Here is a 57671-nt window from a genome sequence, read left to right on the forward strand (position 1 = left end):
TAAAACGCCGCCCCCAGCACCGAGGCAAACACGTTGCCCGTGCCGCCAATCACCGTCATCACCAGGATCATTTCGCTGACGTGGTAATCGATATTGGCCAGCGGCGCGATGCCAGTGAGCATGGCGTGCAACGCGCCAGCCAGCCCCGTGACCGCGCCCGAAATGACGAAGGCCAGCAGCTTGAACGCACGCACGTTGTAGCCGACGGCGAGTGCGCGTTCCTCGTTGTCGCGAATGGCGAGCAGCGTGCGACCGAACACCGATTCCGTCACCCGCTGCACCAGGAAGAACACGATGAGGAACAGCACCGCCACGAACGCGTAGAACGCCCACGCCGACATTGCAAACGCCGGGCGCGGAATGTCGAGCAGGCCGTTGTCCCCGCCTGTCAGCGACGGCGTGGTGTAGGCCAGGAAGTAGAACATCTGCGAGAAGGCCAGCGTGAGCATGACGAAGTACGTGCCGCGCTGGCGGATGGCAAACCACCCCACCACCGCTGCCACGACTGCGCCCACGACGACGGCCAACCCAATCGCCACCGGCATCGGCAACGACAACTGCGTCAGGCCCACGCCCACCGCATAGCTGCCCAACCCGAAGAAGATGCCCTGCCCGAAAGAGAGCAGCCCCGTGTAGCCGAGCAGCAGGTTGCAGGCCATCACGGCCATGGCGTAGACCAGCACTTCGGTGGCCAGCGTGCCCGAGGTCAGTACCAGCGGCAGCAACAACGTCACACCCAGCGACAGCCACCAGAAGCGGTAGCGCGCGAGTCCATGGAATGTGGCTTGCATCATCCCCTCCCCAACAGGCCGTGTGGGCGCAGCAGCAGCACGGCCGCCATCGCCACGTAGATCATCAGCCGCGCGCCCTCGGGCCACAGCGTGCTCATCAGGCTCTGCACGATGCCCACCAGCAGGCCGCCGACCAGCGCCCCCGCAAAGCTGCCCATGCCGCCCACCACCACCACGACGAAGGCGATACCGAGTGCCTCGACGCCCATGAAGGGCTCCGCCCCGCGGATGGGTGCAGCCAGCACGCCCGCCACCGCCGCCGTGGCAGCACCCAGCGCAAACATCAGGCTGAACAGACGGAACACGTTGATGCCGAGCAGCGACACCATCTCGGTCGATTCACTGCCTGCGCGCACCGCGCTACCCAGCCGCGTGCCTTCGAGCAGCCACCACAGCCCCACCGCCAGCACGGCGGTAAAACCGATCACGAACAGCCGGTACTTGGGATAGACGAAATCGCCCCACATCACCACGCCCTGCAGCGCATCGGGCGGCGGCACATCCACGCCCAGCGGCCCCCACGCCACGATGATCAGTTCCTGCACCACCAGCGCCAAGCCCACGGTGATGAGGATGTGGAACTCGTGCGCCTGTGCATACACGTGGCGCAGCAGCACCTTCTCCGTCACCCACGCCAGCACACCGATGACGATGGGCGCCAGCACCAGCGCAAGCCAGAAGTTCAACCCCATCTGCAGGGCTTGAAAGCAGAGATACGCGCCCAGCGCATAGAACGCGCCGTGGGCGAAATTGACGAAGCGCAACAGCCCGAAGATGATCGACAGCCCCACCGCCAGCAGGAAGTAGAGCATGCCGATCCCCACGCCGTTGACGACCTGGAGCAGGTAGACGTTCATTGCGTTGACTGGAATTGCATGCAGGAAAACAAACGCCCGCAGCTCATGTCGAGCACGGGCGTACGGCCCATCAGACCCTCAGGTCAGCTTGCACTGTGTCTGTTCGACCGGCAGGAACGCCTTGCCCACAGCCACGACGTCGGCAAAGTCGTCCTTGTCCTTCATGCGGCTCTTGGGTTTGCCCTTGAGCAGGTAGTAGTTCTTGAGCACTTGGTGGTCGGCCGCGCGAATCTCTTCGGGGCCGGTCAGGCCGTCGTACTTCATGCCCTGCAGTGCGGCGATCACAGCCTTCGGGTCCGCACTGCCCGCCTTCGCCATCGCGTCGAGCAGGATCTTGGTGCACGTGTACGAACCCGCCAGGCTGTAGTTCGGGTTCATCTTGAACGCGGCTTGCGTGCGTTTCACCAGATCATGGTTGGCCGGCGTATCCACGTCATGCCAGTACTGCGCACCGAAGTACACGCCATCGCACAGGTCTGCGCCGAGCGATTCGAACTGCTCCAGGCCCGACGCCCACGCCACCAGGATCGTCACGTTCTTCTTCATGCCAAAGCTCACCGCCTGGCGCAGCGTGTCGGACGACTGCGAACCGAAGTTCAGGATCAGCAGCACATCGGGCTTGGCGGCCATCGCATTGGTCAGGTAGCCGCTGAATTCCTTCTCGGTCAGCGCGTGGTAGCTATTGCCCACGTGCTCGATGCCTTTTTCCTTGAAGATGCTCTTGGCTGCCGAGAGCAACCCGTCGCCAAACACGTACTGCGGCGTGATCGTGTACCAGCGCTTGGCCTTCGGCATCGACTCGATCAGCGGGCGCACGGTGCGCTCGATGGCGCCATACGTCGGCACGGACCAGCGGAACGTCGCGCGATTGCAGTCCTTGCCTGTGATCTCATCCGCCCCGGCTGTGGTGATGAACACGCCACCGAACTTCTCTGCCTCCTTGCCCATCGCCAGCGATTCGGAAGAGAGAATGCCGCCCGCGAAGTAGCGCGCGTTCTTCTGCTGCGCGAGTTCCTGCACCTTGCGCACGGCCGTGGCCGGCTTGCCCTCGGTGTCGAGCACGCTGTACGCCAGCGGCCGGCCAAGCACCTTGCCGTACTGCTCCACGGCCAGCTTCATGCCCATGTCGGCAAATTTGCCGTTGGCGGCAAACGCCCCGGACATCGGCACCGGGCAGCCCAGTTCAATGGCATCGGCCGCAAACGCAGAACGGGCCTGCAGCACTGACGCGGGCACAGCGGACAGCGCCGCCAGTTTGAGCAAGTCTCGACGATTCAAAGCGCACTCCTTGGGGTTCGTGCATGGGACACAACAAGCGCCTGGAGCCACCTGGGGCGGCTTCCCAGTCCACTGAACCGGATGAAATGCGCCCGAGCGTCTGTGCAGCAAGGTCGCAGGCTAGGCGCAAAGCGCAGCAATAGCGGGCTATTGCGAGCATTTGCAACGACGCATGCGGCCTTGAGGCGCAGTCGAGCGGGGGTATTTCATCCGGTTCAGTGGACTAGCCTGACCGGCGAGGTTTTCGCCGACTGTCGAGTCGAGCAAGAACCAGACCAGTTCTTTATATTTGTTATGATAAATAGGCGAAATCATCATAGAAGCCGCATCCGCGCCGCGTCAACGGCCAAGAGGTCGGTGTTTACGCCAAGGTGTGTGCGGCGCAAGTGCCGGGCGACGATGCCGAAATACGGTGCGTGCGCACGCTCGAAGGGCATGCATGCACCACGTCGGTCACGCCGGGCGGCACGACCCCACAGTTAGAATGCGCGCAACTCAGGAACGGACAACCATGGCCACACTCGGAGCAGGCAAGACGGCGTCGATCGGCATCCGCAAGCAGAAGCGCGCCGACCTCGTTGCCGAAGAACTCAAGCGGCTGATCACGCAGCGCAACCTCAAGCCCGGTGACAAGCTCCCGCAGGAGATCAAGCTGCAGGAGACCTTCGGGGTGAGCAAGGGCACCATCCGCGAGGCATTGAAATCGCTGGAAGTGCAGGGCTTGGTGAGTGTGAGCACGGGGCCGGCTGGCGGCGGCACCATCGTCGAGGTGCCGCTGGACCGCACGTTCCAGCTCATGCAGAACTACCTGTTCTTCAAAGACATCGGCATTGCAGATGTCTACACCGTGCGCCGCCTGCTGGAGCCGGAGCTTGCCGCCGGCGCCGTGCCGCACCTGACGGAAGACGACTTCCATGCGCTTGAACACACCATCGACCTGTGCGACCCGGCTTCTGCCAAGGCCGTCGCACCGCTAGACCAGCGCCAGGAAGACCTGAGCTTTCACGACATCCTGGCCGCCGCCAATCCCAACCCGATGCTGCGGTTCTGCTGTGAGCTGATCAACGAAATGCTGCGGCAGCTGGTGGTGTTCGGCAACGAGACCTCACCCAAGGACCACGCCAAGTTCGGCGCGTCCACGGTCAAGTTCCACCGGCAGATTTACGAGGCCGCGCGTGCGCGCGATGCCGAGCGCGTGCGTGAACTCATGGCCTCGCACATGGAAGACTGCACGCACCATGTCACGCGCATGAACGGCCGCGTGCATGGCCGCCTGGTACTCGATTCCGAGATGCCGCGCCGCAGCCGTCCGTTCATCGACGAGCACGACGACAGCAGCGAAGACGCGTGAGCGCTCAGTAGGTCTTGTACGGCAGGAACTTGCCGCTCATCACGATGCGCACCCGATCACCCTTCGGGTCGGGCTCGCGCTTGAGGTCCATGTTGAAGTCGATCGCGCTCATGATGCCGTCGCCAAACTCTTCGTGGATCAGCGCCTTGAACGTCGTGCCATACACGCTGATGAGTTCGTAGAAACGATAGATCAGCGGGTCGGTCGGCACGGCGGTGGGTAGCGAGCCTTTGTAGGGCGGCACCTGCAGCAATGCGATCGCCTCTTCCGGCAACTCCAGCGCCGTGCCCACGGCATTCGCCTGCGCTTCGGTCAGTGTCATCTGGCCGAGCAGTGCGGCAGTGCTCCACTCCTTGCTGTGGCCGATCAACTCGGCCAGCTGCGCCCACGTCAGCTGCTTCTTGATCTTCTGCAGGACGATCAGGTCGGTCACGTCTTCGCGTTGCATGTGCGGCTCCTTGGGTTGGATGACAAAGAGAAAGGTGCGCGCAGCATGAGCAAGGTCGATGCCATGCACAAAGTGCCACGTCCATGGCGGCACTTGCTTGTTCGGCTGCAATTCCCGCATCGCAACATCCACACCGCCGCCTCTTTAGAACGTCGCAGATGGGCCTTGGACTAGGGCAAACCCCGAGATTGACAGCGCTGTCAATTGTGGCCATTCTTGCGTCCGTCAGCCCGCTACACATTGAGAACAGAACGCTGACACCGCTGTCATGCAAGGCAGACGGGACCAAATATCAGGAGACAGTCAATGGAGCTCGAACCCCGCTTCGATGCCTCACCGAGGCCCTTGAAGCCCATGCGCCGGTCGGCGGCGCATCATCAATCCCGTAGCAAGCGCCTGGGCGCATCGGCCATCGCTGTGGCCGTGCTGGCACTCGGCGCAGCCAGCGCCCACGCGTACGACATCACCACCAGCCCCTACCTGCTGGGCGACTGGGGCGGCCTGCGCACCCGCCTGGCCGACCAGGGTGTGACGTTCAACCTCGGCTACGGCAGCGAACTCGCGCACAACTTCAGCGGCGGCATCGAGCACCTCACGCGCTACACGGACCAGTGGGTGATGGGCACCACGCTGGACATGCAAAAGCTGACGGGCTGGCAAGGCGCCACCTTCCAGGCCACCGTCACCGACCGCAACGGCCGCAACCTCGGCAGCGATGCGAACATCGGCAACAACATGCTGATCCAGGAGGTCTATGGCCGCGGCCAGACCTGGCACCTGACGCAGTTCTGGCTGAACCAGAAGCTGCTCAATGACCGCTTGGAGATCAAGGCCGGCCGTGTGACGGTGGGCGAAGACTTCTTCTCGTTCTCGTGCGACTTCCAGAACCTGACGTTCTGCGGCTCGCAGCCGGGCAACCTGGTGGGCAGCTACTGGGTCAACTGGCCGACCAGCCAGTGGGGCGCGCGCGCCAAGGTGCACACCACGGCAGAGACCTACGCGCAGATCGGCGTGTACCAGGTCAACCCGAATTACGTGAATGACACCTGGGCCCAGCACAACGGTTGGAAGCCGAACAACCCGAGCGGCACCACCGGCGCGTTGATCCCGCTGGAATTCGGCTGGCTGCCCAACATTGAAGGCCGCCCCGGTTCGTACAAGGCCGGCGTCTGGTACAACACGTCCACCGGCAAAGACCTGTACGAAGACGTGAACGGCAACCCCCGCGGCATCACCGGCCTGGACGCACGCCAGCGCAGCGGCCAATATGGCGCCTACCTGAACCTGCAGCAGCAAGTGACCGGCACGGCCGGCGGGCGCGGTGCCACGGTGTTCCTGAACTTCTCGCAGGCAGACCGCAACACCGCGCAGACCGACCACCAGATTTCGGTGGGCGTGCAGTACAAAGGGCCGTTTGACCGCCTGACCGACACCATCGGCTTTGCCGTGGGTGCAACGCACAACAACGGCCGCTATGCGGACTACGTGCGCCAGGTCAATGCCCGTACCGGTTCGAACACTGTGGCGGGTGATGGCTACGAATACGTGAGCGAGCTGTACTACAGCTACTCGCCCGTGCCTTCGGTGTACTTGCGGCCTAATCTGCAGTACATCCTGCATCCGGGCGGTACCACGCAAAACAAGAACGCCTTCGTGATCGGCCTGAAGACCGGCGTGACGTTCTAAGCAACGCGAACCCGACACCCTTACGCACAACAGGAGACCTCTCATGATTTCCCGTGTACTGAACACCCTGGCCGCCGCAGCGGTCCTGACCTTCGCCGCAACGTCGGCCCACGCCAGCAAGGAAGCGCCGGTCATCGGCTTCTCGATCGACGACCTGCGCGTCGAGCGCTGGACGCACGACCGCGACTACTTTGTCGACGCCGCCAAGAAGCTGGGCGCCACCGTCAACGTGCAGTCGGCCAACGCCAACGAAGCCAAGCAGATCGCCCAGATCGAAAACCTGATCGCACAGAACGTGGATGTGCTGGTGATCGTGCCGTTCAACTCCAAGGTGCTGGGCAACGCCATTGCCAGCGCCAAGAAGAAGGGCATCAAGGTCGTGTCGTATGACCGCCTGATCCTCAATGCCGATATTGATGGCTACGTGACCTTCGACAACGTCAAGGTGGGCGAGATGCAGGCGCAAGGCGTGGTCAAGCTCGCACCTAAGGGCAACTACTTCCTGCTGGGCGGCGCATCGACCGACAACAACGCTCGCCTGTTGCGCGACGGCCAGATGAAGGTGCTCAAGCCGCTGGTCGACAAGGGCGACATCAAGATCGTCGGCGAGCAATGGACGCCGGAGTGGGACCCCTCCAAGGCGCAGAGCATCATTGAGAACGCGCTGACCGCGAACAACAACAATATCCAGGGCATCGTCGCGTCCAACGACGGTACGGCAGGCGGCGCGATCCAGGCGCTGACCGGCCAGAAGCTGGCAGGCAAGGTGCCGGTTTCGGGTCAGGATGCGGACCTGGCGGGCGTGCGCCGCGTGGCCGAAGGCACGCAAGCGATGACGGTGTACAAGCCGATCAAGGTGATTGCCGCCAACGCTGCCGAGATGGCCGTTGACCTGGTCAAGGGCACCGCACCCAAGTTCAACACCAAGCTCAACAACGGCAAGAAGGACGTCGACACCGTGCTCCTGACGCCGACCGTGCTGACCAAGGACACGCTGGACACCGTCATCAAGGACGGCTTCTATACGCACCAGCAGATCTTCGGCAAGTAAGCCGTCGATGCAGTCGTCAGTCGTAGTGAGTAGGAGGACGCCATGAGCAGTAACGGCACCCTGTTCGAGATGCGCAACATCGTGAAGTCGTTCTCCGGTGTGCGCGCACTCGACGGCGTGAGCCTGGCAGTACAGCCAGGCGAATGCGTCGGTTTGTGCGGGGAGAACGGCGCCGGAAAATCCACCCTCATGAAGGTGCTGTCGGGGGTCTACCCCGTCGGCACCTTCGAGGGCGAGATCGAGTGGGAAGGCACACCGCTGCGCGCGCATTCCGTGCGCGACAGCGAGCGCGCAGGCATCGTCATCATCCATCAGGAACTGATGCTGGTGCAGCAGCTCTCCGTCACGGAGAACATCTTCCTCGGCAATGAGATCACCAAGCCGGGGGGCCGCATGGACTACGACGCCATGCACGCCAAGGCCGAACAGCTCCTCGCCCGCCTGCGCCTGACCGACGTGAACGTGGCCGCGCCCGTGAGCAATTACGGCAGCGGCCACCAACAGCTTTTCGAGATTGCCAAGGCGCTCGCCAAGAACGCACGCCTCTTGATCCTGGACGAACCGACATCGTCGCTGTCCGCCAAGGAAATCGAGGTGTTGCTGTCCATCATTGAAGACCTCAAGCGCAGCGGCGTGGCGTGCGTCTACATCTCGCACAAGCTGGATGAGGTCAAGCGCGTGTGCGACACGATCACCGTCATCCGCGACGGCAAGCACATCGGCACGCGCCCCGCTGCCGAGATGACCATCGACAACATCATCACGATGATGGTCGGCCGCGAGATGACCTCGCTCTTCCCCAAGGTAGAGCACACCGTGGGCGAAGTCGTGCTGGAAGCGCGCAATGTCACCTGCTGGGATGTCAGCAACCCGAATCGCAAGCGCGCCGACAACGTGAGCTTTGCCGTGCGCCGAGGAGAGATCCTCGGCATTGCCGGGCTGGTGGGTGCGGGGCGTACGGAGATGGTGTCCGCGCTGTTCGGCGCCTACGCCGGCCGCTCGTCCGCCGAGATCATCATGGAGGGCAAGCCCGTCAAGGTGAACTCACCTGCCGAGGCCATCGCCAACGGTATCTGCCTCGTCCCCGAAGACCGCAAGCGCCACGGCATCGTCCCGCTGATGGGCGTTGGCGCAAACATCACCCTCGCCACGCTCGCGCACTACACACACGGCGGGCGTGTAGACAAGGGCGCCGAACTCACCACAGTCGACCGCGAAATCAAGCGCCTGCGCATCAAGACCGCCAGCCCTGCGCTATCGATCGCCAGCTTATCGGGCGGCAACCAGCAGAAGGCCGTGGTGACGAAGATGGTGCTGGCCGCGCCGAAGGTGCTGATCCTCGACGAGCCCACACGCGGCGTCGATGTCGGCTCCAAGTACGACATCTACAAGATGATTGCCGACCTGGCCGCCAGCGGTGTGGCAATCATCATGGTCTCGTCTGAAATGCCGGAGATCCTGGGCATGAGTGACCGTGTCCTGGTCATGGGCGAAGGCCAGGTGCGCGGCGACTTTATCAATCAGGGCCTGACCCAGGAGCGCATCCTGGCTGCTGCAATCAACGCTGAACCCAGCCGCCAAGCGGCTTAGCTGTAGAGACTGCCATGTCGAACATCCTGCAATCCCAACTCGCCCGCCAGAACGGCGGCGCTGGCGGTCCGCGTCTGGACGGTCGCGCCATCCAACAACTGTTCGTGCGCTACAAGGTGCTGGCACTGCTGCTGGCGGTCGCGCTCATCTGGATCTTCTTCTACTTCCAGACCAACGGCACGTTCCTCAAGCCCAACAGCATCTCCAACCTGTTCCTACAGATGTCGGTGACGGGCATGCTGGCCTGCGGCATGGTCTTCGTCATCATCGCCGGGGAGATCGACCTGTCGGTCGGCTCGCTGCTCGGTTTGCTTGGCGGGCTGGTCGCTATCCTCACCGTCAATCTCGGGTGGAACACGTGGCTGGCAGTGGGTACGGTGCTCGTGGTGGGTGCGGCCATCGGCGCGTTCAATGGCTTCATCACCACCAAGCTTCGCGTACCCTCGTTCATCGTCGGGCTGGGCGGCATGCTGGCGTTCCGCGGCGTGCTGCAGTGGAGCACCGACAGCGTGACCATTGCGCCGGTGCCGGATGACCTCGTCAATATCGCGCAGAGCTTCGTGCCAGCATGGCTGGCGTGGTCGCTGGCGGCCGTCATCGTCGCCATGTCCGTTGTGCTGACGGTGCGCCGCCGCAGCGAGCGTGCCCGCCTGCAACTGGCGCCCTCGCCGGTGTGGGCAGACGGGCTGAAGCTGCTAGCCATCGCGGCGGCAGCGTTCGGTTTCGTCGCCGTGCTCAACCAGGCCAACGGCGTACCACTGCCGGTGCTGATCCTGTTAATCCTGCTGGCGGTGTTCTCGTACGTCGCCACGCAAACTGTGTTTGGCCGTCACGTCTACGCAGTGGGCGGCAACATGGAAGCCACACGTCTGTCCGGCGTCAACGTGAGCCGCGTCAAGCTGCTGGTGTTCGTGCTGATGGGCCTGATGTGTGCCTTTGCGGGCATCATCACCACGGCGCGCTCGGCAGCGGGTTCGCCTTCGGCCGGCGTTGGCGGCGAACTGGATGCCATCTCCGCCTGCTTCATCGGCGGCACGTCGATGCGCGGCGGCTCGGGCACGGTATACGGCGCGCTGATCGGCGCACTGGTCATGGCCAGCCTCGACAACGGCATGCAGCAGATGAACGTCGACGCCTCGTGGCAAATGATCGTCAAGGGCGTGGTGCTGGTGCTGGCCGTGTGGATCGACGTGCTGTCGGGTTCCAACCGTGGCTGACGGCAACTGACATCACCCTGCTCTCGGGCTCGGTCGAGCCCAATCCGATGACTTGAAAAGACACGGCGGCGCCCGATGGTGCTATGGCGCCGGCCGCCGGTCGCCCCTTCTTTCCTCATCCCGAACGGAATCCGACATCGTGGCTGACTACCAAAATCCCGCTCGCGTTCTTGTCACCGGCGTTGCCGGCAACCTGGGCCGCAAGGTCGTCGAGGCGCTCGCGTCCACCCCGTGGTGCACGTCCATCATTGGCGTCGATTGGGTGGAGCAGAACGTTGCGTTCTCTCCGCAGGCAACCGAGCGCTTCCGCTGGGTCGTCGCAGACCTCACACAAGCCGACGGCGCATGGGCTGAACTGCTCAACAACGTCGATGCAGTCATCCACCTGGCTGCCATCCACTCCACACCCGATGCGACGTGGGAACAGGCGCTGGCCTCCTACGGCATGACGCTGAACGTACTAGAAGCGGCTGCCACGCGTGGCGTACGGCGCTTCGTGTTTGCCTCGTCCAACCATGCGATGGGCGCATATAAGGATCAACCGCTGGCCGGCACCATTGGCCCCGGCCAACTCACCGCCGAGTTGGCTCCGGCGCCCGGCACACGCTGGAACAACGGCATCGAAGACGTCTACTCGCTCGCCTACGGCACATCCAAGGCGATGGGTGAGCAACTGTGCAAGGCAGTGGGCGCTGTATCGGCAGCCGCGGGCGGCAAGCTGTCGATCGTGTCACTGCGCATCGGCTGGGCCCTGCCAGATGAAAACGATCCGAACGATATCAACCACTCCGGCACCGCCGACACGCCCGTCCCCACCGAGTTACCCGACGACGCCAGTCGTATCGCGCTGCGCTGGTTCCGCAACATGTGGCTGTCGAATGACGACCTGCGCCGCCTCTTCCTCTGCGCCATCACGGCAGACCCGACAGACTGGCCGGCACCCGCCATCGTCGTCAACGGCGTGTCGAACAATAGGGGGATGGATTGGGGGCTGGAGTCCGGCCGCAAGCTGATCGGCTATGACCCGCAGGATGATTTGTACGCGTTGATCAAGGGCACGCGGTAACCCGTATGAAAAAAGCCCGGCATGGTAGCCGGGCTTTCGTTTGTCGACGCGGCCAGATCAGGCGGCGCGAACGGGCCGGAGATTGTCTTCGTGGTCGATCTCTTCTGCTTGTTCTGCATCGGCATCCGGCTTGCGCAGCTTGTCCAACAGCAGCACGATCACGCATGCCAGTGCAAACCCACCGATCAGCGACATCAGTGCCAGCAGCAAGGCACCCGGGCCAGAGCGGCCGCTCGGCAACGTGGGGCCCGACACGAATCGCGCTTCCGAAACGTGTTTAGTGCGCATCTGCTCGGCAACCAACATGATCTGGTTGTAGACCTCACGCGTCTTGTCGTCCTGGAGATTCCGACTCTTGAAGACGTCCTGACCGATCTTGACAAACTCAACCAACAAACCGTTGCCGGTCTGTACCTGTCGGCTGCGCTGATCGATCCGCTCATAGAACTCGTTGCGCAGCGCATTTTGCTCGGCGTCGCGCTCCAGCAAGCTCAGTTGCGACTTAAGGTTGGCAATCTCCGTCTCAATCCCGACTAGCTGCGCAACGGGAGACAGATAGCGCGACGAATCGTTGTCGTTGCCCGTAGAAAGCAATTGGCGCGCTTCCATCTTGGACGCTTCGGGATATTTGCTTGCAATAACCCGGGCCGCGTCGAGTCTGGCAGCCGCTTGGGCCAGGGCCAACCGCTTTTGGATGATCTGATTCTCGATCTGCTGCTTCTTCGCTTTGGTTTCACCCACCTTGGTGTCGATCACATCCCGCAGATCTTCATTCAGCATGGTGTCTTTGACGAAGTCACCCAACATCTGAACGCGAGCTTGCGCGTTCTCACGCGATTGATCCTTGAACGAAATCGAGAAACCCAAGATACCGACGGCTTCAAGCACACCCTTTGCGTCGGTGATAAAACGCAAATCGTCTTTGGATAACGGCAACACCGCCTGCAGATGCGCCTGCACAAAGCGCTCACTTAGCGCTCCAAGCAAATAGCGACCATTCACATCATCAAGCTTCTTGTTCGCTTCAAGGTAGCGACGCAGCGTCTCACCATCCCAGAAGGCCGCCTTTTGCGCGTTGTATTCCGCAAATTTACGCGGAGCGCGCAAAAAACCTTCACTGGAATATTGACGGCCGGCCCAGAAGGAAAGTGTAAAAAACAGCACGAAAAACCCTGCGGCAAGTAACACCACTTGCCGGCGCAATTCCCAGCAGCGCGACATCAGACCTTTCAAATCAAAACCCCAAAGGTCATCTTCCCGATGCGCTGCTGTATTGTCATTCTTCATCACTTCTTTCCGTCCTGAAAACTGCCAATCATTGATTGGCAAACAAATGCTCCCGAAATCACTTGTGATTACGCTTGTTTCCTCTTATTCACTCGGGGTTCACTTGTTTTGTTGGCTGGCATCCAAATCTGTCCCTCGCTATGGAGCCGCGAGGACATTACACCTTGGTGACTCGCTAAGCGAGTGGTGGAGGTCGACAGGATTCTCGATATTTTTGCGCGAAACCTCAAGGACTATGTCCGCCCTAGCCAAACAAAATACCAATAGATTAAGGCACGTTAACATAACTGCCTAAACAAGGCCCCCACCACCCTCCGATAGATGGGTTGACCAATCTGCCTCCACAGCCAATTCAGCCACTGCATTAGGTTTGCTTCAATCGCCAGACACCATCCCTGTGCCGCTTCCCCGCCCACGCGTCAACGCACCGGCGGGCAGGTCGACTCGCGAATCACCAGCTCATACTGCAGGTTCTCGTGCACCGAGTGCGGCTTCAAACCTGGCAGGTGCGGCCGATGGATGGCGATGAGCTGCTCGACGGCAGCATGCGCCATTGCCTGAATCGGTTGGCGCACCGTGGTCAGCGCCGGCCAGAGCTGGCGCGAGAGCGGCGTATCGTCGTAGCCGCAGATGGAGAGCTCTTCCGGTACCTTGATGCCGCGTGCCTGCGCCACACGCAGCACGCCAGCGGCCATGTCGTCGTTGCCGGCAAAGATAGCGGTGGGGCGCGGCTCGCATGACAGGAGCCGCTCGGCGCAAGCAACACCGGACTCAAACGAGTGCTGCCCCTGCTCTACCAAGCGCTCATCGACGGTGATACCTGCTTGCGCCATTGCATCGCGATAGCCAAATACACGCTGATATGCGGCACCGTGATCGGGGTCGCAAACCACGAAGCCGATGCGCCGATGGCCCAAGCCGATCAGATGCAATGTCATATCGCGTGCGGCGGCACGATCTTCGGTATTGACCGACAAGCCTTTGTGCTGGCGATCGGCAGGTGCCAAACGCACGTAGTCAACGCCGGCCTCATCCAGTGCATGGACCAACGACGCCACGTCAGACACCGGCGGCGTCAGGATCAGACCGGCCAGCGCGCGCTGGCGCACGCTCAGAATGATCTGCTCGGCGAGGTTCGGATCGCGGTAGTTACAGGGCGTGAGCAGCAGGCTGTAGTCAAGCGCCTGGCAGGCTTCGAGCGCGCCGTGCTGGATGTTGACGATGTAGTTGTCGGAGGGGTTGTCATAGACCAGCGCGATGATGTCGGCGCGCTTGCTGGCCAGGCGGCGGGCGGCGGGATTGGGCCGGTAGTCGAGCGCCTGCATCGCCTCGACCACCTTGGCGCGCGTCTTCTCGCTGATGTTGGGCTCGTGGTTCAGCACGCGCGAAACGGTCTTGATCGACACGCCCGCGTGCGCGGCAACATCATCGACGGTGACGGCTCCGGCGCTCCGTTTCATGGTCTGGCGAGTGGGGTTCTAGAACACTGAACGGGTGCGATAAACGCACCCGTCATGGGTTCAATTCTACCGCCAACCATTGCGCGGCGAGACCGAATTCAACGTGTACTCAAGCCCGAGCGTCCAATCGGCAGGCGGACGATACCCTGCGCCAGACTCACGCCCAGCAGCACAAGCCCGCCACCGATCCAGTGATAGCCGTGCACGGTCTCGCCCAGCATCACCGCCGCCATGGCTGCGGTAAAGACGGGCATCAGGTTCATCAAGATCGCCGTACGCTCAGCGCCGATCCGCTTCAAGCCCAGCATCCACAAGTACGACGCAACGATCGACGAAGCAATGCCCGCAAAGACCACGAGCCCGATGCCCTGGCGCGGAATCGCCAGACTCTGCGCAGTGAAGGCCAGCGGCACCAGAAACACGACGGCAATCAGCACTTGAACATACAGATTGAGCCATTGCCCAAACGGTAGCGCCCAGCGTCGGTAAAGAATGTTGTACAGCGCGTACGACGTCGCACCGATGAGGATCAGCACGTCGCCGCGGTTGACGCCGCCGTCGAGGAACGTAGCCGGATGCCCGCGGCCAAGCAAATACAGCACGCCCAGCAGCGACACCACAACGCCGGTCACCGCCTGCACACCCACCGGCTTGCGAAACACCACCAGATTGAGGATGAGCCCCAGCATCGGGATCAACGCACCGATCACGCCCATGTTGGTGGCACTCGTGCTGTGCGCGGCGTAGTAGGCCAGGCACTGGTACATCACCATGCCCAGCAGGGCCAGCACGGCAAAACGCGGCAGCTGCGCCGCCACGTCCGCACGCTGGCGCCACAGCGGCCGCACGCTGAACGGCGTCAGCACGCATGCCGCCAGCAACCAGCGGTAGAGCGAGATGGCCGCCGGGTCCAGCACGCCGGCTGCAGCCTTCGAAACGATGGTGTTGGCGGCCCAGATCAACACCGCCAGCAGGGGATACAGCACAGGCACGATGGCCTCCGTTATCAGACGATGGCCGAAGTGTAGCGATGTCTGATTCGAAACATATAATGCAAATCAGACAATCTGACGCATCGAAAGCGACAAAGCGCGACAACATGTACACCGCCTCTGCCTACCGCGAAGCCGATTTGCGCGTGCCGAAGGGCGCGCCGTTCTACTTCCGCTACAACCACTTCGAGCCGGAAACCGCCGTCGAGCCGCATACCCACCCCTGGGGCCAGCTCTGCCGCATCAGCCTCGGCCTGATGGAGGCGACCGTAGAAACACACAAGCTGACGGCGCCTGCGGAATACCTGATCTGGGTGCCTGCCAACGCGCCGCATTCCGCGTCGATCCGGCAGGCGACGGATTTCATCTCGGTGTACGTGGCTGAGTCCCTTGCCGAGCGCCTGCCCGCGACGGGCTGCCTGATTGCACAAACACCGCTGGTGCGCGCGCTATTCGAAGACTTTGCCGCACGCCGCGTATCGGTCATGCAGGACGCATGGGATTTGCGCCAGTTCGAGTTGATGATCGAATTGCTCGCGCGCGCCGAGCACACCGATAGCTACCTGCCCGACAGCCAGGACCGCCAGCTCGAACCCATCCTCCAGGCGATCCGGCTGGACCCCGCCGACAACACCACGCTGCAAGCCTGGGCAGAACGCGTGCACAGCACCGAGCGCACGCTCGCTCGCCGCTTTCAGACCGAACTCGGCATGAGCTTCGTGCAATGGCGCAACCGCGTGCGCTTGCTGCGTGCGCTGGTGTGGCTGAAGGAAGATCGCTCGGTGCAGGACATTGCCCTGGCGCTCGGTTACGGAACGCCCTCGGCGTTTATCGCGATGTTCCGCAAGCAGGTCGGGTTCTCGCCGGAGCGTTACCGGCGGCAGATGTGCGGCGAGACTGAGCGCCCCACCGCATAGCAACGACCGCACAATGGCACTTCGACCGCTCTGAGGAAAACACGTGCAAACCCATACAGCACGTCCGCATCCTGCACTACGCCCCTACATTGACCGCTACTGGAGCTGGGAAGCCACACGTGGCGAAATCGTTGCCCTGCCGCGCCTGCTGCCTGGCACCGGTGCAGAATTGTTTCTCCACCACGGTCAGCCCTTCCACCATGAAGATGGTGCCGCGCTGCCTGCGGCCCACATGTTGTGCGTGCGGCTTCAACCCTACGCGCTGGCACCGGCCCAAGGCATCGGTTTCACAGCGATACGGATTCGCGCGGGCCGATGGGGTGCGTTGGCGCGCGAATCCATCAGCCGGTTGCTGGACGCACAGGCGCCGATCGATGCTCTGTGGGGCCGTGAAGTGCTCGACTGGCACGAGCAGGTGGCGCAGGCCCACGATTTCTCGCAACGCGTTGCATTGATCGACGCCTTCCTGCTGGCACGACTGGCACCGGCACATGCTGACGCTCACGTGTCTGCTGCGGTTGCGCGCCTCTACGCTGCGCCGCATGACACAACCATCGATGGGCTGGCAGCGCAGTTGCATCTGGGCCGGCGTCAGTTGGAGCGCCGCTTCCTGGCTGCCGAAGGCGTGTCGCCCGTCGCGTTCCGACGACTGGCGCGCTTCCAGCGCACCGTGCGCGCCTTGCATCTGGAACCCCAGTCACCGTTGCTCGACACGGCACTTTTGCACGGTTACTTCGACCAGCCTCAATTCAACCGCGAGTTCCGACGACTCACTGGACAATCGCCATCACGCTACCGGCAGGACACCCAAACGAAGACGCATTTCTACAAGACCTCGCTCGCCTGACAAGGAAAGATGGCATCCCGTCTTCCTTGTTCAGAGGTCAAACATGTATCTGCTGATTGTTCGACTGCAGGCCCGGCTGGAAACCGTTGATATGCTCCAGCAACAGCTTTCAACGCTGGTGGCATCGGCGCGCGAAGAGCCTGGCACATTGGCGTATTCCTTCTATCGTGCGCATGACGAGCCGAACGTTTTCCTGCTGCATGAGGTGTATCGAGATCAGGCCGCGTGGGAAACGCATATGACGTACGAGCCTGTGCGACGTGCGCTGGCAACGTTCGACACGCTGCTGGCAGCATCACCGGATGTGACCCGCGGTGAGTTGGTGGAAGCGCATGGATTGGCGTTGGCCGCGACCGCGTAGCCGCCCGCGCCAACTGAAAACAATTGTGGGAATCCGCGCCACATCTACGTTTCCGGGCAGCGACATCCCTTAGAATCAAGCGCGTTGCAGATTTGGAAGCCCCCCCATGCGCACACCTTGGTTCGCATCCGCCCGAATGCTGGGCTGTGCCCTCGCCCTGAGCGTACCGGTACTCAGCGGCTGCAGTTCTTTCATGTCGGAAGGTACGACGGCCGCAGCCGGTATTGGTGGCGCGGCCCTCGCCGCCAAGGTGACCGACAACGCCGCAGTGGCCACCGGTATCGGCTTGGGCGTGCAAGCCGGCGCCCGCGCGGCGCTGCAGCACAGCCAGCGCGTCGTGCATACCGAGACACAGGATCAGATTGCCCAGATAGCAGGCGCGCTGCCCGACAACACCGTCGGCAACTGGCAAGTCAAACACCGCATTCCCCTTGAACCCGATGAACGCGGGCGCGTTGTCGTCACCCGTGCGATCAACGGGCCGCTGGTCAACTGCAAGGAAATTCTCTTCACCGTGGACAGCGAGGCCACGCAGGTCGACTTCTTCATCGCGTCAATCTGCAACGACGGCAAGCAGTGGAAATGGGCCACCGCCGAACCGGCCACCGCGCGTTGGGGTTCGCTGCAATGAGGGCGTTGCGCTGGCTTCTGCTGGGCTGCGCTGGTCTTGTTGCCGGATGCTCCTCGGTCGGGCCGCTGACCGGCGCGGCGGCAGGTGTGGCCAGCGGTGCGGTAACGGCCAATCCGGCGGTGGCCTATGGCGTGGCCGTCACGGTCAATGCTGCCACCGATGCGTCAATCAAATACGCCACGCGCAAATGGGCAGCCAGCGAGCAAGACGCGCTGGCTACGGCAGTGGGCCGACTGAGTGACGGCGCCCCTTCGCTCAACTGGTCGTTGGAACGCCTGATGGGCATCACCAAGGCACACGGTCAGGTGGTACTGGTACGCACCTTCACCACGCCGCTGGCAACATGCCGCGAGGCCATCCTCACCGTGCAGGACGGCGATGCCCCCAAGGTTGCTCCCGGCTACACCATCTACGCCTGCCAGAACGGCAACACCTGGCAATGGGCCAATGCGGAGCCCGCCGTGCCGCGCTGGGGCAATCTGCAGTAATTACTGCGGAGCCTTGGCAGCCAGACGCGTCACGGCGTCCTGCAGAAACCGCTTGCTTGCTTCGATGATGATCCGCTGCATGCCCTCGTCCGGCATGGCCCGGGCGATATGGATGGCGCCCACCAGTTGCGCAATCATCGCCCACGCCGCATCGTCATCGCCCAAACGCTGCGCGAGAACCGCGTGGCCCTTGCGCATCTCTTCCTGATAGAGCGCGCGCACGGCGCTGTCTGCACGTGCGATCTCCGCCGCCAAACCAGGCACTGCACAGCCCGCCTCGGGATGTTTTACGTGGGCGAGATTCAGGTAGCGGTCCAGTTCAAAGCGCAGCCAGTCTTGCGCCGTATCGTGCGGGTTGCCAGCCCACATCTCGCGGCTGGCGGCCAGTTCGGCCTCGATCAGCGCCTTGAGCCACTCCGACTTGGAACCAAAGTGGCTGTAGAACGCGCCACTGGTCATGCCGGCAGCCTGTGCAAGGGCATCCACGCCCGTTGCCGCGAAACCACTGATCTTGACCTTGCGGGCGGTTGCCCTGAGCAGCTCCTTGCGCTTTTCTTCTTTGTGACCCGGCTGGTATCGCATCTTCACCTCCGCACTTCGACTCGCTTGACACTATGCAACCAGTAGCATAACGTTTGTTATGGTAACGACCGTTATTTTATAAACGAGGTGGATATGGAGACAAGCAACAAGCAGGCGGCACTCGTCATCGGTGCAGGAGACGCCACAGGCGGCGCCATCGCCAAACGCTTTGCGCGTGAGGGCCTGGTCGCCTGCGTCACGCGCCGCTCGGCCGACAAGCTGCAACCGCTGGTCGAAGCGATCCGCGCCGAAGGCGGCCAGGCACTCGGCTTTGCGTCGGATGCGCGCAAGGAGGAAGACGTCATCAAGCTCGTGGACGACATCGAGCGCGACGTTGGCCCCATTGAGGTGATGGTCTTCAACATTGGCGCCAACGTGCCTAGCAGCATCCTGGAAGAGACCGCCCGCAAGTACTTCAAGATCTGGGAGATGGCGTGCTTCTCCGGTTTCCTGGCCGGGCGCGAGGTGGCCAAGCGCATGGTCACGCGCGGGCGCGGCACGATCCTCTTTACCGGTGCAACGGCGGGGATGCGCGGATCGGCCAACTTTGCGGCATTCGCGGGCGCCAAGCATGCGCTGCGGGCGCTGGCGCAAAGCATGGCGCGCGAGCTGGGCCCGAAGGGCATCCACGTGGCGCATGTGGTGGTGGATGGCGCCATCGATACCGAATTCATCCGCGAGAATTTTCCCGAGCGCTACGCTCTGAAAAGCCAGGACGGCATCCTCAACCCCGAGCACATCGCCGAGAACTACTGGTACCTGCACACGCAACCGCGCGACGCCTGGACGCATGAACTGGATCTGCGCCCGTGGATCGAGCGCTGGTAAGTCGCCCGCTTCCCAACGTCATGCACACCATCACAACACCAGGAGACACGCATGAAGCAGGTTGAATTCTTCTTCGACGTGGGCAGTCCGTACAGCTACCTCGCATATCACCAACTGCCGAAGATTGCGCAAGCCAAAGGCGCGGAGATCGTCTGGCGGCCGATGCTGCTGGGCGGCGTATTCCAGGCCACGGGCAACAGCAGCCCGGCAACCATTCCCTCCAAGGGCCGATACTCCAACGTCGATCTGGAGCGCTGGGCGAAATACTTTGGCGTGCCGATCCAGCAGAATCCGCACTTCCCGATCAACACGCTGCAACTGATGCGCGGTGCCGTGGGGATGCAACTGCGCAGCGATGCCGAGTTCCACAACTACCTCGGCGCCATTTTCAGCGCCATGTTCGAACACCCGCGCAACCTGGGTGACCTGAATGCGCTGGCGGCTGTACTGGAGGCCGCCGGTATCTCTCCCGCGCTGATGATGGCGCTGGTGCAGGACGACCACGTCAAGCAGACGCTGCGCAAAACCACCGAGGAAGCCGTGGCGCGTGGCGTGTTCGGCGCGCCCACGTTCTTTGTCGACAACGACATGTTCTGGGGACAGGACCGCCTGCATTTTGTCGAACAGGCGTTGTCCTGACGCCCACATGCGCCGGTGATGGTGTGCCGGCGCATGCCCATATCGCCCTACCTTACGACGCAACACCGCACCGCCTTGCCTCATTCAATGCGAATCATTATCATTTGCGTTCTTGATTCCATTGAACTCTGCCATGCACGGTGTTGCCCTCCTGCTCGGGTTGCTGGCTGCAGGCTGCCTGTACGCAGCCTCGCCTAACCAGGTGCTGCTGGCGCCGGGTTCGCTTGCGCGCGGCCGTGTGCTCTGCGGCGCCGCGCTGGCGATGGCAGCGATTGCCGTGGTGCTGTGGAACGACGTGCTCGGCTGGGCCGGTGCCGCCATCGGCGTGGTGCTGGTGGTGGCGGGCGGACTCTCGCTGTGGCCGCTGGCGGGCGCGTGGGTGCAGCAACGCCGCCATGCTGCGGAGGCACGGCCATGAACGGCATGGGCACCAAATGGCTGGCGGGCACGGTGCTCGGCCTGCCCCTGTCGATTGCACTGTGCACGCTGGCGATCCTGTGGCTACCCGGTGACTGGGAAAGCGGCCTCATCGGCGCGCTGCTCGTCTGCCTGCCGCTGTGGGCGGTGTTGATCAGCGTGAGCGTGCTGTTTTCGACAAGCGCCCGCGCATGGGCTGCGTTCGGCACCGCCAATCTCCTGTCCTTTGGCGTGCTGTGGCTGCCGCGCCTGCTGCATACCTGACCATGAAATCCGCCACCCTTCGTCTGTATCAGACGCTGCATACCTGGGTCGGCCTGATGGCCGGCTGGGCACTGTTCATCGCCTTCTTTGCCGGCGCGCTCACGGTCTTTCATGAAGAGCTGCATGCGTGGCAAAACCCATTGCGTGCCGAACACGCTGCCATTGCCACAACACCGGCGGATGTCGACCACTTCGTGAACACACTGGTGCGCACGCACCCGGCTGCGGCCGCCAGCGCGTACGTCATCCTCCCCAATGAGGGCGAGCCCGACTTCTCGGCCTATTGGCAGAACAGCAAGGGCGATTGGCTGACGACCACCGGCAGCAGGCTCGCCGCCGGCAAGACCACACCGAAAGACCTGTCGCTCGAACCCTCCAAGGGGGAACTGGCCAACTTCCTGAACCGGCTGCACTACTCGCTGGGGCTGGAAGACATGGGCATGTACTTCATGGGGGTGATCTCGGTGCTGTACGGCGTGGCGCTCATCTCAGGGGTACTGCTGCACCTGCCGCGCCTGAAGAAAGACCTGCTGGCCGTGCGCCCCGGGCGCAACCTCAAGCGTTTCTGGATGGACGTGCACAACGTGCTCGGCCTGTTCAGCCTGCCGTTCCACCTGATCTTTGCGATGACCGCGCCGGTGCTGTGCCTGAGCGTGGTGCTGATGACGGTATTCAACAGCGTGGCGCTCAACGGCAAGCTGTTTGATGCCGTGCCGCGGGTCACCACTGCGGCTGGCACGGTGGTCGCCGCCAACCACTCGGCATCAATGCTGCCGGCGGAAGCACTGCTCGCCCGCGCACGTGAAACGGCCGGAACCAGCTTCACCGTCAAGTCGATCCACTACCAGCACATCGGCGATGCCAACGCCGTGGCGGAAGTACGCGGCAGCAGCGCACGTGCGGTGGGTGACTACGGCTCTGTCGCCATCCATGCCGCCGCCGGCCAGCCCAACAGCGGCCAGCTCGTCGGCAACCAGACGCCCGATGCACGCGACACCAACCACGGCATCTTCAGCATCGTCTATGGCCTGCACTTCGGCACCTATGGCGACATCGTCCTGCGCCTGGCGTACCTGGTGATGGGCATTGCCGGCGCATTCGTCTTTTATTCGGGCAACCTGCTGTGGATCGAATCGCGCCGCAAGCAGCGCAACAACGACCAGCCACGCGTGCACCAGCTGCTGGCGCGTGCCACGGTGGGCGTATGCATTGGCTGCTGCGTGGGTGTGATGGCGATGTTTCCGGCGGCGCTGCTGTGGCCGGAGCGCTCAACGGGCGTGACGTACTACACCGTGTTCTTCGCGGCGATTGCGTGGGCGCTGGCACGACCACCCGCGCGCGGTGCGGTGGAACTGCTGAGCGCCGCAGCCATTGCGGCGGTGCTGGTGCCCATCACCAATGCCGCGGTGACGGGCGACCACCTGCTGCGCACGATCGCGCACGGCGAGTGGAACGTAGCTGGCTTTGACCTGGGCGCGCTGGTGCTTGCATGCGGCTTTGTCGCCCTTGCACGTGCCACGCTGCGCCGGGCGCGCCAGGGTACGCCTGATTCTGTCTGGGCGATGCCGGCACGCAAGGTAGACGCCAGAAACACGCCTGCCGCACGCGCCGGCAACGGCCTGCATCCGAGCGTGGCCAAAGAGCCCTAACGCCAGGCTCACCTCAAAAAAACAAAACCACCCGCACGTTCCCGCGCCTGCCGTTCAACGGCATGCGTGGGCACGTGCAGCCCTTTTTCAATGACATCGCTGTTCAGGGGAGCACCACATGCCAGCCGCCGTTTCACGCCGATCCACCCTTCGCCGCCGCACGCGCGCAGCACGTCCACGCGTCACGCCACTGGCGCGGCAACTCGCGTGGATGCTCGCGGCCATGGGCGCGGGTGCACCCGCCTGGGCCCAGGAGACCTCGGCCCAAGTCGACCTGCCCGCTACACAGGTCTCCGCCGGCAAAGCGGCTGCGTACGGTGCCAAGCAGGCCAGCACCGGTGCCCTGGGTGACAAGCCTCTGCTCGACACGCCGTTCTCCATCAACGTCGTCACGCAGGAGCTGATTCAGAACCGCCAGGCGCAGACGATTGGCGAGGTGTTCAAGGGCGATCCGTCAGTGACCGCCAACAACGACGGCTACATTGGCGAGGCATCGAACATCACCATCCGCGGTCTGCAGCTCGACTTGCTGGAGGGCTACAAGATCGACGGCATGGCTGTGCCCAACTGGGGCAGCGATGTACCGCTGGAGCACTTCGAGCGCGTGGAGCTGCTCAAGGGCCTGTCGGGTTTCATGTACGGCTTCGGCACACCAGGCGGCATTGCCAACTTCGTCACCAAGCGCCCGACCAACACCTTTGGTGGCAGCGCCACGTTCGGCTATACCAGCGGCGGCACGCTCAAGGAGTCGATCGACCTGGGCGGGCGCTTCGGCCCCACCAAGGCACTGGGCGCACGGCTTGGCGTAGTGCATGAAGAAGGCGATACCTTTGTCGACGGCGGTCATATCAAGCGCGATTCCGCATCACTCGCGCTCGATGCGCGCATCACGCCCGATCTGCAATGGTCGTTCGATGGCCTGTACATGCAGCGCAACGTGCAGGGCGCGTATTACGGCATCATCCCGGGACAGGACTTTGGCGTGCCGGTAAGCGAGCTCGTGCGCACGCCGCGCGCCATCGACGGCAGCCAGCGCGTGGCCTCGCGCGGCTCGTACTACGAGACCGAGATCAAGACCGTTGGCACCGAGCTGAACTGGGCAGCCGCGCCCGACTGGAACGTGCGCGCGTCATACCGCTACACGCAGCAGAACCGCGGCAACGCCGACAGCGCCATCCAACTGACCGATAACGCCGGCACCTTCAGCGAGCTGCAATACAGCTCGTACCAGCGCTATGCATACAGCCAAGCACAGGTGATGGCCAACGGCCGCGTACGCACGGGTTCAATCGAGCATGAACTGGTGTTCGGCACATCGTGGCAAAGCCTAACGCAAGCCAACACCGGCTTCGCCTCCACCATCCTCGGCACGGGCAACTTGTACAACCCGTCGGCGTTTGTGTCGTCCGGTGCGCAGTTGATGCAGGTGCCGTCATCGGAGGGCATGTACCGCACATCGAAGATCGATCAGACCTCGGTCTTCGCCAGCGATACGGTCAAGTTCAACGAACAGTGGTCGGTGTTGGGCGGCCTGCGCTACACGCGCTTCAACCAGACCGGCTACGCCCCGAACGGCGACGTATCTGCCAAGTACGACCGCGAGCCGATCACGCCCACGCTGGCGCTGATGTTCAAACCCATGCAGCCGATGACGCTGTATGCGAGCTATGTCGAATCGCTCGAAGCCGGCGCCAGCGCACCCATCACGGCGCTCAACGCAGGCACCGTGTTCGGCCCCCTCAAGAGCAAGCAGGTTGAGGTGGGTGCCAAGGCGGAGGTGCATGACTGGACCTTGGGTGCGGCGCTGTTCCAAGTGCAGCGCGGCCTTGCCTATCTGCGCCCGGACAACGTGTACACGCAAGACGGCATGACGCGCTACCGCGGCCTGGAGCTGAGCGCACGCGGCAAGATCGCGCGGGACTGGACAGTGCTTGGCGGGCTGCTGCTCATGAACTCCGAGAACACTGAGTCCGATGCGTCCGTGCTTGGCAAGCGCGCCTACGGATCGCCGCGGTACAAGGCGACGGCGTATGTGGAATACGCGGTGCCGGCCATGCCCGGGCTGGTGCTGTCGGCCGGTGGCCAGTACATCGGCAACGCGGCGCTGGAGGCCAACAACAGCAATATCGTGCCGGGGTACCACACGTTTGATGTGGGTGCGCGCTACAGCACCAAAGTGGGCGGCAAGCCCGTCACGCTCCGCTTCAACATCGACAACCTGACCAACGAGAAATACTGGCTGCCGAGCTGGGGGTTCATCCTCGCGCAAGGGGCGCCACGGACCATCCGGGCCAGTGCAACGGTTTATTTCTGATTCGACATCAAGGTGACGGACGAAACCAGCACCAAAGCGGAGAAGGCGCAGTACATCGCCGAGGCGCGAGGCTTTTGCAGCACGGCTCGGCAATCTGCACGAGGCGTCCTATATCTATGTACAGGACGTCCGCGCTGCGGTTTATGACTATCGCGGCAAAACGCAGGAGTACCGCTTCCAGCACGCGTGATAGGCGCAATGTGCTGGCTGCGCCCCTCTGCTCACAGAACAATCGGTGTGATCATGAACCGCATGAGTGCTTTTTTTTGCGGCCAGTTGGCTGGCCGCCGCATTGCTGTATTTCGGCCAACACTCGCTGCCGCTTACGGCACTGGCGGGCATCGTATTGCTGGCCGGCTTCGATCTGCTGCGTCCGTGAAGGGTGCAAGCGTGCGTCTACGCCGGGCCGCCTCGCTGCTGCGCCCGGTAACGCAGTGGGCTACTGCCGTAGCCCACTGCAAACGCACGGCTTAGCGCACTGACGCTGCCAAAGCCGCATTCATCCGCAATGTGTTCCAGCGGTTGCCTGCCGGTGCGCAACAGGAACGCCACCAACTCCAGCCTTAACGCCGCCACGTAGCGCCGCAGGTTGCTGCCGGTGGCGGCGGCAAAACGGCGTGTCAGCGTCCGCTCACTCATCGCCGCCTGGGCGGCCAGTTCCGCCAGTGGGGGTGGTGCTGCCAACTCCCGCTCCACAATCTCTTGAATAGCCAGCACGGCCGCATCGCCATGGCGCTTGAACTGCGCCGTCCACACGGCCATGTGCTCGTATGACGGCAGCGACTGTGTGAGCGCCGTGCGCAGCATGCGCCGCGATGCACCCGCGCCTCGGCAGTGGTCGATCACATAGGCACAGGCATCCACAGCCGGGTTGATACCGCTCACCGTGATAAGGCGGCCATCCACTACCAGCGGCTTGTCCGGCGTGTAATGCACCTCTGGAAAGTAGCGCGCGAACCACGTGCGCTCGCTCGCCAGCCCCGTCGCGCGGCGCCCGTCGAGCAAGCCTGCCTTGGCGAACAACGGCGCAGCGTTCAGGCCCACCACCAGCGCGCCGGCGTCGTACTGCGCGCGCAGCCAATCGGCAAACAACGGCTCCTCACCCTCCAACGTCGGTCCGGGCGCGAACTGGCCAGGCACGATCACTACGTCGTGCAGGCCGGCCGTGCGCAACGCGCCACTCGCCGGCACCGCCATGTCGGCAAAGCTGATGGCCGGTTGTCCATCGGCCGACAGCAGATCGATCTCGAACAGGCGACTGCCCTTCACGTCCACGCTGCGCGCCTGCATAGTGCCGGCCACCAGCAGCATCTCCTGCGTGAGAAACACATAGCCCGCGAACAGGCGCGGCGGCAACGGGATGGCGATGCGGGCGCGCTCTGGGCGCTCCAGTCGCCGGAGGCGTTTGGAGGTGGTTTTCGGCTGGCGCTTCATATCAATAACGTGGCTATCCAGATCAACCGAAATTGTGCGGGTCTTGCTGAAATACGGCAACCATCTGCCCCACCTCCGGAGCCGTCATGATTGCCCGCACGCTGTTCGATGCCGAACACGACACCTTTCGCGAATCCGTCCGCCGCTTCATCGAGGCAGAAGTCCTGCCCCACCACGAGCGCTGGGAAGAGCAAGGCTACGTCGATCGCGCCATCTGGGAACAGGCCGCTGCCGCCGGCTACCACTGCGCCAGCATGCCCGAGGCCTACGGCGGCGCCGGGGCCGACATCCGCTACAGCACGGTGCTGATGGAGGAGATCGCCCGCGCAGGCGCCACGGGCCTGGGCTTTGGCTTGCACTCGGAAATCGTCGCACCCTACCTGCTGCACTACGGCAGCGAGTCGCTCAAGCAGCACTATCTGCCCAAGCTGGCGAGTGCGGAGATGATCGGCGCGATTGCCATGACCGAGCCTGGCGCCGGTTCCGACTTGCAGGGCGTGCGCACCACCGCGACACGCAGCAGCGATGGTGATCACTACGTGCTCAACGGCTCGAAGATCTTCATCACCAACGGCTGGCATGCCGACATGGTGATCGTCGTGGCGCGCACCACGCCCGAAGGCGGCGCCAAGGGTACGAGCCTGTTCGTGGTGGATACGTCCATGGCCGGCTTCAGCAAGGGCAAGCGCCTGAAGAAGGTCGGCATGAAGGCGCAGGACACCGCCGAGCTGTTCTTCGACAACGTGCACGTGCCCGCCGCCAACCTGCTGGGCGAGGAACATCGCGGCTTTGCGTACCTGATGCAGGAGTTGCCGTGGGAGCGCCTGCAGATCGCCATCGGCGCGATCGCGTCCGCAGAGGGCGCACTCGACTGGACGCTGCGCTACGTGCGCGAGCGCCAGGCCTTCGGAAAATCCATCCTCGATTTCCAGACCGCACGCCACGCGCTGGCCGAGCTGAAGACCGAGGTGCAGATCGGCCGCGTGTTTGTGGACCAATGCATTGCGTTGAAGCTGGCCGGCAAGCTCGATGCCGCCACCGCATCGATGGCCAAGTACTGGACCACCGACCTGCAGTTCAAGGTGATGGACCGCTGCGTGCAGCTGCACGGTGGTTACGGCTACATGTGGGAATACCCCATCGCACGTGCGTGGGCCGATTCGCGCGTGCAGCAGATCTACGGCGGCACCAACGAGATCATGAAAGAGCTGATCGCCCGCACCCTTTGACGAATACGACACCAAGGATCGAACGCAATGGAAGCCTATATCTACGACGCCGTACGCACGCCGCGCGGCAAGGGGAAAAAGGATGGCAGCCTGCATGGCGTGACGCCGCTGCGCCTGGCCGCGACCGCGCTGCGCGCCATCCGTGATCGCAATCAACTCGACACCTCGCTGGTGGACGACGTGGTGCTTGGCTGTGTGGAACCCGTGGGCGAACAAGGCGCCTGCATCGGCCGCGTGGCGGTGCTCGCCGCCGGTTATGCCGAGACGACGGCCGGCGTGCAGATCAACCGCTTCTGCGCTTCCGGCCTGGAGGCCTGCAACATGGCCGCCGCACAGGTAATGGCCGGGCAGAGCGACTTCGCCATCGGCGGCGGTGTGGAGAGCATGTCGCGCGTGCCGATGGGCGCGAGCGGCGGTGCATGGCCGGTCGACCCGGCAGCGGCCATCCCGCTGTACTTCGTGCCGCAGGGCGTGTCGGCCGACACCATCGCCACCCAGTCTGGCTACAGCCGCCGCGATGTCGATGCCTACGCCGCCGAGAGCCACCGTCGCGCGCACGCTGCTGCCACGGCAGGCCGGTTCACCGGCGCCATCGTGCCGGTGCGCGACCAGAACGGCCTGACCATCCTCGAACGCGACGAGATGATTCGCCCGCAGACCACCGTGGACACACTCGCGCAACTCAAACCGTCATTTGCCGAACTCGGCGAGCAACACGGCTTCGATGCTGTGATCCGCCAGCGCTATCCGGAGCTGGAACGCATTAATCACGTGCACCACGCCGGCAACAGCTCGGGCATCGTCGATGGCGCGGCAGCCGTGTTGATCGGCAGCCGCGAAGCCGGCCAGCGTGCGGGCCTCAAGCCGCGCGCACGCATCCGCAGCTTTGCCAGCATCGGCTCCGAGCCGTCGATCATGCTGACGGGCCCCTCCTACGCCGCCGAGAAAGCGCTCAAGCGCGCAGGCATGTCTGCGTCGGACATCGACCTGTATGAACTGAACGAAGCGTTCGCCTCCGTGGTGCTGCGCTTCATGGAGGTCATGGCCGTACCGCACGAGCGCATCAACGTCAACGGCGGCGCCATCGCGATGGGCCATCCGCTGGGCGCCACGGGCGCCATGATCCTCGGCACGCTGCTCGACGAGCTGGAACGCCGCGGCGCCAGCACGGGCCTGGCCACGCTGTGCGTGGGTGCGGGCATGGGCACCGCCACCATCATCGAACGCATCTGAACGGGAGCCGACATGATCGACATCACCATCGACGCCGACGGCATCGCCACGCTCTCGTGGAATCAGCCGGGCCGCACACAGAACGTACTCAACGGCGAGACCTGCGCCGCCTTCTTCGCCGCTATCGACCAGGTGATTACGGATGCCAACGTCAAGGGCATCCTCATCACCTCCGCCAAGCCGGACTTCATTGCCGGCGGCGATCTCGAATGGCTGCAGGCCAGCGACGACGCAGCCACCCTGTTCGATCGCACGTGCGAACTGCACCGCGCGCTGCGCAAGCTGGAAACCTGCGGCAAACCCGTGGCGGCGGCGCTGCCTGGCTCTACGCTGGGCGGTGGGCTGGAGATTGCACTCGCCTGCCACTACCGCGTGGCCGCAGATAACGCGCGCGCACGCTTCGGTCTGCCGGAAGTCACGCTGGGTCTGCTACCAGGAGGCGGTGGTACGCAACGCTTGCCGCGCCTGATTGGCGTGCAGAAAGCGCTACCGATGCTGCTTGAAGGCAAACGCATCAAGGCTGCTGATGCGCTCAAGCTCGGCATCATCGATGCGGTGGTCAATGCCGGTGAGGAAGCCGGCGCCGCACGCGCGTGGCTGCTTGGCGAAGGTCAGACCCATACGCAGCAACCGTGGGACATCAAAGGCTACAAGGTGCCCGGTGGCGGCATTTCCGGCCCCGCCGTGCTGCAGATCTTTACGGCGGCCAACGCCATGCTGCGGCAGAAGACCTACGGCAACTATCCGGCGGCGGCCAGCATCCTGTCGTGCGTGTACGAAGGGCTCATCACCGATCTGGATACTGGCCTGAAGACCGAGGCACGCTACTTCGTGCAGGCCGTGCTGTCGCCCGAGGCCCGCGCGATGATCCGTACCCTTTTCTTCAGCCTGAACGCTGCCAACAAACTGGCCGCACGCCCCGCCGATGTGCCGGTGCGCCGCTACGCGAAGGTGGGCGTGCTGGGCGCTGGCATGATGGGTGCCGGCATTGCGTACGTCACGGCCAAGGCGGGTCTGCCGGTCGTGCTGCTCGACAGCACGCAGGAAGCCGCCGAACGCGGCAAGGACTACTCGCGCAAGCTGGTCGAGAAACAGGTACAGCGCGGCCGTCTGCACGCCGAACAGGCTGAGGCACTGCTCGCGCGCATCAAGCCCACTACGCGCTATGCCGACCTGGACGGCGCCGAACTCGTCATCGAAGCCGTGTTCGAGCAGCGCGACGTCAAGGCCGATGTCACGCGCCAGGCCGAGGCCGTGCTGTCGCCGGATGCCATTTTTGCGTCCAACACATCCACGCTGCCGATTACGGGGCTGGCAGAAGCCAGCAGCCGGCCAGGCAACTTCATCGGCCTGCACTTCTTCTCGCCGGTCGACAAGATGCCGCTGGTGGAAGTCATCGTCGCGCGACAGACCACGCAGGCCACACTGGCGCAGGCGCTCGACTACGTGCGCACCATCGGCATGACGCCCATCGTCGTCAACGACAGCCGTGGCTTCTATACAAGTCGAGTGTTCTCGACTTACGTGCTGGAGGGGCTAGCCATGCTGGCTGAGGGCGTGGCCCCCGCGCTGATCGAAAACGCCGGGCTGCAGGCCGGCATGCCGGTCGGGCCGCTCGCGCTCATCGACGAAGTGTCGAGCGAGCTGATCCACAAGGTCAATCAGCAGACCCGCGCGGACCTGGGCGTCGCGTACATTGAGCGCCCCGGCGAAGCCGTGGCCGAGCGCATGGTGGCGCTGGGCCGCATCGGCCGCAAGGCGGGCCAGGGCTTCTACGACTATCCCGAAGGCGGCAAGAAGGCGCTGTGGCCGGGGCTGGCGACGGCGTACCCAAAGGCCGCTACGCAGCCTGATGTGCAGACGCTCATCGACCGTATGATCGCTGTGCAAGCCGTGGAAACCGCGCGCTGCCTGGACGAAGGCGTCGTAACCAACGCGCGCGATGCTGATGTGGGTGCACTGCTCGGCTGGGGCTTCCCGGCATTCCGGGGCGGGCCGGTATCGCACATCCACCGCGTGGGCGTGGGCGCCTTCGTTGCGCTGTGCGACCGGTTGGCCGCCGAACATGGCCGCCGCTTCATACCACCCGCGCTGTTGCGGGACATGGCAACGCAGCAGGCTGCGTTCTACGAACGCTGATCGACCACAACGGGAGCCGCGCGATGTCCGTCCTGCACGTAATCGACAAGGCCGAGCTGAAGGCACTGACCACCCCATCAGACTGGCGCGCATGGTGGGTGACGGCGGTCAACTTTGCATTGATTGCCGCAGCATTTGCGCTACCCGCCGTGTGGCCGCATCCGGCTGCATGGGGTGTGGCGTCCATCGTGCTGGCGGGGCGCGCGCTGGGGCTGGGCATCCTCACGCATGACACGGCACATCTGGCGTTCTTTCGCTCGCGGCGCATGAACGAATGGGCGGGGACGTGGCTGTTCGGCGGTCTGCCCAACGTGCCGTACCAGGCGTATCGCAAGGGCCATCTGGAACACCATCGCACCGCAGGCACCGCCAAAGACCCCGACCTTGCCTTCGTGCACGGCTACCCGGCCAAGCGGGCAAGCCTCGCGCGCAAACTCCTGCGGGACGTGTCGGGCATCAACGGTGTGAAGAACCTCGTCTATCAGGTGCAGACCTTCCACTGGAAGACCACCGCGCCTTTCCTCGTGGCGCATGGCGTGCTGTTCGGCACGCTGTGGGCGCTGGGTGTGCCGCAGGTCTATGCCTGCTGGTGGATCGGCATGGTGTTCGTGTTTCCGCTGCTGGTGCGCGTGCGGGTGATGAGCGAGCACGGCGGCGTGCCAGACCACCTCTCACGCGACCCGCGCGAGAACACCGGCACCACGCTGGCCGGGCCGCTCGGTCGGCTGCTCATCGGGCCGAACCGGGTGAACTTTCACGTTGAACACCACCTGGCCGCAAGCGTGCCGTCCTACCGGCTGCCCGCCCTGCACCGGCTGCTGACACAGCGCGGCTATTACGTACACGCCCGCTGCATCGCCCCATCGTACTGGGCGGTGATCCGCAGATGCACGGCCGCCCGTACCTCAGACAGGGTAGACACCGCACTCGCCACCGACCTCCCCCGCGTGCGAGCGCGCGGCATGCTCGACAACATGCGCTGAACCGGTCAACGCAGAACGTTGTGCCCACACACCAGCCAGCAAGGCGGGTATGCACAGGCAAACGATTGCGCTTTTTCAGCCTCCCCCCCGCCGTTTGGCTTAAGACACATGTGATCTGCTCCGATATAGAGTGAGGTGCATGGAGTTGCCGAGACCCCGGGCCACAGGAAAGGCGTCCCCAGAGACGACTGGCCCCGGAGACACATGGATGAGCACACCCTGGAGTGGGGATGGCCGCGGCGCAATCGAAGGCTTCAGATGGCACAACGTCAGAGCGGCGATGGCTGCCAAGGGGAACACTTGGGCTGCGCGGGCTGCTGTCGCCGCTCAACGTTGGCGCAGTGGCGTGCCTGGTCTTCATCTGGTGGTTCACCCTCCACCAGCTCACGAAAGAGCACGACCGGCTGATCCGCGACGCCGAAGCACGTACCGAGGTTGAAGCGCAGGCCTTTGGCGAGTACTCGCTGGGCAGTACGCGGCGCGTGTCGGAGTTCCTGCTCGACCTGCGCGCCAGCTGGCTGGCCGGACGCGAGGTATTCGAACAGGTCATCCGCGAACGGCAGGAAGTCGTGCGCGACCTGACCTTCCAGGTGTCCGTCATCGATGAGAACGGGATGCTGCTCTACTCCAGCATCGGCCCCGTTACTGAGCGCGTTGACCTCAGCCAGCGCGAGCACTTTCGCGTGCACAAGGAATCGGGCGGGCACGATGCCCTGTTCATCAGCGATCCGGTCCAGGGCAAGGTCTCGAAAAAATGGTCGATCCAGTTCACGCGCCCCATCCTCAAGGCTGGGCGCTTTGCGGGCGTGGTGGTGGTGTCGGTCAGCCCGGAGCAGTTTGCCGGCTTTGCGAACACGCTCACCGTGGGCAAGAACGGCGTGGCCACCATCATCAAGGATTCGGGCCTGATCATCGCCCGCGTGCCCGACCCCGCCGTCGGCATGGAGAAACCACCGCGCAAGCGCCAGTTCAACGAACCGGGCGCGCCGGAAACGGGTAGCTACCGCGTGGTCTCTGGCACCGACGGCGTCGAGCGCATCATCGGTTATCACCACGTGCCCGAGATCGGGCTCTACTTTCTGGTTGGCGAGTCGGTGGCATCGGTGCTGGAGCCGTTCGAGACGTACCGGCACACCGCCGTGGTGGGGGGCATCGCCTCCACATTGCTGATTGCGCTGCTGTATCTCACGCTGCGCCGGCAGATGGCGGAACGCAAGCGACACCTGGAAGAGATGCGCATGGCCTCGCTCGTCTATGCGTCGAGCAGCGAAGCGATGATGGTGACGACGCTCGACGGCGAGGTGGTGGACGTCAACCCGGCCTTTACCATCACCACGGGCTACGGCGCGCAAGAATTCAAGGGTCAGCCCAGCGACGCCATCCGCTCTGAATGCAATGAGCGCGCCGTGGTCGACGCCATGCGGACGGCCGTTGCCGACAAGGGCACGTGGAGTGGCGAATACCTGATCCGCCGCAAGGATGGCAGCGAATTCCCCGCCTTGCTGACCATCGACACGTTTGCCGGCAGCGCGCTGGGTGAACCGCGCCGCGTTGCGCTCATCCACGACATGACCGAGAAGAAGCGTGCGGAAGAGGTCATCTGGCGGCAGGCCAACTTCGACACGCTCACCGATCTGCCCAACCGGCACCTGTTCTATGAACGCCTGCGCCAGGAGATTGCGCGGGCCCGTCAGGCGCACACGCAAGTCGCGCTGCTGTTCATCGATCTGGACCGCTTCAAGGAGGTGAATGACACGCTCGGCCACGACCAGGGCGACATCCTGCTCAAGGAGATCGCACGCCGCATCTCCGCCATCGTGCGCGGCACCGATACGGTCGCGCGGCTGGGCGGTGACGAGTTCACCATCATCCTGCCGGACCTGTCCGACGCGGGTGCTGCCGCGCCCATCATCCGCAGTCTGCTGGCACGGATAGCGACTCCGCTGCAGCTTGGTCAGGAAAGCGTGGAAGTGTCGGCCAGCATTGGGCTGGCGCTCTATCCGCGCGATGCGGACAGCGCGGAATCGTTGCTGGTGCGGGCCGATCAAGCGATGTTCGCGGCCAAGAGCGCGGGGCGCAATCAATGGGCCGTTTTCACCCCGGCGTTGCAGCGCGCAGAACAGGAGCGATTGCGCATCACGAGCGACCTGCGCGTAGCACTACAGCAAAACCAGCTCGCGGTGCACTATCAGCCCATCGTCGATATGCATACCGGCAAGGTACGCAAGGCGGAGGCGCTGATCCGCTGGACACACCCCGCGCGCGGCGAGATCGATCCGGCGGATTTCATTCCGGTGGCAGAAGACTCCGGCCTGATTGTCGAGATCGGCAAATGGGTGCTGAACGAAGCGCTGGACCAACTCATGCACTGGCACGCCACGCTGGATGACACGCTGCAGGTCTCCGTCAACAAATCGCCGGTGGAGTTTCGTGCCAACGCCACAGGAGATACGTCCTGGCCCAAGGTGGTGATGCGCAGAGGCATTCCACCGCACAGCCTGGTTGTCGAGATCACGGAGGGCTCATTGATGGCCGACAACGCCGATGTGGTCGAGCACCTCAATGACTTCCATCGCGCCGGCATCGACATTGCGCTCGACGACTTCGGCACCGGGTACTCGTCGCTGTCCTACCTCAAGCGCTTCGATATCGACTGCATCAAGATCGACCAGTCATTCGTGCGCAGCCTGGCGGACAATCCAAAAGACATCGCACTGTGCAGCGCCATCGTGAGCATGGCGCATGCGCTGCGCATCAAGGTCATTGCCGAGGGCATCGAGACCGAGGAGCAGCGGGCCATCCTGGTTGCCGCCGGATGCGACTACGGGCAGGGCCACCTCTTCTGCCCACCGGTGCCGCCAGCGGCCTTCGAAGCCTTTGTGGTCGAGCGGCAGCTCGCCGAAACCTAGACGCCGCGGCCAGCGCCCACACTGGCACCCACCACCGCGCGGTTCTTGCCGCCGTGCTTGGCCTGATACAGCGCCAGGTCAGCCACTTCGATCAGCGTGGTGATCGGCACGTCGTGCTCCGGGCTGACCATCGCGCCGCCTACGCTCACGGTCACGTACGCGCCCGTGGACGAATGGACATGCGGCACCTGCAGCGTCTCGATTGCGCTACGGATTTTTTCAGCCAGGACCCGCAGCCCCTCGGCGCTGGTGCCCGGCAGCACCACGGCAAACTCTTCGCCGCCAAAGCGCGCGGCCAGATCACCGGGGCGACCCAGGCACGCTTCCACCGTGCTGCCGATGCGCTTGAGCACTTCGTCACCCGCCACGTGGCCATAGGTGTCGTTGTAGAGCTTGAAGTTGTCGACGTCGATCATCAGGAACGACAGCGTCGTCCCTTCGCGTGCACCGCGCCGCCATTCCGCGCTCAGGTATTCGTCAAGGTAGCGGCGGTTGGCCAAGCCCGTCAGACCGTCGGAGTTGGTCAGGCGGCGCAGTTCCAGGTTGGCTTCCAGCAACTGCTGCTGCGACTGGCGCAGCGCGCGGTACGCCTCATCGCGCTGCAGCAGGTTGACGTACGAGCGCGAGTGGTAACGGATACGCGCAAGCAGCTCGATGCGGTCCGGCAGTTTGACAAGGTAGTCATTCGCGCCCGCAGCAAACGCAGCGCTCTTGATGACCGGTTCTTCCTTGGTAGACAGCACGATGATGGGCACATCGCGCAGCACCGGGTTGGCGCGGTAGTCACGTACCAGCGTCAGGCCATCGGTGCCCGGCATCACCAGGTCTTGCAGGATGACAGTGGGCCGCGTCTGGATGGCGGCGATCATCGCCTCATCCGAGCGGGCGCAGTAGTGGAAGTCGATGCCGTCCTCGCCGGCCAGCGCCTGGCGGACTGCCTCGGCCACAATGGCCTGGTCATCCACCAGCAGCACCATCACCGGTACGTCGGCAGCGGCCGGCGTACGCAGCAGGGTGCGCGCCGCTTCCAGTGCGGCTTCCGCTGCCGGGATGGGCTTGTCGTCCGAGCCATCCGGGCCGCTTGGCCCCTCAGGGCCGCGTGGACTGTCGTGAGGTTGGTTGGTCATGTGATGCTCCCCGGTTTTTGGTTATGTGTTGTCGATCATGGCCCGTGCCGCTTTCATTTGCGCACAAGCACCATGAGTTCATCGGCAATGCGGCCGAGCGGCAGGATGGCGCGCGCTGCGTCCAGCGCCGCCGCTGCCTTGGGCATGCCGTACACCGCGCTGGACGCCTCGTCCTGTGCGATGGTGTGATAGCCCTTGGCACGCATGGCCTTCAGGCCGATGGCGCCATCGCGCCCCATGCCCGTGAGCAACACGCCAATGGCTATGCCTTGCCAGTGTTCGACCAGGCTGTGAAAGAACACATCCACCGACGGCCGGTACGGCGTGCTGGCAGGCTCGCGTGTGTAGCCGAAGGTGCCGCCCCGCAGCGCGTGAATGTGGTCGTTGGTGGCGGCCAGCAGCACCTCGCCAGCGCGCGGGCGATCCCCCTCTACGGCCACCCGCACGTTCAACGCGGTCTGGCCATCCAGCCATTCGGCCATGCCCGCGGCAAATGCCTGGTCCACATGCTGAACCACGGCAATGCTGGCCGGAAACTCCGCCGGCAGCTTGCCCAGCACAGCCGCCAGCGCGGTCGGGCCGCCCGCAGATGCACCGATCGCCACCAATGGCGCTGCTCCGCCGCGCACGGGTGCAATGGCGAGTGGCTTGGGCATGGCGGGCTTTTCCAGCAGGCGGCCGATCTGGTCGATCTTGGTCAGCAGCGGGTGGTTGCCTTCGGCATCGGTGCCACTGGTCAGCGTGGGTGTATCGACAGCATCGAGCGCCCCCGCGCCCATCGCCTCGTACACGCGCCACGCGTTGGCGCCCACGCTGCTGGTGACCACCAGGATCGCGCACGGATGGCTCGATGCCATGATGCGGCGGGTGGCCTCCACACCGTCAAAGCGCGGCATGATCAGGTCCATCAGCACCACGTCGGGCGGCTGCGCGGCGCAAAAGTCCACCGCTTGCGCGCCATCGGTCGCCACCCACAGCACACGGTGCTCGGGCCTGCGCGCAATCGTACGGCGCATGGCTTCCACCGCCAGCGGCATATCGTTGACGATGCCGATGTTCATGTCCGCGCCTCTCCAATCAGGTCTCGCACTGCGTCGAGCAGTGCTTCATCGTGGAAACTGCCCTTGGCGAGGTAGTAATCGGCACCGGCTTCCAGCCCACGGCGGCGATCCTCCTCCCGATCCTTGTAGGACACGACCATCACCGGCAATGACTTGAGCACGGCATCGCGCTTGATGAGCGTGACCAGCTCGATGCCATCCATGCGCGGCATGTCGATGTCGGTAACGACGAGGTCGAACTGGGCGCCACGCAAGGCATTCCAGCCGTCCATGCCGTCCACGGCCACGGTGACGACGTAGCCGCGCTTCTCCAGCAGCTTGCGCTCCAGCTCGCGCACCGTGAGCGAATCATCCACCACCAGCACATGCTTGCGTTGCTGCACGGCCACGCCCTGCCCGCGCTGCACTTTCTCTAACTGGCCGCCGCGCACAAGCTTGTCGACCGAGCGCAGCAGGTCATCCACATCGACAATCAGCACCGCATCGCCGTTCTCCATCAGCGCCCCGGCGGCGATGTCGCGCACCTTGCCGAGCCGTGTATCCAGCGGTTGCACGACCAGCATGCGCTCGCCCAGGAAACGGTCGACAGCAATGCCATAGGTTTCTGCGCCCTCGCCAATGACGACCACCGGCACGCTGTCGCGCGCCTCACCCTGCGGCTGCGTGCCAAGCAACTGGTGCGCCATCACCAGGCCCACCGGGCGGCCGTCGAAGCGGAAATGCTGCTGCCCTTCGAGCATATCGATCTCGGTGCGGGCCAGCTCCAGCGTGCGCCGTACGTACGCCAGCGGAAACGCATACGCCTCGCCGCCCACGTCCACCAACAGGCTGCGGATGACCGACAGCGTAAGCGGCAACTGCAGCATGAAGCGCGTGCCGCGGCCAGGCTCGGTCTGGATGCGCACCGTACCGCGCACGGCCTTGACCATCTCGTGCACAGCATCGAGCCCGACCCCACGGCCGGACAAGTCCGTCACCTGCTCGCGCATCGAGAAACCCGGCAGCAGCAGGAAGTCGAGCAGTTCATGGTCCGACAGGCGGCTGGCGGTATCAGCATCCGACAGGCCGCGCCGCACCACCGCTGCGCGCACGGCTTCCAGGTCGATGCCCGCACCGTCGTCGGCCACGGTAATCAGCAGCTTGCCGGCGCTGTGGCGCGCCTCCAGCGTGATACTGGCCTCGGCGGACTTGCCCTGTGCCTCGCGGGCTTCCGGTGGCTCTACACCATGGTCAATGGCGTTGCGCAGCAGATGACCCAGTGGGGCATCGAGCATGTCGAGAATGTCGCGATCGACCTGAGTGGCTTCGCCCACGATGGCAAAGCGCACGCGCTTGGCCAGCGAACGCGCCAGATCACGCACCACACGCGGATAGGCGTGCGTGGCATCGCCAAACGGGCGCATGCGGCATTGCAGAGCTTCGTCGTAGAGTTGCTGCGCAAGGTGGGTGCTGCGGCGGTCAAAGCGGTCGAGATCGTCGATGTGCTCACCCAGCGTCTGTTGCATGTGGCCGAGCATCTGGCGCACGTCGTTGAGCGCGGCGTGCATGTCGGCATCAGCATGGGGGTCTAGCCGCTCGACCAGGGTTTCGTAGAGCGTATCGAGTGCCAGCGTGGCTGAGCGGTGGCTGCGCTTGACACGCAGCATCGACTCACCGAACGGCTTGAGCCAGCGGGATTCCACCAGCGATTCACCGGACAGGCTCAGCAGCCGGTCCAGGTTGTCGGCGCGTACGCGCAGCATGCGGTGCGGATCGCGCGCGGTGCCGATCGGGGCGCGATGCGGCACCTCTGCCATGGGCTCGGACTGTGATTCGGTTTGCGGCGCCGGCACAGACAGGGCCTCCACCTCGGCATTCAGCAAGGCCATCGCGGCCTTCAGCGTTGCGTCTTCGGCGGCTTGTTCGGGGTCCGCAAACGTTGTAGCAACAGGCACGGCGGCGACACCGTCGGCGGCAGAGAACGCGGCGAGCACAGCGTCGATCTCCGCGCGCGGCACCTGCCCTGCGGTGGCGGGCTGGCCAACACGCAGCAGCAGATCCGTCCCGCGCAGCAGCACATCGATATGCGCGGCGGTCAGCACCAGTGTGCCGCGCTGCGCAGCCACGAACCATTCCTCCATGCGGTGCGCGACGTCCACGCCATCCTGCAGGCCGACGATGCGCGCGGCGCCCTTGAGCGAGTGCGCCGCACGCATGCAGGCTTCCAGCGCGGCGGCGTCGGTGGGTGTACGCTCCAGCGTCAACAAGCCGGTGGACAGCACGCGCGTCTGCGTTTGCGCCTCTTCGTGGAACAGCGCGAGCAGCGATTGGCGGCCCAGATCGTCATCCACGCTCATCGCAGGCTCCGGGCAATCGAATCAAACAGGCGGTCAGCATCGAGCACGCCGATCGTGGTCTCGCGCCAAGCCAGCACGCCCCGTGCGTGCGCCGTGGCGGCGGCGATCAAGGTGGACGGCACCGGCAGCAAGGCAGACGCCGGAAAGCGCAGCACACCCTCCACTTCATCCACCGGGAAGACAGCCGGCGCATCCTGGTGCGCGGCCACTAGCAGGCGCGCATAGCCATTTCGGCTCCCATGTTTGCCGCTGCCCGAGAGGTCCAGGCCCAGCAGCTCGCCCAGTGACACCGCCACCGTCAACGCGCCGCGAATGTTGACCAGACCCAGCACCACCCGATTGCGCCGATGCGGCAGCGAATGGATGGCGCGCGGCGTGTCGATCTGCCGCAGTGCGGTCGCGGGCAGCGCCAGCCATTCGTCGGCAATGCGGAAGACGAGCACCGCCAGCTGTGCATCGGCGTGGTCGTACGCACCGAGCGGTTCGGCGTTGCGGTGGGCGCGCGCGGCGGCTTCCAGATCGTCCTGGCTCAGCGCGCGGTCGAGCAGTGCTGCAGCACCTTGTTCAAAGACGGGGCAGTTCAGACAGCGCGTATGTGCCGGCAGGTGCGGACAGGACTGATCGCCGCGGGTGCCGATGCGGTTCCAGCAGTCGTCAACGAGCGTGGTCACGCCCGCGTGATCATGGACGGCGTGCGCCATGCGTTCCTCGTGTGTACTCCGGTGTGTCGGATGGTGCGGACGGTGCCCTGCCCTGGCGCGCCAAGGCCCGCTCCGCGCGCAGCATGAGCTGGCGTGCGCCGACCGTGTCACCGGCCACGTCCAGCAACGCGGCCAGGTGGGTCAGGGCTTCGTAGTGCGCCGGTTCCAGGTACAGCGCCTTGCGGTAGAAATCGCCCGCATCGGTGTGGCGGCCGCGTGCATCGGCAATCAGGCCGAGCAGGTAGAACGTATCGGCTTCGGGCGCCCGCAGGTTGGCGATCTCCAGCGCCACGTGCTCGGCCTCGTCAAAGCGGCCGGCGTCGGCCAGTCGGCGTGCTTCCGCCAAGGTGGGCGGCTCGGGCAGCAGGGCGTCCAGAACAGGGATGGCCGGTACGGCCAAGGTCGCGGGCCGTGCCGAAAACGCGGGAGCCGGCTTGGCGGCAGGCACGCGCGCCGCAACCGGGCGCACGGGCACAGTCGGCAGCGTAATGCCGGGCAAACCCACCGGCACCGCAGCGGGCTTCTCGGGTGGCAGCGGCAAGCGGAACGGTAGTGGTGTCCGCGCACTCGTCTCCCCCGCAGGCGTGCGCTGGAAAGCAAACGCCAGCGGAATGCGCGCAGAACTCATCGCATGGCGCATCATCAGGCCGGTCTCCGCCGGGCCGACGAAGATCATGCCGTCGTCCGCCAACTGCGAATCGAGCCAGCGGATGGCTTGGTCCTGCGCATCCCGGTGGAAGTAGATCAGCACGTTGCGGCAGAAGATGAAGTCGTAGCGCGTGTCATCGGCCGGCGCATCAGAAAGATTGGCCTGCGCAAAGCGCACCAGCCCACGCACGGTTTCATTCAACTGCCAGCCGCCTTCCGCCTCGGTGAAGTGCCGCTCGCGGAACGTGAGCGGATGGCCGCGAAAAGCGTTGCGCCCGTAGACCGAGCGCTTGGCCACATCAAGTGCGCGCGCACTGATGTCGATCGCGTCGATGGTAAAGCGCGCGGGGTCGATGCCCGCATCGAGCAGCGCCATCGCGGCCGAATAGGGCTCCTCACCGGTCGAGCATGGCGCGCTCAGGATGCGCAGCACGCGCATCGGCTCACGCACGAGCTTCTCACCAGCCAGACGGGCGAGTGTGACAAAGGCTTCGCGGTCTCGGAAGAACCAGGTTTCAGGCACCACCAGCGCTTCGATCAACGCCTGCCGCTCTTCCGGCGAGGTGTTCAGGCGCAGCCAGTAGGCGTCGAGCGCTGCGGCATCCACCGTGCTTGGCATGCCGCGGGCGGCCAGCATGGCACGCGCGCGGTCCAGCACCACGCGCTCCAGCGTGTTCGTGCCGAGCGATGGCGCGTCAATGCCGGTCTCGTGCGAGAGCCAGGCTTCAAATCGAGGGTCAACGGCCACCATAACGATCAGGCCGGTTGTCCGACGGCGGCGGCCGGAAACAGCAGCGCACGTGCCTGCGCATCGAGCATCGCTTGCGCATCGACACGCTGCACGAGGCCATCTTCCAGGCTGGCGACGGGCCCAAGCCAGCGCGCGTTGGGCGTGGCGATGCCGCTGTCGGCAAAATGCGCCGCATCAATGCGGCGCGTGTGGGTAGCGTGTTCGACGATCAAGCCGAGCAGCGGTGCATCTTCGCCACGCGAGTCTGCTTCGTAGTGCACCAGCACCAGGCGAGTGGAGCGCAGCGGCCGCGCCGGGCGCCCAAGTGCAAGCTGCGGCACGTCAAGCACCGGCACCGGCGTGCCATGCCGCTCGATCACCCCGGCCACCCATGCGGGCGCACCCGGAATCGCCTTGGGTGCGGCCAGCGGCAGCACTTCGGCAATCTGCGCCACATCGAGCGCATAGCGGTCGCCATCGAGTTCAAACAAGAGGTAAAGCATGGCGATTCTCGCTACAGCAAAAAACTCCGGCAGGCGTCAGGCGTCGATCTTGAAACGCGACACGCCGGTACGAAGCTGGTTGGCCACCAGCGTCAGGTCATCAATCGCCTGCGACGACTGGCGCAGCGATTCCGCCGTCTGCTGTGCGGCTTCGGACAATTGCGACAGCGCCTGCGTGATCTGCTCGGCGCCGGTCGCCTGCGTCTGCATGCCTTCGTTCACCATCTGGAAGCGCGGCGCCAGCGTCTGCACCTCGGTAATGATCTGCGAGAGCTGCGTGCCGACCTGCTGCACGTCGCGCATGCCGCGCCGCACTTCTTCCGAGAATTTGTCCATGCCCATCACACCGGCCGACACCGCAGACTGGATCTCTTTCACGGTCTGCTCGATGTCGTAGGTGGCCACGGCCGTCTGGTCCGCCAGGCGACGGATTTCGGTGGCAACCACCGCAAAGCCGCGGCCGTACTCGCCGGCCTTTTCGGCCTCGATGGCCGCATTGAGCGACAGCAGGTTGGTCTGGTCCGCCACCTTGGTGATGGTCGACACCACCTGGTTGATGTTGGTCGCCTTCTCGTTGAGGATCGCCAGCTTGGCGTTGACCGAGCCCGCCGCCTCCATCACGCCGCGCATGGTGTCTTCCATGCGGGTGAGGCCGCTCTGGCTGGCGCCGGCCAGCGTGGCGGACTGCTCGGCCACGCTGGACACCTCGTTCATCGTGCGCAGCAAGTCGCGCGAGGTGGCGAAGATCTCGCGCGAGGTCGCACCGATCTCGGTGGTGGTGGCGGCCGTCTCAGCAGCGGTGGCCTGCTGCTCTTTAGAGGTGGCGGCAATCTCGGCCACCGAGGTCGTCACCTGCAAGGAAGATTTCTGCGCCTGCGACACCAGGCTCGCCAGCTCTTCGGCCATGCGGTTGAAACCCGCTTCCAGCGTGCCGAATTCATCGCTGCGGTGCAGATCCAGCCGACCAGACAGGTTGCCAGTGCGCATGTTGTCGTGCACCTGCACCAGCCGCGCCATCGGCACGGTAATCGCCTTGTGCAGGATGTAGCCGAGCACCAGCGCCGCCAGCAACACCAAGCCCAGCGCCACGGCCAGCGTCACCTCGGTACCTTGTACGGAGGTGCGGATCTGCCGCGCCGACTCATCGGCCACGGTACGGTTATCGGCAACGAGCTTGTCGACGAGGCCGGTCGCCTCTTCCCAGGCCGCAGTGGAACGCAGTACGACTGCCTGCGCAGCCGGCTTGGACGTACGTGCCAACTGCATCGCCTCGTTAAACATCACCAGGTATTTGTCGACCGCCGTGCGGTAGGCCCGGAAACGCTGACGATCGTCTTCGCGGTAGATGGTGCCCTCGTAGGCGGCCGAATGCTGGTCGAGATCACGTGCGATCTGCGCAGCACGCTCCAGATCACGATTGGTGGTGGCGGTATCAGCATCCACAAACAGGGCACGCTCAAGCGTCGCGTGGCTGTTGCGCGTGGCCGCACGCAGCGAGGTGGACAAATACAGCCCCGGCACAGAGTCACGCTCCAGGCTCAGGGCTTCTTCGTCAATGACGCGCAGGCGGTCATACGACACCGCTGCCATGATGACCATCAACACGAACAGCACACCAAAGCTGAAGACGATGCGGTTGCCGAGTGAGAACCGGCCGCCGCGAAGCATGCTTGCCAGGGTTGCGTTGCTGATGCGGGGCGTCGCAGAAACCATGTTGAAACCTATGAAACAGATACGGGAAGACATGGAAGCGGCTCGCGGAGCACACCTCACAAAACTGTGTTGAATGGTAAAGGAACGTATCGGCCACCGGAACCGAAACCTTTGCAATTGGGCGCAAATACGGGTAAGTCCTTGCCCGGACAGCGATGAGCGACATTCCAGTCATTCGGCACGGTGCGACGAAAGCGCACACCATGAGCGCGCGTTGTGCCGGGCAAACGCGCAAAAGAAACGCCGGTTTCAACCACCGCGCACGGCACGCGCAAACGCTTGCACCACGTCTGCAGAGGCATCGGTGATGGCCCAGTAGCCCATGCCGGCGCTGCGCCAGACCATCAGTTGGTAACCGCGTTCTGTGCGCAGGGCGGGCTCGGTGTCGGCGCCGCCCTCGGGACGCACGTACAGATCGACCGGATGCTGCGCAGAGCGGTACACCAGCACCGCTACCGGGCGGCCGTCGACGTAATCCAGCCGCCCGCCGATGAGCGGGAAGCCGCGCGTGGCGAGGTCTGTGACCGGCGGCGCGTAATCGATACGGCCGTTGAACCACGGCTTGACTGTGTGGCGATCCGACGACAGCACATCGGTCTCACGTGCGCCCAGCAGCGCCCGCACGTGGCTGGCGGTGATGTCGTGTGCGGTCAGTGCCACCGTGTCGGGCCGGCCAACCAGCACCCCCACACCCAGCGCCACGGCCGCCAGAGTGCCCGCCGCCAGGCCCAGGCCCCGGGTTGGCGTGATGAGCCATCCGGCCAAGCGCTGCCAGGCAGACCCGCCCCGGCGCGGTGCACGGGCACGCGCCACCGGCGCTTCATGCCGTACGCCGGTTTTGGCCTGCGCTTCAACCTGTACAGCGTGCATCACGCGCTCGCTCAAACCCACGGGCGCCTTCATGTACAGCGCGGGCGCACGCAGCCCCTGGCGCAGCGCGCGCACCACAGCGTCGTGGCGCGTCGCAATGTCCGTACACGCCGCGCAAGTGCCCAGATGCGCTTCCATGCGCAGGCTATCGGCCGCACCGAGTTCGCCATCGGCGCGCGCGGCCAGCAAAGCGCGGATGTCGTCACAGGTCATGGCGGGCCTCCTTGGTACTGTTTCCCGCGCCGCCCGATGCACGGATCGGCGTGACATTGGTGCGTGGCGGCGCGGTGTCTTCGGTCAACAGGCGCGCAAGCTGCTGCCGTGCACGCGCCAACCGCGACATGACCGTGCCGATGGGCGCATCGACCACGGCGGCAATGTCGCGATACGGCAGGTCTTCCAGCTCGCGCAGCACGAGCACCTCGCGATACGGCACCGGCAATTGCGCCAGCGCGGCATGCACCCGGCGTACGTCGTCGATACGGGCGAGCAGCGCGGCTGGGTCCACACCGTAGCTGGCGCCATCGTCATCAGCCTGGGCCTGACTGGCGGTGGCTTCGTCATTCCACGGCTGGGCGGGTGCCTGCTTGCGGCGCGCGCATTCCGAAAACCACGTGTTGCGCACGATTGCCAGCAGCCACGGACGCCCATCGCCGCCTCGAAACCCGCCAAACAGCCGGAACGCGCGCAGGCAGGCTTCCTGGACGATGTCATCGGCGTCCTGCGCATCGCCCGAGAGCCAGCGCGCCAGGTTGTAGGCCGCATCGACATGCGGCAGCACCGCCTGGGCAAAGCGCTGGGCGTCGGTGGGCAGATCGAGCGTGGGGTCTGACAGGTCGGACATGGCGGCCTGATAACGATTGACTTTCGTATACCGGGGTGCGATCCAGTTTATTCCCGCCGAAAGAAATTTCGTTGAAAACGCGCGTTTCGTGGAATACGCACCCACGCCGGCCGGTATGACAGGCAGGACCGGCGCTCCACCCCGCTTCATCCTTCTCCGTTGCGCTGGATCAACGACCGAATCAGCAACCCAACGCAGGGGACACCCCATGAGCAAACAACCCGGACGACGCCAGTTTCTGCAACTGGCCGCGGTCGGCGGTCTGGTGTATGCCTCCGGCCTGCCCGGCTGGCAGGCAATGGCCGCAACCGCGCGCGCCGCAGGCAAGGCTGGCGCCGCGCAGGAAGACTTCTACTTCGTGCAGCTATCCGACACCCACTGGGGCTTCAAGGGCGCGCCCAACCCCGATGCACGCGGCACGCTGCCCAAGGCGATTGCCGCCGTGAATGCGCTGTCGCCCGCGCCGGACTTTGTCATTTTTACGGGAGACCTCACCCACATCAGTGACGACCCCGACGAGCGCCGCAAGCGCCTGCAGGAATTCCGCGACATCGCCGCCCAGATCAAGGTGCCGGTGGTGCACTACATGCCGGGCGAACACGATGCCTCGCTCGACAACGGCGCCGCCTACATCGAACTGTTCGGCCGCACACATTACGCGTTCGACCACAAGGGCGTGCACTTCATTGCCATCGACAATGTGTCGGACCCAGCCGCACGCGTGGGCGAAGCACAGCTTGCCTGGCTGGCAGCAGACATCCGCTCGGTGCCGGAACACACGCCCGTCGTCGTCTTCACGCACCGGCCGCTGTTTGATCTGTACCCGCAATGGGACTGGGCCACGCGCGACGGTCAGCAGGTGATCGACCTGCTCTTGCCACACCCGAACGTGACCGTCTTCTACGGCCACATCCACCAGGAACACCACCACATGACGGGGCACATTGCGCACCATTCCGCGCGCTCGCTGATGTTCCCGCTGCCAGCGCCACCGGCGCCGGGCTCGCAGGCCAAGCGCAACCCGGTCCCGTGGGATGCCGCCGCGCCGTATCGCGGCCTGGGCTGGCGCAGCATTACCGAGCACGGCAAGCAGGATGCCGCCACCTGGGCACTGGCCGAACAGCCCATCCAGGCCAGCAGCGAGGCCAACGCCACCACCAAGACCCCGGAGACCACCTGACATGCGCCCTACTATCCAGACTTCGCACAACCCCAGGCGGCGCCTGGCGCTGCGTCAGTTCACCGTACTCGCCGCCGGTGCCGCACTCGCCTGCGTTGCGCATGGCGAAGGCCCGCAGGTGATCCGCGTGCACGCGCGCAAGTTCACCTTCACACCCGACAAGATCACGCTCAAGCGCGGCGTACCCGTGGTGTTCGAGTTGACCGGGCAGGACATCCTGATGGGCTTTTCGATTCCGGATTTCAACCTGCGGGCGGATGTGGTGCCGGGGCAGACGGTGCGCCTTGCGCTCACACCCGACAAGACCGGCACGTTTGATTTTCTGTGCGACATCTTCTGCGGCACGGGGCATGAGACGATGAATGGGACGTTGACCGTCACCTGAAGCAAAGCTACCCAAACCAGAGAACGCCCTGACTACTCAGGGTGTTTTCTTGGATGATTGATCGATGGCGAGGCCAGCCTCGATCTCCGGATTAGGTTCACCATCCTTAGTGGCAACCAACCCTTTCGGCGCCAGCGGAATCAAAGGCAGAATCAGCGCGTACACCACGGTGGTCGCAATCACGCAGTACGTGAATCCGAGCGTAGGGCTGCTGCTGTAGATGCGCGAGCCGAGCAGATCGCCTGCACGCGCCGACAGCGCAAACACACCGTCCACCAGCATCATCAGCGTGCCTTGCAAACCCGGCGGACAGGACCGCATCGCAAGGTCGAGATACGCGGCCGTGGCAACACCGCCCATCAACCCGATCGGTGCCGCCAGGACCAGCGCGAGATCGGCCGAGTGAATGAAGGCCAGCGGAATCATCTGCGGCACGGCGACGATCGTTCCCCACCACAGTAGCCGATTCAGCGAGACCTTCTTGCACAGAAAGCCATACAGCAGAAAGGTCGGGATGAACGCGGCGGCGAAGATGCCGTTGTAGTACGAGTAGACCGAATCCGACGCATGCAACGTGTTGGTCAGATAGAACTGCAGCGGCGTGGCCGCGCCCGGCGCAAAGTTCCACAGGAAGCAGATGAGCACAGCCGGATAGACCGCTCGATGCCTCACCAGCCGCCGGACATTGCCCACGAAATCCGTGCCCCTGGCTTGCGGCTTCTCATAGGCATCGCCAAAGACAGACGCGGGCCGCCAGAGACCCAACACAGCAATCGATAGCGTGAACGCCGCCGCCAGCAAGAAGGCCGCTTTCGGGGCCAGATGATCAGAGATGACGCCGGAGGCAAATGCCCCGGCAACAACCGGAACCGTGCTCACCACATTCAACAGCGCGCTCAGCCGTCCGGACATGCGCTTCTCCTGGCCCACCAACGCGATCAACCCCTGATAGGCCGCGGCGACAAATCGGGAAGACAGCATGGCCAGCAGCATCCAGACCACCAGCGCCGGGTACGAGAGCCCCGAGAACGCCATGCCGATCAACGCCAGCGCCGTGGCCGGCGCGAAAATCAGAAAGAAGCCGCGATCGCGCAATCCCAGCGGACTCCATTGATCGCGCGCCAGGCCAAACGCAAACGCGAGGTACACCGGGATCCCCGTCAGCAGGCGGAAGGTCGAGATCTGCGTTGCCGTTGCATGCAACTGGTTCTTGAGCAGGTACGCGGTCTGGATGTCGACCAGGTAGCCGGCCGGCGTGGCCAGCGTGATGAAGAGGGTGAGGCAACCGAAATACAGCAGGGTCTGATCGCGGCGCTTGGCATCATGCCCTTCCAAACCCACGGAAACGTGTGCGGACCGAAAAGCGCGCCAGCGGTTGGCGACGGCTTTTGATTGGGCGGAGAACTTCGTTGCCACGGCAGCGCCCCCCCAGGGCGACAACTGGCTAAAAGCATGCGCCGTGTGACCGCACCGGGTCAACGGGCGCCAACGAAGAATCGACCTCAAAGCGCAATCGACCCCATGCTAGGATGGCCGCTCCCCGGCAGCCGCCCTATCCAGCCCATGCGCCCATGACGACCATCTACGCGACCCTCGGCGTGCAGTCGGACGCCACCCTGGATGACATCAAGCAGGCCTATCGCCGTGCCGCGATGAAGTGGCACCCCGACCGTAACCCCGGCCGTGAAGCCGAGGCCTACGCGGCGTTCCAGGAAATCCGCGAGGCCTACGCGATCCTCTCCGATGCAGAACAGCGCCGCGTCTACGACGAGGTGTTCGCGCAAGAGATGCAACGCTGGCAGACCGAGCGCGATGCACAGGAGGCACAGGAGCGAGAAGCGCAACGCGAGCGTGAGCGCATTGCGCAGGAGCACTACGAGAAGATGGTCGCCGTTGCGATGCGCTTTGCTGACGACGACCACAGTCGGGACGTGCTCTTTGGCGTGCTGCTTGGCAGGGACTGCGAGGCGGAGCTGGCGGCGCGCATTGCGGATAGCGTGTGGGCGTTGCAGGAAGCGCGGCGGGCGAGTGTGGTTACTGCGGAGGTACCTGACACCGAGGTTGCCTCGACGCCTGAAGCGACACAGCCGCAGCATCAACCCAGCGCGTTCGAATCGTTCTGGCAGGGGTTGTTTGGCCTGCGGCAATAACTATATTTGAGACGCCCTGACCCGCTCAGGGCGTTGTCGTTTGCGGCTGAGCCTAGCGGCGCTCAACTGCGGCCAGTGCATCCCATGTATCTGGGTTCAACTGGCACCCCTCCAGCGCGAGCAGCACATACGCGCCAATGGCATCGAGAAACCCCGCGCGATATTCCAATGGGCGTGCGCCCAGCACGTAGTCCAGCGTTTCACGCAACAACGCAGGCTGGAACATGCGATGCCGATGCAACGAGCGCTGCGTGATCCGCAGAAACCGCTGCGCGCGTAGCGCGCCAGATTGGTATAGCGTGGGGACAGATGGGGGAGGAGATGGGAACGACGCGGGGCGAAGCCCGCTTTGAGGAACAGCCATGACGTCTCCTGACGACACATCGATCATGGGCTCGCTTTCCGCGCTGCTAAACGAGGGTGGCGGGCCCGCGGCGAGGTTAGCAGACTGGTGTCAGGACCCAGTAGACCTTGCGGTCTCCTCACCCGGCCCGCCTTTGAAGACGGGCGTGAGTGTACACAATGAGCGTTGGCGTTCATTGTCCCGACCAGGGCTGCTAAACCCGGACCTTCGTTGGGGCGAAGGCAGGTGGATTCTATTGAGCATCTTGGGACGTGAACATCGCCGAATTCCTAAAGTGCGACGACCGCGCTTTAGTGCCACTCGATCAAGATGTTGAAGCGAAAGAACTTGTGCAAATACGAAGCCTCATCTACTCGCACGTGCGATCAGTCGCAAGTCATCCTCGGCCACTTCATAGTGGATCAGTCCGTAGGTGGGGAACTCGACCATGAATCCCGTCTTGAGGTAGCTCCATTGCTCGGCTGTGTGTTCGTTGCTGTACGCGCCGTCCTCGATCGAACACACAACGACGCCACCGTCATCCGCGCCAAGACCAACGTGGTCACCAACCCTGACTTCCTGTCCGTCGGCGTATCTCATGGTCATGTCGTTAACGCATTGGGTGGTACTTGCCCCACCCAAAGTAGTCGTTGCGTTTCTGCGCGGCTTCATCGTACGAGTCCGCTTCGAACGAAGTCAGCAATGCAGCCTTGCCCTCGTACAGAGGCTGCCGTGTTTCAAACTGCCCCTTCTCCAGGAGAGTGATTTGCGAGCCGCCAGCAGGGTCAACAATCTGCCATACCTCGTAGGTCTTCATACCGCTGCCTCTATGCATTCCTTGCAGCGAAAGCCTTGACGTAGTCGTCCACCGTGGCAAGTGCGGTGATGTCGATTTTCATATCCCGCTGCGTTGCACGCCGGGCTGCAAGATCGCCCAGCACGTCCAGTTCTTCGCTCGTTATGAAGTAAGCCCCTATGTCGGTTCCGAACCGATCGCTTGGGCGCAGCTTACTCGCCGGCACTCGCAATGTGTCCGCGATCTCGTTCCAGAGAACACGGACATCCTCACGTCGATGCTCAGTCGGCACAGGATTGGATGGGAATGCAAGACGTAGCTGTTTCTCGATTTGAATCGCACGGGCATCAAGCATCCTGGTTAGCACAGAACGCGCGGAGCGCGAGCTCCAGCCTTACAAGCCGGAATCAGGCGACATCAAATCGCCACCAAAATAGCTGTCAAAGATCTGTCCCTTCAAAGTGAAATTCACCATCCAGGAATACTCCCCATTCCTCTTCGGGACGATACCGTCCACCAGGGCTGCAATTCTCTTTCTGTCCAGAGGCGACACATCACTCACCCCATCTGTCACTACAGAAAGAAGAACAAATTGGAAGTCGTCCTGTATTTCATAGGAGATGACCTCTTTTCCGAAAGGAGAGAGTTTTGCCATTTCCGAAACGCAACTCTCTGCGATCGCGTCATCAATCATCAGCAGTCCTTTGTCCAACCTACTCCATTGGGTGGTACTTGCCGTAGCCCAAGTAGTCATAGAAGACCTGGTTGGCCTCCTCCCAACTGTCGGCCTCGAACGTTTTCATCAAGACCGAATCCTCTTCGAAGATACCTTCTGTCGGAAATTTTTTAGCGAAACACAAGGCGTCATCTCTTACATAGAGAGCGAGATACGGCTCTTCCACTTTACTTCCTATGCAAGGCGCCAATACTCCCGTAGGCAACAAGTAACGGTGAACAGTATGCTGCTTGCGTCATAAGCGTACTTGGTGGTGGCGCCATCAGGTGCAGTGATGCTGGCGACGCAGCCTTTTTTTTCGTAACCTACGCAAAACAAGCCAAGCTCAACTTCCCGTTTCTTTGCCAATTCTTGGGCCGCTATTGGTCGTAATCTATACAGAACAGGCCGAGCTCCGTCTCTAGCTTCCCCGCCAGCTTTTCTGCCACCGATCTTGACGCCACAACAACATCTTCGAGAGCAAATATTGCTTTACCAGAACTCTCTACTTTATCCACCGAGATCACCTTCAACCTCCCTGAAAACCCCTCCAACTCGAAAAACTTTCGACCTTCGAACAAATCCACCACCTCCCCAACGTTCGGAAGACTCTTAACCTCAATATCTCCAGTCGCATTTCCATATGCACTAACCGGAGAATCAAATATACTGAAATCGATATAAATTTTCATGATTACAAAGGAGCTCCAGGAGTCAGCAACGTTGTAGCAGCAGCCGTTTCTATCGACATATCACAACCCATTTTTCTACCGAGATAAATCATGGCCCATATGTTTGCTATGCGGCCGTCTAGATCCTTAACGTGCCCTATCCATGTCGTATTAGTCCCCGTTACCGCTGGATTTGGAGTGTCGTACGCATTCTTATACAACACCTTATCGTTAAGCATGTTATTCATTTTGACTTTCGCTTCCTTGATAGCTGTCTGCGCCGCGTCCTTCAGGGCAGTACAGGGATCCGCGCTTTTCGAGCACGTTCTATCGTAGTGCCGCTCCTCAAGCCGAGTCATGCCGGGTGGACGAACCTTCGACATTACCGCCGCCGCACCCGAATCAAGTGCATCCTCCGGATAACGAAGCCCCGTCGTTGGCAATGAAACGTTGGGAATCGGCGGCAACGCCAGCGCTCCTCCAGCTCCGGGGGCGGGTATCACCTGCGCATGCGCTGAAGCTATCAGTCCGGCGAGTTGCTGCTTCATCCAATCAAGCACCGCGTACCAGCCACGCATGACCATCTCGCGAAACGACTGCACGACAGTCTCATCGATCGTGAACGTACCAGTTGGACTCGCCGCCGTTTGGGTCCCTGTATCGCCTTGAGGAGCCGGGACGTTGTCCAGAATCTGGGTTAGCCGATGCGCTGCATCGTAGACATAACGCATCACTAGAGTCTGGGGCCCTACCATCGCAGTGCGCAGGCCGATGGCGTCGTACTCGTAGCGGACGTGCTGCTCACCATAATCGTAGTCAGTCACCCACCCACGTGCGTTGTAGCCAAACTTGATGGCAATACCATTCACATCGACCGCCTCCAACACACGACCTGCTGCGTCGTAGAGGGTAATGCGCCCGGTTTTCCCGTCCGGATTGGTCAGTGTCTGCAGATTACCTTGACCGTCATAGGCGAGCGTCCAAGTGCCGGTAATTGCCCCATCTGTACGCTCCGTTGCCGTCAAGACGTGGCCGCTATCGTCGTACGTCCAGTCGGTACGCTTGATGGATCCGGATGCTGCCGCGGCAAAGGCTTGGCTACCGTTCGCATCACCAGTCGGCGTCACGGTATGCGACAGCAAATTCCCATTCGCATCATAGGAAAACGTGTCAATCTGATTCGGCGCAGCAACACGCGTGACCAACCATTGCTGCGAATCCCATTCCGTGGTGGTGGTCTTCGCATCCGCAGTCCCGGCTCCGACTACGCGCTGCGTCTCGCGGCCGAGGGCATCGTAGACATACGTCGTCGTGGAGCCGTCATAGCCCGTCTTGCTTGTCGGGTTGTTGTTGGCGTCGTAGCTGGTGCTTTGCGCTGTGCTGCCACACGTCGGACAAGGCGCCGATACCCCCGTAGGCAACAACACGCCGTTTTGCTTGAGGAAGGTGTATGTGCTGGTCGTGCCCGACGGCTGGGTGACGATCGTCTGGTTATTCGCTTGGTACTGGAACTGATAGCGATCCGCCCCCGCCGTCAGCTCACTGGTGATTGCCCGGCCCTGATCGTCATAGGCATAGGTGGCATACCGCACGCCGGCTTCGTCGATCACGCCGGTCAGTGCGGTGGGGAAACGCGTGTCTTCGTACACGTACTGCCGCACCGTGTTGTCCGGCCAGGCGACGGAGGACAGCATGCCGCTGGCATTGTAGGCGTACATCGTTACGGCGCCGTCGGGTGCGGTGATGCTGGATACGCGGTTTTGGGTGTCGTAGGCGAAGGTCAGGCTGCGGCCGCTGGGGGCAGTGACTTGTGCAAGTTGAGCCTTCGCGTTGTAGATGAGCGTCGTCGTCCGGCCATTGCGCTCACGGACAGATAGCAGTTTCCCGTTTGCGTCGTATTTCTCAACCTCACCGGTATTTGTCACGCCATACTGCCAGCCGGTCACTTTGCCATTGGCATCTGTCAGCGGCTGTAACGTATCTTGCGTACCAGACGCCACCCAGTTTGCCCCAGTCTTCAGAAAGACCAGCGTCGAGCCATCGCTTCGCAATGCAGAAATCTGCGGCACTACATACGCAAGGAAATTGGTGTCTAGTTGGCGCTGCCAATTGAATACCCACCGGCCGACTCCACCATTTGATGCGAAGACGCTGTTGGAACGATAAGACCGCGTCAGCGGTAAGTCCGCGCTGCCGCCATTGTCGGTTTCCAGAAGAATTTTGGTGCCGGTTCCGGGGATGACTGGATGGCCAACCGCACAGGCTAGTACGGGCGGGGGTGGAACTGGGGGCTTGCACGAGCCATCCGACTGAAGAATGTAACCAAAAGCGCAACCAGGAACGCGACTAGCCATCGCAAAGTTGTCATCACCGAACACTGTCGGTCGCCAACACGCATAGGCAATCGGGCTAGCCTGGGTGACCTTGGACACCGTCATGTTGTAGTGCGCCGCATAGTCAACACATGCGGCGTCCGGAGTATCGAAATTGCTATAACCGGCTGTCCACCATATCCCCGTCGACTGTGCGCTTGAAACTGAGCTCAGGCCAAAGGCAAAAACCGCAAATATCACGTAGGCTAGCTTTGGGAAAAGGCCAAGCCCCCCATTTTTCGGATGCCGTCGAACCTGTCGAAGTACTTTGAGCTGCGCCATCCCATCCCCAGCGTTGTCATCTTCTTGGAGACATGACTCTCATGACTCTCGTGCCCGCTTACAAGTCAGAATTTCTTTCACCTGTTTTCAGGGAAATTTCTATCGCATAAGCTATCGAGCACTGCGTTGACTCCACCTCTGCGGCGCATGCACAAGGCAAGCAAATGGGACTACTGCCACAACCCGCCGTTGACAACACAAGTCCAATCCACCAAGCTTGCCCCCATGCTTCGTCACACCACCTGCCTCGCGTCGATTATTCGCACCACTCCAAGAATGGTGGGTTAGCGCGCGTCAGCCGGTAGCAAACGAACCCGCCCCCCGAGGCGGGTTTTTTGTGCCCGCCTCCTGAACCCTCCCCTATCAGGAGCTTCTCATGTCGCTGCAATCGCAACCGCCCGCCGCCGCATCCACCCAGGCCACGCTGCATCTGGTGTGCGGCAAGATCGGCGCCGGAAAATCGACGTTAACGCAACGGCTGGCCGACGCGCCCGCAACGGTGCTGCTGAGTGAAGACACCTGGCTCGCACACCTCTATCCGGGCGAGATCACGAGCGTGACCGACTACGCCCGCAGCGCGCGCCGCCTGCGTGCCGCGTTGACCGACCACCTCTGTGCACTGCTTGGCGCAGGCATTTCCGTTGTGCTGGACTTTCCCGCCAACACACCCGCCAGCCGGGCGTGGATGCGCGAAGTCTTCGAGCGTGCAGGCGTCGCACACCAACTGCACTACCTGGACGTACCCGACGCGGTCTGCAAGCAGCGCCTGCACGATCGCAATGCAGCCGGTACGCACCCGTTCGCGCCAACCGATGCCGAGTTCGAAGAGATCACGCGTTACTTCGTTGCACCCACGGCAGAGGAAGGCTTTCACGTGGTGCGGCACCCATGATCATCTGGTTCATCTGGCGCCCAACAACCGACACTCCGCCGACAACGCCAACAGATTCGGATCGCGCTCCCGATTGCGCTGCATCACCAGCACAATGTGCTGACTGATCGCATAGCGTGCCGCCAGCGGAATCAGTTGCACCTTCGGGCTGAAATCCGCCACGCGGCGCGGCAGTAGTGCGTAGCCGATGCCGCCGCTCACCAGGTTCATGAGCGAGAAGATGTCGCCCACGCGCAGCGCAATCTGCGGTGCAAAGCCGGCCTTGTCGAAGGCGGCCATGAAGTCGTGGTACGTCGCAAAGTCATCGCCCAGCGCCACGAACTTTTCACTGCGCACGGTTTGCAGGTCGATCTCCGCCGACGCGGCATACGGCGAGTTCAGCGGCGCCGCGAAGAGGATCTCGTCGTCAAACATCGGCACCGTCAGTAGATCGGGATTGCGCAGTGGCTCGCCCAACGCGATGACGATGGCATCAAGCTGGCCGTCTTCCAGCTTGGCCAGCAGGCTGCGGTTGGAGCCCAGCGTGAGTTCAATGTCGAGTGCCGAACGGCGCGTCTTCAACCCGGCGAAGATGCGCGGCAAGGTGCCCACCGTCATTGAGTAAAGCCCGCCGATCTTCAGCGTGGTGGATGAAAACCCTGCCGCCTCGCGCGTGCGGCGCACGCCGGCTTCGCATTCGGCCAGGATGTGCTCCACATGCTCGGCAAACACGTAGGCGGTGGACAGTGGAATCAGCTTGCGCCCGTCGCGCTTGAAGAGCGGACAGCGCAACCCCTCTTCCAATGAATGCAGCGCGCGGTGCACGCTCACCGTGCTCTGCCCGAGCGCCTCCGACACGCGCGCCATGTTGCCCAGCGTCATGAAGGACTGGAACACCTCCAGTTTCTTCAACGTGATCTCTTCGTCGATGGCCATGTGGGTGCCCGCCCGTTCAATCGGATTCCGCCATTGTTTCATTAACTTCAAGTTAACGAAACTGTGGGTAGGTTGATTGAAGTGCATGGCCTTCCGGCATACGGTACAGCCCATCGAGTCCACGGTTGGAGCTGTCCACTCATGCAAGCGATGTCCAACAATCCCGCCAACGCCGCCATTCCGCCCCAGTGGCGCAAGCGGCGTGACGAGAAAGAGCGCCGCCTGGCTGCGGCCCGCCGAATCGCCAACGGCAAGGTCATCCCCACCGGCGATATCGTCGCCGCGCTCGAAGCGCTGCTCGCCCCAGGCGACCGCGTTGTGCTGGAGGGCAATAACCAGAAGCAGGCCGATTTCCTCTCGCGCTCGCTGGCCAAGGTGAACCCCGAGCGCCTGCACGATCTGCACATGATCATGCCAAGTGTGAGCCGTGCCGAGCATCTGGATATCTTCGAAGCCGGCATCGCGCACAAGCTCGACTTCTCGTTTGCCGGGCCGCAAAGCCTGCGCATCAGCCAGTTGCTGGCCGACGGGCTGCTGGAAGTGGGCGCCATCCACACCTACATCGAGCTGTATGCGCGGCTGGTGGTGGACCTGATCCCCAACGTGTCGCTGGTGGCCGGTTTCAAGGCCGACCGCCAGGGCAACATCTACACCGGCCCGAGCACCGAAGACACGCCCGCGCTGGTCGAGCCGGCCGCGTTCTCGGATGGCATCGTCATCGCGCAGGTCAACGAGATCGTGGATGACCCGGCCGACCTGCCGCGCGTGGATATTCCTGGCTCGTGGGTCGACTTCATCGTGCAGGCCGACAAGCCGTTCTATATCGAGCCGCTGTTCACGCGCGACCCGCGCCTCATCAAGCCGGTGCACGTGCTGATGGCGATGATGGCCATTCGCGGCATCTACCAGCGGCACAACGTGCAGTCGCTCAACCACGGCATCGGCTTCAACACCGCTGCCATCGAACTGATCCTGCCGACGTACGGCGAGCGCCTGGGCCTCAAGGGCAAGATCTGCCGCAACTGGACGCTCAACCCGCACCCGACGCTAATCCCCGCCATTGAATCGGGCTGGGTGGAAAGCGTGCATTGCTTCGGCACCGAGCTGGGCATGGAACGCTACGTGGCCGCGCGCCCGGACGTGTTCTTCACCGGGCACGATGGTTCGCTGCGTTCGAACCGCATGCTGTGCCAGTTGGCCGGCCAGTACGCGGTGGACCTCTTCATCGGAGCGACGTTGCAGGTGGATGGCGATGGGCATTCGTCCACCGTCACGCGCGGTCGCTTGGCTGGCTTTGGCGGCGCGCCCAACATGGGCCACGACCCGCGCGGCCGTCGTCACGCCACACCCGCGTGGCTCGACATGACCGAGCCAGTGACGATGCTGGAGCGTGGCAAGAAGCTCGTCGTGCAGATGGTCGAAACGTTCCAGGAAGGTGGCAAGCCGACCTTTGTCGACACGCTGGATGCGGTGGCCGTCGCCAAGCAAAGCGGCATGCC

Annotated in this window: 55 protein-coding genes and 1 pseudogene (2 of these 56 only partly in view); 29 read left to right on the plus strand and 27 right to left on the minus strand. The window is 63.4% G+C overall.

Features of this window, described 5'->3' with window-relative positions:
- The 3 genes from R2N11_RS03890 to R2N11_RS03900 form a co-directional block, all read right to left on the minus strand.
- Positions 1-791, minus strand: the 5' portion of a protein-coding gene (locus tag R2N11_RS03890; protein ID WP_316680339.1) for a branched-chain amino acid ABC transporter permease. The gene continues 178 nt to the left of window position 1, outside the view; only the first 791 of its 969 coding nucleotides appear in the window; its start codon is at positions 789-791; its stop codon lies off the left edge, out of view.
- Positions 791-1648 carry a branched-chain amino acid ABC transporter permease gene (locus tag R2N11_RS03895; protein WP_199032053.1) on the minus strand — a complete coding sequence of 286 codons (858 nt, stop codon included), beginning with the start codon at positions 1646-1648 and terminating at the stop codon, positions 791-793. Before R2N11_RS03895 ends, R2N11_RS03890 begins: the two co-directional genes overlap by 1 nt.
- Before the next feature lie 78 nt (positions 1649-1726).
- Positions 1727-2926, minus strand: coding sequence for an ABC transporter substrate-binding protein (locus tag R2N11_RS03900; RefSeq protein WP_316680207.1), 1200 nt, complete (start codon positions 2924-2926; stop codon positions 1727-1729).
- A gap of 511 nt (positions 2927-3437) precedes the next feature.
- Here R2N11_RS03900 and R2N11_RS03905 point away from each other — a divergent pair.
- Entirely contained in the window at positions 3438-4277 is an 840-nt protein-coding gene (locus R2N11_RS03905; protein ID WP_316680208.1) for a FadR/GntR family transcriptional regulator, read from the plus strand.
- A 4-nt stretch (positions 4278-4281) separates the two neighbouring features.
- Here R2N11_RS03905 and cynS read toward each other — a convergent pair whose 3' ends face one another.
- Complete coding sequence (gene cynS / locus R2N11_RS03910; RefSeq protein ID WP_316680209.1) at positions 4282-4725, minus strand: cyanase; 444 nt, start codon at positions 4723-4725, stop codon at positions 4282-4284.
- A 306-nt stretch (positions 4726-5031) separates the two neighbouring features.
- Here cynS and R2N11_RS03915 point away from each other — a divergent pair, with 306 nt between their 5' ends.
- From R2N11_RS03915 to R2N11_RS03935, 5 genes are all read left to right on the plus strand, one after another.
- A complete protein-coding gene (locus tag R2N11_RS03915; protein ID WP_316680210.1) occupies positions 5032-6411 on the plus strand; it encodes a carbohydrate porin in 1380 nt (459 codons plus the stop codon).
- Positions 6412-6454: 43 nt separating this feature from the next.
- Positions 6455-7462 (plus strand): D-xylose ABC transporter substrate-binding protein, encoded by a 1008-nt coding sequence (gene xylF / locus R2N11_RS03920; RefSeq protein WP_316680211.1) that lies wholly within the window; start codon positions 6455-6457, stop codon positions 7460-7462.
- 42 nt (positions 7463-7504) lie between these two features.
- Positions 7505-9052, plus strand: coding sequence for a xylose ABC transporter ATP-binding protein (locus tag R2N11_RS03925; protein WP_316680212.1), 1548 nt, complete (start codon positions 7505-7507; stop codon positions 9050-9052).
- Positions 9053-9066: 14 nt separating this feature from the next.
- Complete coding sequence (locus R2N11_RS03930; RefSeq protein ID WP_316680213.1) at positions 9067-10269, plus strand: sugar ABC transporter permease; 1203 nt, start codon at positions 9067-9069, stop codon at positions 10267-10269.
- Positions 10270-10408: 139 nt separating this feature from the next.
- The gene (locus R2N11_RS03935; RefSeq protein ID WP_316680214.1) at positions 10409-11335 is read left to right on the plus strand and encodes an NAD-dependent epimerase/dehydratase family protein; all 927 of its coding nucleotides are present in this window, start codon (positions 10409-10411) and stop codon (positions 11333-11335) included.
- A 57-nt stretch (positions 11336-11392) separates the two neighbouring features.
- On the opposite strand, the gene R2N11_RS03940 is transcribed toward R2N11_RS03935, so the two are convergent.
- The 3 genes from R2N11_RS03940 to R2N11_RS03950 form a co-directional block, all read right to left on the minus strand.
- On the minus strand, positions 11393-12622 hold the full coding sequence (locus R2N11_RS03940) for a GumC domain-containing protein (RefSeq protein ID WP_316680215.1): 1230 nt from the start codon (positions 12620-12622) through the stop codon (positions 11393-11395).
- Positions 12623-13041: 419 nt separating this feature from the next.
- A complete protein-coding gene (locus tag R2N11_RS03945) occupies positions 13042-14082 on the minus strand; it encodes a LacI family DNA-binding transcriptional regulator (protein ID WP_316680216.1) in 1041 nt (346 codons plus the stop codon).
- A 98-nt stretch (positions 14083-14180) separates the two neighbouring features.
- Complete coding sequence (locus R2N11_RS03950) at positions 14181-15074, minus strand: DMT family transporter (protein WP_316680217.1); 894 nt, start codon at positions 15072-15074, stop codon at positions 14181-14183.
- 107 nt (positions 15075-15181) lie between these two features.
- Here R2N11_RS03950 and R2N11_RS03955 point away from each other — a divergent pair, with 107 nt between their 5' ends.
- The 5 genes from R2N11_RS03955 to R2N11_RS03975 all read left to right on the plus strand — a co-directional run bounded on the left by R2N11_RS03955 (position 15182) and on the right by R2N11_RS03975 (position 18318).
- The gene (locus tag R2N11_RS03955; protein WP_316680218.1) at positions 15182-15991 is read left to right on the plus strand and encodes an AraC family transcriptional regulator; all 810 of its coding nucleotides are present in this window, start codon (positions 15182-15184) and stop codon (positions 15989-15991) included.
- Between the two features lie 43 nt (positions 15992-16034).
- Entirely contained in the window at positions 16035-16838 is an 804-nt protein-coding gene (locus R2N11_RS03960; RefSeq protein ID WP_316680219.1) for a helix-turn-helix transcriptional regulator, read from the plus strand.
- Positions 16839-16881: 43 nt separating this feature from the next.
- A complete protein-coding gene (locus tag R2N11_RS03965; RefSeq protein ID WP_316680220.1) occupies positions 16882-17199 on the plus strand; it encodes a putative quinol monooxygenase in 318 nt (105 codons plus the stop codon).
- A gap of 136 nt (positions 17200-17335) precedes the next feature.
- Positions 17336-17830 (plus strand): hypothetical protein, encoded by a 495-nt coding sequence (locus tag R2N11_RS03970; RefSeq protein WP_316680340.1) that lies wholly within the window; start codon positions 17336-17338, stop codon positions 17828-17830.
- The gene (locus tag R2N11_RS03975) at positions 17827-18318 is read left to right on the plus strand and encodes a hypothetical protein (protein ID WP_316680221.1); all 492 of its coding nucleotides are present in this window, start codon (positions 17827-17829) and stop codon (positions 18316-18318) included. Before R2N11_RS03970 ends, R2N11_RS03975 begins: the two co-directional genes overlap by 4 nt.
- Here the strand turns inward: R2N11_RS03975 and R2N11_RS03980 are convergent, their stop codons facing one another.
- Positions 18319-18900, minus strand: coding sequence for a TetR/AcrR family transcriptional regulator (locus R2N11_RS03980; RefSeq protein WP_199032253.1), 582 nt, complete (start codon positions 18898-18900; stop codon positions 18319-18321).
- Positions 18901-18993: 93 nt separating this feature from the next.
- Between R2N11_RS03980 and R2N11_RS03985 the strand changes: the two genes are divergently transcribed.
- The 8 genes and pseudogenes from R2N11_RS03985 (at position 18994) to R2N11_RS04020 (ending at position 25390) form a co-directional block, all read left to right on the plus strand.
- The gene (locus R2N11_RS03985; RefSeq protein ID WP_199032254.1) at positions 18994-19728 is read left to right on the plus strand and encodes an SDR family oxidoreductase; all 735 of its coding nucleotides are present in this window, start codon (positions 18994-18996) and stop codon (positions 19726-19728) included.
- A gap of 51 nt (positions 19729-19779) precedes the next feature.
- Positions 19780-20367: a 2-hydroxychromene-2-carboxylate isomerase gene (locus tag R2N11_RS03990; protein WP_316680222.1), complete on the plus strand. Its 588-nt coding sequence runs from the start codon at positions 19780-19782 to the stop codon at positions 20365-20367.
- A 133-nt stretch (positions 20368-20500) separates the two neighbouring features.
- Entirely contained in the window at positions 20501-20785 is a 285-nt protein-coding gene (locus R2N11_RS03995; protein WP_316680223.1) for a hypothetical protein, read from the plus strand.
- Positions 20782-21048 carry a hypothetical protein gene (locus R2N11_RS04000; RefSeq protein WP_316680224.1) on the plus strand — a complete coding sequence of 89 codons (267 nt, stop codon included), beginning with the start codon at positions 20782-20784 and terminating at the stop codon, positions 21046-21048. The genes R2N11_RS03995 and R2N11_RS04000 overlap by 4 nt, the downstream gene beginning before the upstream one ends.
- Before the next feature lie 2 nt (positions 21049-21050).
- On the plus strand, positions 21051-22697 hold the full coding sequence (locus R2N11_RS04005; RefSeq protein ID WP_316680225.1) for a PepSY-associated TM helix domain-containing protein: 1647 nt from the start codon (positions 21051-21053) through the stop codon (positions 22695-22697).
- Between the two features lie 118 nt (positions 22698-22815).
- Positions 22816-25011 (plus strand): TonB-dependent siderophore receptor, encoded by a 2196-nt coding sequence (locus R2N11_RS04010; RefSeq protein ID WP_430715409.1) that lies wholly within the window; start codon positions 22816-22818, stop codon positions 25009-25011.
- Positions 25012-25201: pseudogene (locus tag R2N11_RS04015) on the plus strand (4-oxalocrotonate tautomerase); the annotation flags it as partial.
- Positions 25202-25267: 66 nt separating this feature from the next.
- Positions 25268-25390: a hypothetical protein gene (locus tag R2N11_RS04020; RefSeq protein WP_316680226.1), complete on the plus strand. Its 123-nt coding sequence runs from the start codon at positions 25268-25270 to the stop codon at positions 25388-25390.
- 17 nt (positions 25391-25407) lie between these two features.
- Here the strand turns inward: R2N11_RS04020 and R2N11_RS04025 are convergent, their stop codons facing one another.
- Positions 25408-26445 (minus strand): GlxA family transcriptional regulator, encoded by a 1038-nt coding sequence (locus R2N11_RS04025; RefSeq protein WP_316680227.1) that lies wholly within the window; start codon positions 26443-26445, stop codon positions 25408-25410.
- Positions 26446-26531: 86 nt separating this feature from the next.
- On the opposite strand from R2N11_RS04025, the gene R2N11_RS04030 reads away from it, so the two are divergent.
- The 5 genes from R2N11_RS04030 (at position 26532) to R2N11_RS04050 (ending at position 34938) form a co-directional block, all read left to right on the plus strand.
- The gene (locus R2N11_RS04030) at positions 26532-27674 is read left to right on the plus strand and encodes an acyl-CoA dehydrogenase family protein (RefSeq protein WP_316680228.1); all 1143 of its coding nucleotides are present in this window, start codon (positions 26532-26534) and stop codon (positions 27672-27674) included.
- A 27-nt stretch (positions 27675-27701) separates the two neighbouring features.
- Entirely contained in the window at positions 27702-28907 is a 1206-nt protein-coding gene (locus tag R2N11_RS04035; protein WP_316680229.1) for an acetyl-CoA C-acetyltransferase, read from the plus strand.
- Between the two features lie 12 nt (positions 28908-28919).
- Entirely contained in the window at positions 28920-31046 is a 2127-nt protein-coding gene (locus R2N11_RS04040) for a 3-hydroxyacyl-CoA dehydrogenase NAD-binding domain-containing protein (RefSeq protein ID WP_316680230.1), read from the plus strand.
- 23 nt (positions 31047-31069) lie between these two features.
- On the plus strand, positions 31070-32029 hold the full coding sequence (locus R2N11_RS04045; RefSeq protein ID WP_316680231.1) for a fatty acid desaturase family protein: 960 nt from the start codon (positions 31070-31072) through the stop codon (positions 32027-32029).
- Between the two features lie 230 nt (positions 32030-32259).
- The gene (locus R2N11_RS04050) at positions 32260-34938 is read left to right on the plus strand and encodes a bifunctional diguanylate cyclase/phosphodiesterase (protein WP_316680232.1); all 2679 of its coding nucleotides are present in this window, start codon (positions 32260-32262) and stop codon (positions 34936-34938) included.
- Here the strand turns inward: R2N11_RS04050 and R2N11_RS04055 are convergent.
- The 9 genes from R2N11_RS04055 to R2N11_RS04095 all read right to left on the minus strand — a co-directional run bounded on the left by R2N11_RS04055 (position 34935) and on the right by R2N11_RS04095 (position 45471).
- The gene (locus R2N11_RS04055) at positions 34935-36065 is read right to left on the minus strand and encodes a diguanylate cyclase domain-containing protein (RefSeq protein ID WP_316680233.1); all 1131 of its coding nucleotides are present in this window, start codon (positions 36063-36065) and stop codon (positions 34935-34937) included. The genes R2N11_RS04050 and R2N11_RS04055 overlap by 4 nt on opposite strands.
- A 53-nt stretch (positions 36066-36118) precedes the next feature.
- The gene (gene cheB, locus R2N11_RS04060; RefSeq protein ID WP_316680234.1) at positions 36119-37126 is read right to left on the minus strand and encodes a chemotaxis response regulator protein-glutamate methylesterase; all 1008 of its coding nucleotides are present in this window, start codon (positions 37124-37126) and stop codon (positions 36119-36121) included.
- Entirely contained in the window at positions 37123-39462 is a 2340-nt protein-coding gene (locus R2N11_RS04065; RefSeq protein ID WP_199031152.1) for a hybrid sensor histidine kinase/response regulator, read from the minus strand. The genes cheB and R2N11_RS04065 overlap by 4 nt, the downstream gene beginning before the upstream one ends.
- Entirely contained in the window at positions 39459-40163 is a 705-nt protein-coding gene (locus R2N11_RS04070; RefSeq protein WP_316680235.1) for a chemotaxis protein CheW, read from the minus strand. The genes R2N11_RS04065 and R2N11_RS04070 overlap by 4 nt, the downstream gene beginning before the upstream one ends.
- Positions 40144-41562 carry a CheR family methyltransferase gene (locus R2N11_RS04075; RefSeq protein ID WP_316680236.1) on the minus strand — a complete coding sequence of 473 codons (1419 nt, stop codon included), beginning with the start codon at positions 41560-41562 and terminating at the stop codon, positions 40144-40146. The genes R2N11_RS04070 and R2N11_RS04075 overlap by 20 nt, the downstream gene beginning before the upstream one ends.
- Before the next feature lie 5 nt (positions 41563-41567).
- A complete protein-coding gene (locus R2N11_RS04080) occupies positions 41568-42044 on the minus strand; it encodes a chemotaxis protein CheW (RefSeq protein ID WP_199031155.1) in 477 nt (158 codons plus the stop codon).
- Between the two features lie 36 nt (positions 42045-42080).
- Positions 42081-43757 (minus strand): methyl-accepting chemotaxis protein, encoded by a 1677-nt coding sequence (locus R2N11_RS04085; protein WP_199031156.1) that lies wholly within the window; start codon positions 43755-43757, stop codon positions 42081-42083.
- A gap of 249 nt (positions 43758-44006) precedes the next feature.
- Positions 44007-44840: an anti-sigma factor family protein gene (locus R2N11_RS04090; RefSeq protein WP_199031157.1), complete on the minus strand. Its 834-nt coding sequence runs from the start codon at positions 44838-44840 to the stop codon at positions 44007-44009.
- On the minus strand, positions 44830-45471 hold the full coding sequence (locus tag R2N11_RS04095) for an RNA polymerase sigma factor (protein ID WP_316680237.1): 642 nt from the start codon (positions 45469-45471) through the stop codon (positions 44830-44832). Before R2N11_RS04095 ends, R2N11_RS04090 begins: the two co-directional genes overlap by 11 nt.
- A 208-nt stretch (positions 45472-45679) precedes the next feature.
- On the opposite strand from R2N11_RS04095, the gene R2N11_RS04100 reads away from it, so the two are divergent.
- A complete protein-coding gene (locus R2N11_RS04100) occupies positions 45680-46651 on the plus strand; it encodes a metallophosphoesterase family protein (RefSeq protein ID WP_316680238.1) in 972 nt (323 codons plus the stop codon).
- Between the two features lies 1 nt (position 46652).
- Positions 46653-47036 (plus strand): cupredoxin domain-containing protein, encoded by a 384-nt coding sequence (locus R2N11_RS04105; RefSeq protein ID WP_199031160.1) that lies wholly within the window; start codon positions 46653-46655, stop codon positions 47034-47036.
- A 36-nt stretch (positions 47037-47072) separates the two neighbouring features.
- Here R2N11_RS04105 and R2N11_RS04110 read toward each other — a convergent pair whose 3' ends face one another.
- On the minus strand, positions 47073-48377 hold the full coding sequence (locus R2N11_RS04110; protein WP_316680239.1) for an MFS transporter: 1305 nt from the start codon (positions 48375-48377) through the stop codon (positions 47073-47075).
- Positions 48378-48607: 230 nt separating this feature from the next.
- Here R2N11_RS04110 and R2N11_RS04115 point away from each other — a divergent pair, with 230 nt between their 5' ends.
- Positions 48608-49186, plus strand: coding sequence for a J domain-containing protein (locus tag R2N11_RS04115; RefSeq protein ID WP_316680240.1), 579 nt, complete (start codon positions 48608-48610; stop codon positions 49184-49186).
- 52 nt (positions 49187-49238) lie between these two features.
- On the opposite strand, the gene R2N11_RS04120 is transcribed toward R2N11_RS04115, so the two are convergent.
- From R2N11_RS04120 to R2N11_RS04150, 7 genes are all read right to left on the minus strand, one after another.
- The gene (locus tag R2N11_RS04120) at positions 49239-49550 is read right to left on the minus strand and encodes a hypothetical protein (protein WP_316680241.1); all 312 of its coding nucleotides are present in this window, start codon (positions 49548-49550) and stop codon (positions 49239-49241) included.
- A gap of 345 nt (positions 49551-49895) precedes the next feature.
- Positions 49896-50135, minus strand: a complete 240-nt coding sequence (locus R2N11_RS04125; protein WP_316680242.1) for a hypothetical protein — start codon at positions 50133-50135, stop codon at positions 49896-49898.
- Between the two features lie 4 nt (positions 50136-50139).
- Positions 50140-50346: a hypothetical protein gene (locus R2N11_RS04130; protein ID WP_316680243.1), complete on the minus strand. Its 207-nt coding sequence runs from the start codon at positions 50344-50346 to the stop codon at positions 50140-50142.
- A gap of 10 nt (positions 50347-50356) precedes the next feature.
- The gene (locus R2N11_RS04135) at positions 50357-50680 is read right to left on the minus strand and encodes a hypothetical protein (RefSeq protein WP_316680244.1); all 324 of its coding nucleotides are present in this window, start codon (positions 50678-50680) and stop codon (positions 50357-50359) included.
- A 39-nt stretch (positions 50681-50719) separates the two neighbouring features.
- The gene (locus tag R2N11_RS04140) at positions 50720-51019 is read right to left on the minus strand and encodes a hypothetical protein (protein WP_316680245.1); all 300 of its coding nucleotides are present in this window, start codon (positions 51017-51019) and stop codon (positions 50720-50722) included.
- A gap of 401 nt (positions 51020-51420) precedes the next feature.
- Entirely contained in the window at positions 51421-51732 is a 312-nt protein-coding gene (locus tag R2N11_RS04145; RefSeq protein WP_316680246.1) for a hypothetical protein, read from the minus strand.
- Positions 51733-51734: 2 nt separating this feature from the next.
- Complete coding sequence (locus R2N11_RS04150) at positions 51735-54365, minus strand: RHS repeat domain-containing protein (RefSeq protein WP_316680247.1); 2631 nt, start codon at positions 54363-54365, stop codon at positions 51735-51737.
- Between the two features lie 376 nt (positions 54366-54741).
- Between R2N11_RS04150 and R2N11_RS04155 the strand changes: the two genes are divergently transcribed.
- The gene (locus tag R2N11_RS04155) at positions 54742-55257 is read left to right on the plus strand and encodes a P-loop nucleotide/nucleoside kinase family protein (RefSeq protein WP_199033017.1); all 516 of its coding nucleotides are present in this window, start codon (positions 54742-54744) and stop codon (positions 55255-55257) included.
- Between the two features lie 9 nt (positions 55258-55266).
- Here the strand turns inward: R2N11_RS04155 and R2N11_RS04160 are convergent, their stop codons facing one another.
- Positions 55267-56172: a LysR substrate-binding domain-containing protein gene (locus R2N11_RS04160; RefSeq protein WP_316680248.1), complete on the minus strand. Its 906-nt coding sequence runs from the start codon at positions 56170-56172 to the stop codon at positions 55267-55269.
- Between the two features lie 141 nt (positions 56173-56313).
- Between R2N11_RS04160 and mdcA the strand changes: the two genes are divergently transcribed.
- Positions 56314-57671 carry the 5' portion of a malonate decarboxylase subunit alpha gene (gene mdcA, locus R2N11_RS04165; protein WP_316680249.1) on the plus strand. 322 nt of this gene lie beyond the right edge of the window, so only the first 1358 of its 1680 coding nucleotides appear in the window; it begins with the start codon at positions 56314-56316; its stop codon lies off the right edge, out of view.

It is taken from the genome of Ralstonia flaminis (genome assembly GCF_958415495.1).
Taxonomy (GTDB): domain Bacteria; phylum Pseudomonadota; class Gammaproteobacteria; order Burkholderiales; family Burkholderiaceae; genus Ralstonia; species Ralstonia flaminis.

Coding starts and splice junctions, on each gene's coding strand:
- R2N11_RS03895 (WP_199032053.1), bottom strand. CDS start 1,648: ATGAACGTCTACCTGCTCCAGGTCGTCAACGGCGTGGGGATCGGCATG.
- R2N11_RS03905 (WP_316680208.1), top strand. CDS start 3,438: ATGGCCACACTCGGAGCAGGCAAGACGGCGTCGATCGGCATCCGCAAG.
- cynS (WP_316680209.1), bottom strand. CDS start 4,725: ATGCAACGCGAAGACGTGACCGACCTGATCGTCCTGCAGAAGATCAAG.
- R2N11_RS03915 (WP_316680210.1), top strand. CDS start 5,032: ATGGAGCTCGAACCCCGCTTCGATGCCTCACCGAGGCCCTTGAAGCCC.
- xylF (WP_316680211.1), top strand. CDS start 6,455: ATGATTTCCCGTGTACTGAACACCCTGGCCGCCGCAGCGGTCCTGACC.
- R2N11_RS03925 (WP_316680212.1), top strand. CDS start 7,505: ATGAGCAGTAACGGCACCCTGTTCGAGATGCGCAACATCGTGAAGTCG.
- R2N11_RS03930 (WP_316680213.1), top strand. CDS start 9,067: ATGTCGAACATCCTGCAATCCCAACTCGCCCGCCAGAACGGCGGCGCT.
- R2N11_RS03940 (WP_316680215.1), bottom strand. CDS start 12,622: ATGAAGAATGACAATACAGCAGCGCATCGGGAAGATGACCTTTGGGGT.
- R2N11_RS03945 (WP_316680216.1), bottom strand. CDS start 14,082: ATGAAACGGAGCGCCGGAGCCGTCACCGTCGATGATGTTGCCGCGCAC.
- R2N11_RS03955 (WP_316680218.1), top strand. CDS start 15,182: ATGTACACCGCCTCTGCCTACCGCGAAGCCGATTTGCGCGTGCCGAAG.
- R2N11_RS03965 (WP_316680220.1), top strand. CDS start 16,882: ATGTATCTGCTGATTGTTCGACTGCAGGCCCGGCTGGAAACCGTTGAT.
- R2N11_RS03970 (WP_316680340.1), top strand. CDS start 17,336: ATGCTGGGCTGTGCCCTCGCCCTGAGCGTACCGGTACTCAGCGGCTGC.
- R2N11_RS03975 (WP_316680221.1), top strand. CDS start 17,827: ATGAGGGCGTTGCGCTGGCTTCTGCTGGGCTGCGCTGGTCTTGTTGCC.
- R2N11_RS03980 (WP_199032253.1), bottom strand. CDS start 18,900: ATGCGATACCAGCCGGGTCACAAAGAAGAAAAGCGCAAGGAGCTGCTC.
- R2N11_RS03985 (WP_199032254.1), top strand. CDS start 18,994: ATGGAGACAAGCAACAAGCAGGCGGCACTCGTCATCGGTGCAGGAGAC.
- R2N11_RS03990 (WP_316680222.1), top strand. CDS start 19,780: ATGAAGCAGGTTGAATTCTTCTTCGACGTGGGCAGTCCGTACAGCTAC.
- R2N11_RS03995 (WP_316680223.1), top strand. CDS start 20,501: ATGCACGGTGTTGCCCTCCTGCTCGGGTTGCTGGCTGCAGGCTGCCTG.
- R2N11_RS04000 (WP_316680224.1), top strand. CDS start 20,782: ATGAACGGCATGGGCACCAAATGGCTGGCGGGCACGGTGCTCGGCCTG.
- R2N11_RS04005 (WP_316680225.1), top strand. CDS start 21,051: ATGAAATCCGCCACCCTTCGTCTGTATCAGACGCTGCATACCTGGGTC.
- R2N11_RS04010 (WP_430715409.1), top strand. CDS start 22,816: ATGCCAGCCGCCGTTTCACGCCGATCCACCCTTCGCCGCCGCACGCGC.
- R2N11_RS04025 (WP_316680227.1), bottom strand. CDS start 26,445: ATGAAGCGCCAGCCGAAAACCACCTCCAAACGCCTCCGGCGACTGGAG.
- R2N11_RS04030 (WP_316680228.1), top strand. CDS start 26,532: ATGATTGCCCGCACGCTGTTCGATGCCGAACACGACACCTTTCGCGAA.
- R2N11_RS04035 (WP_316680229.1), top strand. CDS start 27,702: ATGGAAGCCTATATCTACGACGCCGTACGCACGCCGCGCGGCAAGGGG.
- R2N11_RS04040 (WP_316680230.1), top strand. CDS start 28,920: ATGATCGACATCACCATCGACGCCGACGGCATCGCCACGCTCTCGTGG.
- R2N11_RS04045 (WP_316680231.1), top strand. CDS start 31,070: ATGTCCGTCCTGCACGTAATCGACAAGGCCGAGCTGAAGGCACTGACC.
- R2N11_RS04050 (WP_316680232.1), top strand. CDS start 32,260: ATGGCCGCGGCGCAATCGAAGGCTTCAGATGGCACAACGTCAGAGCGG.
- R2N11_RS04055 (WP_316680233.1), bottom strand. CDS start 36,065: ATGACCAACCAACCTCACGACAGTCCACGCGGCCCTGAGGGGCCAAGC.
- cheB (WP_316680234.1), bottom strand. CDS start 37,126: ATGAACATCGGCATCGTCAACGATATGCCGCTGGCGGTGGAAGCCATG.
- R2N11_RS04065 (WP_199031152.1), bottom strand. CDS start 39,462: ATGAGCGTGGATGACGATCTGGGCCGCCAATCGCTGCTCGCGCTGTTC.
- R2N11_RS04070 (WP_316680235.1), bottom strand. CDS start 40,163: ATGGCGCACGCCGTCCATGATCACGCGGGCGTGACCACGCTCGTTGAC.
- R2N11_RS04075 (WP_316680236.1), bottom strand. CDS start 41,562: ATGGTGGCCGTTGACCCTCGATTTGAAGCCTGGCTCTCGCACGAGACC.
- R2N11_RS04080 (WP_199031155.1), bottom strand. CDS start 42,044: ATGCTTTACCTCTTGTTTGAACTCGATGGCGACCGCTATGCGCTCGAT.
- R2N11_RS04085 (WP_199031156.1), bottom strand. CDS start 43,757: ATGGTTTCTGCGACGCCCCGCATCAGCAACGCAACCCTGGCAAGCATG.
- R2N11_RS04090 (WP_199031157.1), bottom strand. CDS start 44,840: ATGACCTGTGACGACATCCGCGCTTTGCTGGCCGCGCGCGCCGATGGC.
- R2N11_RS04095 (WP_316680237.1), bottom strand. CDS start 45,471: ATGTCCGACCTGTCAGACCCCACGCTCGATCTGCCCACCGACGCCCAG.
- R2N11_RS04100 (WP_316680238.1), top strand. CDS start 45,680: ATGAGCAAACAACCCGGACGACGCCAGTTTCTGCAACTGGCCGCGGTC.
- R2N11_RS04105 (WP_199031160.1), top strand. CDS start 46,653: ATGCGCCCTACTATCCAGACTTCGCACAACCCCAGGCGGCGCCTGGCG.
- R2N11_RS04115 (WP_316680240.1), top strand. CDS start 48,608: ATGACGACCATCTACGCGACCCTCGGCGTGCAGTCGGACGCCACCCTG.
- R2N11_RS04120 (WP_316680241.1), bottom strand. CDS start 49,550: ATGGCTGTTCCTCAAAGCGGGCTTCGCCCCGCGTCGTTCCCATCTCCT.
- R2N11_RS04125 (WP_316680242.1), bottom strand. CDS start 50,135: ATGACCATGAGATACGCCGACGGACAGGAAGTCAGGGTTGGTGACCAC.
- R2N11_RS04130 (WP_316680243.1), bottom strand. CDS start 50,346: ATGAAGACCTACGAGGTATGGCAGATTGTTGACCCTGCTGGCGGCTCG.
- R2N11_RS04135 (WP_316680244.1), bottom strand. CDS start 50,680: ATGCTTGATGCCCGTGCGATTCAAATCGAGAAACAGCTACGTCTTGCA.
- R2N11_RS04140 (WP_316680245.1), bottom strand. CDS start 51,019: ATGATTGATGACGCGATCGCAGAGAGTTGCGTTTCGGAAATGGCAAAA.
- R2N11_RS04145 (WP_316680246.1), bottom strand. CDS start 51,732: ATGAAAATTTATATCGATTTCAGTATATTTGATTCTCCGGTTAGTGCA.
- R2N11_RS04150 (WP_316680247.1), bottom strand. CDS start 54,365: ATGGCGCAGCTCAAAGTACTTCGACAGGTTCGACGGCATCCGAAAAAT.
- R2N11_RS04155 (WP_199033017.1), top strand. CDS start 54,742: ATGTCGCTGCAATCGCAACCGCCCGCCGCCGCATCCACCCAGGCCACG.
- R2N11_RS04160 (WP_316680248.1), bottom strand. CDS start 56,172: ATGGCCATCGACGAAGAGATCACGTTGAAGAAACTGGAGGTGTTCCAG.